General features: G+C 39.4%; 45 protein-coding genes and 2 riboswitches (1 of these 47 running past the window's edge). Of the genes, 10 read left to right on the top strand and 35 right to left on the bottom strand.

What is annotated here, in order from left to right; genetic code table 11:
* The 7 genes from IQ282_RS00735 to IQ282_RS00705 form a co-directional block, all read right to left on the bottom strand.
* A protein-coding gene (locus tag IQ282_RS00735; RefSeq protein WP_194850030.1) for a hypothetical protein crosses the window boundary here: on the bottom strand, nt 1–176 show its 5' portion. The gene continues 79 nt to the left of window position 1, outside the view; the window shows 176 of its 255 coding nt (coding positions 1–176); its start codon is at nt 174–176; its stop codon lies off the left edge, out of view.
* A 97-nt stretch (nt 177–273) separates the two neighbouring features.
* Entirely contained in the window at nt 274–765 is a 492-nt protein-coding gene (gene dtd, locus IQ282_RS00730; RefSeq protein ID WP_194850029.1) for a D-aminoacyl-tRNA deacylase, read from the bottom strand.
* Entirely contained in the window at nt 762–1766 is a 1005-nt protein-coding gene (gene rsgA / locus IQ282_RS00725; protein WP_194850028.1) for a ribosome small subunit-dependent GTPase A, read from the bottom strand. Before rsgA ends, dtd begins: the two co-directional genes overlap by 4 nt.
* Nucleotides 1767–2085: 319 nt before the next feature.
* A complete protein-coding gene (locus tag IQ282_RS00720) occupies nt 2086–3168 on the bottom strand; it encodes a bifunctional 3-deoxy-7-phosphoheptulonate synthase/chorismate mutase type II (protein ID WP_194850027.1) in 1083 nt (360 codons plus the stop codon).
* Nucleotides 3158–4018: a prephenate dehydrogenase gene (locus tag IQ282_RS00715; RefSeq protein WP_194850026.1), complete on the bottom strand. Its 861-nt coding sequence runs from the start codon at nt 4016–4018 to the stop codon at nt 3158–3160. Before IQ282_RS00715 ends, IQ282_RS00720 begins: the two co-directional genes overlap by 11 nt.
* Entirely contained in the window at nt 4015–5178 is a 1164-nt protein-coding gene (locus IQ282_RS00710; RefSeq protein WP_194850025.1) for a pyridoxal phosphate-dependent aminotransferase, read from the bottom strand. The genes IQ282_RS00715 and IQ282_RS00710 overlap by 4 nt, the downstream gene beginning before the upstream one ends.
* Nucleotides 5175–5987 (bottom strand): prephenate dehydratase, encoded by an 813-nt coding sequence (locus IQ282_RS00705; protein WP_194850024.1) that lies wholly within the window; start codon nt 5985–5987, stop codon nt 5175–5177. Before IQ282_RS00705 ends, IQ282_RS00710 begins: the two co-directional genes overlap by 4 nt.
* A 275-nt stretch (nt 5988–6262) precedes the next feature.
* Here IQ282_RS00705 and gldA point away from each other — a divergent pair, with 275 nt between their 5' ends.
* Entirely contained in the window at nt 6263–7165 is a 903-nt protein-coding gene (gene gldA, locus IQ282_RS00700; RefSeq protein WP_194850023.1) for a gliding motility-associated ABC transporter ATP-binding subunit GldA, read from the top strand.
* Nucleotides 7166–7170: 5 nt separating this feature from the next.
* On the opposite strand, the gene IQ282_RS00695 is transcribed toward gldA, so the two are convergent.
* Nucleotides 7171–8280 carry a TlpA family protein disulfide reductase gene (locus IQ282_RS00695; protein ID WP_194850022.1) on the bottom strand — a complete coding sequence of 370 codons (1110 nt, stop codon included), beginning with the start codon at nt 8278–8280 and terminating at the stop codon, nt 7171–7173.
* A gap of 134 nt (nt 8281–8414) precedes the next feature.
* Here IQ282_RS00695 and IQ282_RS00690 point away from each other — a divergent pair, with 134 nt between their 5' ends.
* Nucleotides 8415–9206 (top strand): tRNA pseudouridine synthase A, encoded by a 792-nt coding sequence (locus tag IQ282_RS00690; RefSeq protein ID WP_194850021.1) that lies wholly within the window; start codon nt 8415–8417, stop codon nt 9204–9206.
* A 46-nt stretch (nt 9207–9252) separates the two neighbouring features.
* Entirely contained in the window at nt 9253–9852 is a 600-nt protein-coding gene (locus IQ282_RS00685) for a DUF2911 domain-containing protein (RefSeq protein WP_194850020.1), read from the top strand.
* On the opposite strand, the gene IQ282_RS00680 is transcribed toward IQ282_RS00685, so the two are convergent.
* The 11 genes from IQ282_RS00680 to IQ282_RS00630 all read right to left on the bottom strand — a co-directional run bounded on the left by IQ282_RS00680 (nt 9849) and on the right by IQ282_RS00630 (nt 23682).
* Complete coding sequence (locus IQ282_RS00680) at nt 9849–10754, bottom strand: head GIN domain-containing protein (RefSeq protein WP_228547172.1); 906 nt, start codon at nt 10752–10754, stop codon at nt 9849–9851. The two genes, IQ282_RS00685 and IQ282_RS00680, sit on opposite strands and share 4 nt — an antisense overlap.
* Nucleotides 10751–11887, bottom strand: a complete 1137-nt coding sequence (locus tag IQ282_RS00675) for an acyloxyacyl hydrolase (RefSeq protein WP_194850019.1) — start codon at nt 11885–11887, stop codon at nt 10751–10753. Before IQ282_RS00675 ends, IQ282_RS00680 begins: the two co-directional genes overlap by 4 nt.
* Nucleotides 11888–11902: 15 nt before the next feature.
* Complete coding sequence (gene metF, locus IQ282_RS00670; RefSeq protein ID WP_194850018.1) at nt 11903–12856, bottom strand: methylenetetrahydrofolate reductase [NAD(P)H]; 954 nt, start codon at nt 12854–12856, stop codon at nt 11903–11905.
* 15 nt (nt 12857–12871) lie between these two features.
* A complete protein-coding gene (locus IQ282_RS00665; RefSeq protein WP_194850017.1) occupies nt 12872–15973 on the bottom strand; it encodes a vitamin B12 dependent-methionine synthase activation domain-containing protein in 3102 nt (1033 codons plus the stop codon).
* On the bottom strand, nt 15966–16988 hold the full coding sequence (locus IQ282_RS00660) for a homocysteine S-methyltransferase family protein (RefSeq protein ID WP_228547171.1): 1023 nt from the start codon (nt 16986–16988) through the stop codon (nt 15966–15968). The genes IQ282_RS00665 and IQ282_RS00660 overlap by 8 nt, the downstream gene beginning before the upstream one ends.
* 139 nt (nt 16989–17127) lie before the next feature.
* Nucleotides 17128–17230: riboswitch (SAM riboswitch) on the bottom strand.
* Between the two features lie 866 nt (nt 17231–18096).
* A complete protein-coding gene (locus IQ282_RS00655) occupies nt 18097–18417 on the bottom strand; it encodes a 2Fe-2S iron-sulfur cluster-binding protein (protein ID WP_194850016.1) in 321 nt (106 codons plus the stop codon).
* A complete protein-coding gene (locus tag IQ282_RS00650) occupies nt 18410–19486 on the bottom strand; it encodes an NAD(P)/FAD-dependent oxidoreductase (protein ID WP_194850038.1) in 1077 nt (358 codons plus the stop codon). The genes IQ282_RS00655 and IQ282_RS00650 overlap by 8 nt, the downstream gene beginning before the upstream one ends.
* 278 nt (nt 19487–19764) lie before the next feature.
* On the bottom strand, nt 19765–20175 hold the full coding sequence (locus IQ282_RS00645; protein ID WP_194850015.1) for an RrF2 family transcriptional regulator: 411 nt from the start codon (nt 20173–20175) through the stop codon (nt 19765–19767).
* A gap of 85 nt (nt 20176–20260) precedes the next feature.
* Nucleotides 20261–21361 carry a homoserine dehydrogenase family protein gene (locus IQ282_RS00640; protein ID WP_194850014.1) on the bottom strand — a complete coding sequence of 367 codons (1101 nt, stop codon included), beginning with the start codon at nt 21359–21361 and terminating at the stop codon, nt 20261–20263.
* A gap of 27 nt (nt 21362–21388) precedes the next feature.
* Nucleotides 21389–22378: an alpha/beta fold hydrolase gene (locus IQ282_RS00635; protein WP_194850013.1), complete on the bottom strand. Its 990-nt coding sequence runs from the start codon at nt 22376–22378 to the stop codon at nt 21389–21391.
* A gap of 11 nt (nt 22379–22389) precedes the next feature.
* On the bottom strand, nt 22390–23682 hold the full coding sequence (locus IQ282_RS00630) for an O-acetylhomoserine aminocarboxypropyltransferase/cysteine synthase family protein (RefSeq protein WP_194850012.1): 1293 nt from the start codon (nt 23680–23682) through the stop codon (nt 22390–22392).
* Nucleotides 23683–23811: 129 nt separating this feature from the next.
* Nucleotides 23812–23931, bottom strand: a riboswitch (SAM riboswitch).
* Between the two features lie 563 nt (nt 23932–24494).
* Here IQ282_RS00630 and metK point away from each other — a divergent pair.
* On the top strand, nt 24495–25751 hold the full coding sequence (metK, locus tag IQ282_RS00625; RefSeq protein ID WP_194850037.1) for a methionine adenosyltransferase: 1257 nt from the start codon (nt 24495–24497) through the stop codon (nt 25749–25751).
* A 161-nt stretch (nt 25752–25912) separates the two neighbouring features.
* Here metK and IQ282_RS00620 read toward each other — a convergent pair whose 3' ends face one another.
* From IQ282_RS00620 to IQ282_RS00580, 9 genes are all read right to left on the bottom strand, one after another.
* Nucleotides 25913–26740 carry a metallophosphoesterase family protein gene (locus IQ282_RS00620; protein ID WP_194850011.1) on the bottom strand — a complete coding sequence of 276 codons (828 nt, stop codon included), beginning with the start codon at nt 26738–26740 and terminating at the stop codon, nt 25913–25915.
* Complete coding sequence (locus IQ282_RS00615; protein ID WP_228547170.1) at nt 26722–28071, bottom strand: sodium:solute symporter family transporter; 1350 nt, start codon at nt 28069–28071, stop codon at nt 26722–26724. The genes IQ282_RS00620 and IQ282_RS00615 overlap by 19 nt, the downstream gene beginning before the upstream one ends.
* 198 nt (nt 28072–28269) lie before the next feature.
* On the bottom strand, nt 28270–29724 hold the full coding sequence (locus tag IQ282_RS00610) for a SusD/RagB family nutrient-binding outer membrane lipoprotein (protein WP_194850010.1): 1455 nt from the start codon (nt 29722–29724) through the stop codon (nt 28270–28272).
* A gap of 149 nt (nt 29725–29873) precedes the next feature.
* On the bottom strand, nt 29874–33080 hold the full coding sequence (locus IQ282_RS00605; protein ID WP_194850009.1) for a SusC/RagA family TonB-linked outer membrane protein: 3207 nt from the start codon (nt 33078–33080) through the stop codon (nt 29874–29876).
* A gap of 50 nt (nt 33081–33130) precedes the next feature.
* A complete protein-coding gene (locus IQ282_RS00600) occupies nt 33131–33724 on the bottom strand; it encodes a TIGR04282 family arsenosugar biosynthesis glycosyltransferase (RefSeq protein ID WP_194850008.1) in 594 nt (197 codons plus the stop codon).
* 308 nt (nt 33725–34032) lie between these two features.
* A complete protein-coding gene (locus IQ282_RS00595) occupies nt 34033–34215 on the bottom strand; it encodes a hypothetical protein (RefSeq protein ID WP_194850007.1) in 183 nt (60 codons plus the stop codon).
* On the bottom strand, nt 34215–34709 hold the full coding sequence (locus IQ282_RS00590; protein ID WP_194850006.1) for a rhodanese-like domain-containing protein: 495 nt from the start codon (nt 34707–34709) through the stop codon (nt 34215–34217). Before IQ282_RS00590 ends, IQ282_RS00595 begins: the two co-directional genes overlap by 1 nt.
* A gap of 310 nt (nt 34710–35019) precedes the next feature.
* Nucleotides 35020–36093, bottom strand: a complete 1074-nt coding sequence (gene arsS / locus IQ282_RS00585) for an arsenosugar biosynthesis radical SAM (seleno)protein ArsS (RefSeq protein ID WP_194850005.1) — start codon at nt 36091–36093, stop codon at nt 35020–35022.
* Between the two features lie 363 nt (nt 36094–36456).
* Complete coding sequence (locus IQ282_RS00580) at nt 36457–36792, bottom strand: arsenosugar biosynthesis-associated peroxidase-like protein (RefSeq protein WP_194850004.1); 336 nt, start codon at nt 36790–36792, stop codon at nt 36457–36459.
* A 150-nt stretch (nt 36793–36942) separates the two neighbouring features.
* On the opposite strand from IQ282_RS00580, the gene IQ282_RS00575 reads away from it, so the two are divergent.
* Nucleotides 36943–37128, top strand: coding sequence for a hypothetical protein (locus IQ282_RS00575; protein ID WP_194850003.1), 186 nt, complete (start codon nt 36943–36945; stop codon nt 37126–37128).
* Between the two features lie 73 nt (nt 37129–37201).
* Here IQ282_RS00575 and IQ282_RS00570 read toward each other — a convergent pair whose 3' ends face one another.
* From IQ282_RS00570 to IQ282_RS00540, 7 genes are all read right to left on the bottom strand, one after another.
* On the bottom strand, nt 37202–38626 hold the full coding sequence (locus tag IQ282_RS00570) for an alpha-amylase family glycosyl hydrolase (RefSeq protein WP_194850002.1): 1425 nt from the start codon (nt 38624–38626) through the stop codon (nt 37202–37204).
* A gap of 17 nt (nt 38627–38643) precedes the next feature.
* On the bottom strand, nt 38644–41007 hold the full coding sequence (locus IQ282_RS00565) for an alpha-amylase family glycosyl hydrolase (protein ID WP_194850001.1): 2364 nt from the start codon (nt 41005–41007) through the stop codon (nt 38644–38646).
* Between the two features lie 12 nt (nt 41008–41019).
* Nucleotides 41020–42903: an alpha-amylase family glycosyl hydrolase gene (locus IQ282_RS00560; protein WP_194850000.1), complete on the bottom strand. Its 1884-nt coding sequence runs from the start codon at nt 42901–42903 to the stop codon at nt 41020–41022.
* Between the two features lie 3 nt (nt 42904–42906).
* Entirely contained in the window at nt 42907–45216 is a 2310-nt protein-coding gene (locus IQ282_RS00555; protein ID WP_194849999.1) for a glycoside hydrolase family 65 protein, read from the bottom strand.
* Nucleotides 45216–45878 carry a beta-phosphoglucomutase gene (pgmB, locus tag IQ282_RS00550; RefSeq protein WP_194849998.1) on the bottom strand — a complete coding sequence of 221 codons (663 nt, stop codon included), beginning with the start codon at nt 45876–45878 and terminating at the stop codon, nt 45216–45218. The genes IQ282_RS00555 and pgmB overlap by 1 nt, the downstream gene beginning before the upstream one ends.
* Nucleotides 45878–47323 (bottom strand): MFS transporter, encoded by a 1446-nt coding sequence (locus IQ282_RS00545; RefSeq protein ID WP_194849997.1) that lies wholly within the window; start codon nt 47321–47323, stop codon nt 45878–45880. Before IQ282_RS00545 ends, pgmB begins: the two co-directional genes overlap by 1 nt.
* Nucleotides 47324–47440: 117 nt before the next feature.
* Entirely contained in the window at nt 47441–48463 is a 1023-nt protein-coding gene (locus tag IQ282_RS00540; RefSeq protein ID WP_194849996.1) for a LacI family DNA-binding transcriptional regulator, read from the bottom strand.
* Between the two features lie 190 nt (nt 48464–48653).
* Between IQ282_RS00540 and IQ282_RS00535 the strand changes: the two genes are divergently transcribed.
* The 5 genes from IQ282_RS00535 (at nt 48654) to IQ282_RS00515 (ending at nt 57597) form a co-directional block, all read left to right on the top strand.
* Entirely contained in the window at nt 48654–51542 is a 2889-nt protein-coding gene (locus IQ282_RS00535) for a SusC/RagA family TonB-linked outer membrane protein (protein WP_194849995.1), read from the top strand.
* A gap of 6 nt (nt 51543–51548) precedes the next feature.
* Nucleotides 51549–53144: a RagB/SusD family nutrient uptake outer membrane protein gene (locus tag IQ282_RS00530; RefSeq protein WP_194849994.1), complete on the top strand. Its 1596-nt coding sequence runs from the start codon at nt 51549–51551 to the stop codon at nt 53142–53144.
* Nucleotides 53145–53172: 28 nt separating this feature from the next.
* Nucleotides 53173–54312, top strand: coding sequence for a SusF/SusE family outer membrane protein (locus IQ282_RS00525; protein WP_194849993.1), 1140 nt, complete (start codon nt 53173–53175; stop codon nt 54310–54312).
* A gap of 64 nt (nt 54313–54376) precedes the next feature.
* Nucleotides 54377–57142, top strand: a complete 2766-nt coding sequence (locus tag IQ282_RS00520) for an alpha-amylase family glycosyl hydrolase (RefSeq protein WP_194849992.1) — start codon at nt 54377–54379, stop codon at nt 57140–57142.
* Between the two features lie 221 nt (nt 57143–57363).
* Nucleotides 57364–57597, top strand: coding sequence for a hypothetical protein (locus IQ282_RS00515; protein WP_194849991.1), 234 nt, complete (start codon nt 57364–57366; stop codon nt 57595–57597).
* The last annotated feature ends 74 nt before the right edge of the window (nt 57598–57671 follow it).

Here is a 57671-nt window from a genome sequence, read left to right as displayed (position 1 = left end):
CATATTGCATCAAAATAAATTGGATGAAGAAAATAAGAATGTTCCTCTGTCGATTTCACTGCCGCATTCGCTTTAGCAAAACAATCAACATCTCCCTCTAAGGTTTGAATGTTTTCATTGACTGCAAAACTCATCATACCAATGCCCAAACAGCCTAATAATAAAACTCTCTTCATAATAAATTGATTTTAGTGAGGCATAAAGAAAGTAAAGTAAAGTAAACAAGTTTTTCAATGAAAAATTGAAAACAAATTATTTGACGCATAGTTTTAATCAACTTTTACTATCTAAAATTATCGTCACAGGTCCATCATTAATAAGGCTCACTTGCATATCTGCACCAAAAATTCCTGTCTGGATTTGTTTATGTCGCTTTCGTGCTTCGACTCCGCTCTGCATAAACTTCTGCGTTGCAAAGCTCCTTGACAGCGAACTCACAAAAGCCTCATATAACGGCTCTGCAACTTCTGGTCTTGCAGCGTCCATATAACTGGGCCGGTTACCTTTTTTAGTTTGTGCATAAAGTGTGAATTGCGAGATGACTAAAATGTCACCATCAACATCTTCTACACTTAAATTCATGGTTCCCCCTGCATCTGGAAAAATGCGAAGCCCACATATTTTACGGACTAAATGATCAATGTCAGCCTGTGTATCGTCATGTGTTATTCCTAGCAATACGAGAAGGCCACCTTCAATCGCACCATTTATTTTCCCGTCTACTGCAACACTGGCACTTAATACCCGCTGGATGACTGCTCTCATGTCACGGCATGTTTATCCTGACGGTAGTTGTCCTCGTCACCTTTGACAATTTGAACGTAACTCTCATAACGACTCAAAAATATTTTTTCATTCTCAACGGCCATTTTAACGGCACATTTAGGCTCTTCTAGATGAAGGCAATTATGAAATTTACAATCTTGTTGAAATTCTGCAATTTCAGGGAAATAACCACCTATTTCTTCTTTCTCCATATCCACCACACCAAACCCCTTGATTCCTGGCGTGTCTATCAATCGAGCTCCAAAATCCAAATCAAACATCTGCGCAAACGTGGTGGTGTGCTGCCCTTGACTGTGCTGATCTGAAATCTTTTTTGTCTTTAAATCAAGTCCTGGTTGTACCGCATTTGCCAGCGTGCTTTTGCCAGCACCGCTATGACCGGCAAACATGATCGTTTTGCCCAACATCTTTTCCTTAACCTTATCAACATTCCTCCCGGTTTCAGCACTTATGGCCATGCATTCATAACCTATGGATTTATAAAGACTCATTAAGTAACGCACTTGATCCAGCTCTGTCATGGTCAATAGTTCCTCGCCAGTTTCAGGATCAATACTCACCTGATCCTGATCGTCATTGTAGGTGTCGATTTTATTAAAAACCAAAACTGCGGGAATATGATAAGCCTCTGCAGTCACTAAAACCCTATCAATAAACGAGGTAAATGTAGGCGGGTTGTTAAGCGTTATGAGCAAAAAAACCTGATCTACATTAGCCGCAATAATATGGGTTTGCTTAGAGAGATTAACAGATTTACGCACGATGTAATTCTCGCGCTCGTGAATCACATTAATAATTCCTATCTCCTCATCACCTTTCTTCTCAATTTCAAAATCCACCTTATCGCCCACAGCAACTGGATTTGTACTCTTTATACCGCTCAGGCGAAATTTCCCCTTAATTCTACAAGAGTAAAAAGCATTATCAATTCCCTTGACTTCGTACCAACTTCCGGTAGATCTGTAAACAATTCCAGTCATTTATGTAGTTGTGGTGTTTTCCATAAAACAAAATTAAGGTATTTGGGATTGTTAGAAATTGTTGAAAGCTGAATCTAGAATTGAACTCGTGTGCGCAAAAACAATTCATTCAATTTAGCTCTACACAACTGTTCTCGACTGCGCTCGAACTGACATTAAAGATCTAGTTATCTGCTTACATCTTAAAACGTTGCGTGGCCTAAAGCAGGATAATTATTTAAATTACCGACTTGAATTAAGCATACAACACGGTAAAACACAAAGCCCTTTTTGGTCGGTCGTTAGTCGTAATTAAGCGCAGCGGTCGATTGTCAAAACTTTACCCATTCACAATCTTCTCCTGATGGTTAATGGATTCCTGGTGAATTGCTTTAAACACTCTCAAAATAAACTCCTCGCTCAAATTATACTGCTCACCCTCTAGAATCATTTTTCCTAATATCTCATTCCATCGTTTGGATTGTAATACGGCAACATTTCTGGTTTTCTTTAAGGCTCCTATGGAGTCGGCAGCTCTCATGCGTTTGCCCATCGTTTCAATAATAGAATTATCTATAATATCAATTTGTGCGCGCAACTGGCTTAATTTAGACTGGAATCCGGCCTCGTCATCGTGCTCTTTTCTGATACGTAGGTCTAGAAAAATCTGCATTAATGCCTCTGGAGTAACTTGTTGTGCTGCATCACTCCATGCATTGTCTGGATCATAATGGGTTTCAATCATTAGTCCATCATAATTTAAGTCCAGTGCGGTTTGTGAAACTTCTAGAATCATATCACGCTTTCCTGTAATATGCGATGGATCACAAATAAGTGGAATATCTGGATATTTTGTTTGGAAGTCTACAGCAATCTGCCATTCTGGGTTATTGCGATATTTTGACTTATCATAGGTGGAAAAACCTCTATGGATAACCCCTAAATTTTTAATATCCGCGGTATGAAGTCTCTCAACGGCACCTATCCACAAGGCAAGATCTGGATTCACAGGATTTTTTACTAAAACCACTTTATCAGTTCCTTTTAGTGCATCTGCAATTTCTTGCACGATAAATGGACTTACGGTAGATCGCGCTCCTATCCACAACAAATCGATATCGTGTTCTAGCGCTAGGTCAACGTGTGCCTTGTTTGCGACCTCAGTTGCGGTTAGCAATCCTGTTTCCTGTTTTGCTTTTTGTAACCATTTTAAACCTATCGCTCCCACGCCTTCAAAATTTCCCGGACGTGTTCTAGGTTTCCAGATTCCCGCTCGCAAATAGGTGGTATCACTATCTTTCAATTCTTGCGCAATACGCAATACCTGCTCTTCAGTTTCTGCGCTACATGGTCCTGCTATTACTAAAGGATGCTCGAGTTTATGGGCGTCCAACCAATTTCTAAATTCTTTTTTATTTTCCATTTTCTATACCTTTTAATATCGTTTTAATCTTATTTGTTTGTTCCATATCTTCAAATATGGCTTTATGATCGTCATTTTTTACGCTTTCGCGAAAGCGGGTTAAATTCAAAATATAGCCATCAAGGCTGTCCAGAACATGCTTCTTATTTTGTGCAAAAATGGGCGCCCACATCGCTGGCGAACTTTTAGCAAGTCGCACCGTGCTTTCAAAACCACTTCCCGCTAAATCAAAAATATCGCGTTCATTCTCTTCCTCTTGGATTACTGTTTTGCCTAGCATAAAGCTGGAAATATGTGAAAGATGTGATACGTATGCAATATGTCTATCGTGCGCTGCCGGTGTCATGTACCGCACCCGCATTCCTAAAAAGTCAAAAATTTCTCTTGCGCTTTCCTGTAAAATAAATGCCGTCTTTTCCACCTCGCAAACAATCATTGTTTTATGCTGAAAAAGATTTTTAATCGCTGCATCCGGACCAGAAAACTCAGTACCTGCAATAGGATGTGCCGCTAGAAATTGGCGTCTGTTCTTATGCTCTGAAACGCAGTCGCAGATCGCTTCTTTAGTAGAACCTACGTCAATCACTAAAGCATGATTCCTTATTAAATCAAGGACTCGCGGTAAAATAGTTAAAGTCGCATCAACAGGAGTAGAAATAAAGATTAAGTCAGCATTTTTAACATCTTGCAGCAAAGCTATTTCATCTATAATTCCGTTCTCTAAAGCTTTATTGCAATGTTCATCATTCTGGTCAATCCCGTAAAATCGAGACCCTTTAAAACGTTCCTTAAGATCCAGCAACATCGATCCTCCTATCAACCCTGTTCCTATGAGATATATGTTTTTCATACCGCAGCTTCTTTAGAAACCCTATCTAACATTGTTGCTAAATCATCTTCTTTGACACATAGAGAAAACCTTACATATCCCTTTCCGTTTTTCCCAAAAACACTTCCCGGCGCAATAAATATGTGGTGTTTATGAAGTAGTTGATCTACGAACGTTTTATCATCCACATCGATATCCGGGATTTTGCACCATACAAATAGTCCTCCCAATTGGTTGTGCGGTTTTAAACCTAATGCAGTTGCTACTTGCTTGATCAGTTTCCTGCGATTCTCATAGGTTTTATCTTGATTTAAAAGCCAACTCTCTGGCGTTTTCAGCGCAGCAATCGCACCTTTTTGAACGCCATAAAACATCCCACTATCCATGTTAGTCTTCACTTTGAGAACTTCTTTCAAAACACTGGCGTTTCCAGTTAACATTCCCACACGCCACCCAGCCATATTGAATGTTTTACTTATAGAGTTTAATTCCATAACACAATCACGAGAGCCTTCCACCTGGTGAATACTTAGTTTTTCTTTATTTCCCAAACAACTATAGGGGTTATCATTAATCAATAAAATGTTGTGCCTTTTTGCAAAAGATACCAGTTTTTCAAAAAGCTCCATACTTGCTGGGGCACCGGTAGGCATATTGGGGTAATTTGTCCACATTAACTTTACTTTAGATAAATCTGACTTCTCTAGGGCTTCAAAATCAGGCATCCACTCATTTGCTGCAGTTAAATTATAAGCAACAGGATGTGCCTCACAAAGTAAGGTTGCGCTTGCATAAGCAGGGTATCCAGGATCTGGAATCAGAACATGATCACCTGCATTCAAGAAAGCTAACGAGATATGTAAAATGCCTTCTTTACTTCCCATTAGCGGGATTATTTCAGTTTCAGGGTCCAAAGTTACCCTGTAATGTGAATTATAAAATTCAGTCATACTTTGTCGCAATTCAGGCAGTCCCATATAACTTTGGTAAGCATGAGCTTGTGGATCCTGAAGTGCAGCGATAAGTGCTGGAACTACATGATCTGGAGGCAATAAATCTGGACTGCCTATTCCCGCATTTATTATAGGCTTTCCTTGTTGTGTCAAGTTGCGGACTTCTCGCAGCTTCGTGGCAAAATAGTATTCGGGAACGCTCTTTAGACGGTTAGCTGTTTCTATCATAATGTAGCGCGTTTATATAATCCTAGAACATTAAGTTCCATGATGTAAGGTTGTATTTGTTGTTTTGCAGCACTCCATTGATCTAAATCATCAAATTCTAAATCAGCCACAAAGGAGTAGAGAAAAGGTTTTTCTATAATTGGAATCGATAGGATTTTGGAAAGATTGATGCGTTGTGCACTTATTATTGTCAGAATTCTTGCAAGTGCACCGGCTTCATGGCTGCTTACAAAATTGATGGTCGCTTTATTAGCATGCTCTGTGTTTTGTTGATTTCTTTCAACAACAACAAAACGAGTGACATTATTTTCAACTTCTTGAATATCAGTAGCGATAATTTCTAAATCATAAATTTGTGCCGCTTTGCTAGATGCTATTGCCGCAACTCCTCTCTTGTTATCGCGAGAAATACGCAAAGCAGATGCGGCGGTGTCATCGGTTTCTACCAGTTTGATTTCTGGATAATCCCTGAAATAGGATTTGCATTGCAGCAGCGCCATTGGGTGGGAGTGTACCTCAAGGATATCTTCCAGTTTTTGGCCTTTTAAAGCCATCAATTGATGCTTAATAGCCAGGTAATATTCTGCGGTAATGTGCAGGCTGTCTTTTCTAATCAGCGCATAATTATTCAAAATACTGCCCGCGATTGAATTTCCCAGCGCCATCACGCCCTTATCCACATCGCCGTTTGCAACGGCAAGACTCAACTGGTCAAAGGAATTACATTCCAGCAACCCAACTTCTCCATACAGTCGGTGCGCCACCTGGTGGTGGTACGAGCCTCTAACGCCTTGTATTGCAATTTTCATTTTATGGAATAAAAAAAGTCCTGAAATATTCAGGACTTTATTGTGATATATAAGTATTAACCTATTTCAATAGAGTCCGCTCTTCTATAAAATAGAAGTAATATCCAGACCAGAAATAAGTATTTGTATTCATAACAAGCGGCTAAAGTATAATACTTTGAGGAAAAGTCATTACAAAAAAATGATATTTAAATAAAAAACTGATCATATTATTGTTATCTGGGAATAGTTCGCTTTCGCGAAAGCGAATTCATCACAATTCCTATATTTACATTATGTCCATAGAAGTATCTAACATCACAAAAATATACGGCAGCCAAAAGGCGCTTGATAATATCTCGTTTTCTATAAAAACCGGCGACATTGTGGGCTTTTTGGGGCCAAATGGTGCGGGAAAATCCACCATGATGAGAATTTTAACCACTTATTTAAATGCTAATGAAGGCAGTGCAACGGTAAATGGACACGATGTAAAAACAGAAGCTAGAGCTGTTCAAAGTTCTGTAGGGTACTTGCCAGAAAATAATCCGCTATATCCAGATATGTATGTAAAGGAATATTTAGGATTTAGTGCCAGTATTTATAAAATTAAAAATGCGCAAGATCGCATAGAGGAAGTTATCATCGAGACCGGTCTTGAATCCCATAAAAACAAAAAAATACAAGAACTTTCCAAAGGATTTAAACAACGTGTAGGTCTTGCAAATGCATTGCTTCACCAACCGAAGGTCCTAATTTTAGACGAACCTACAACCGGTCTGGATCCTAACCAGCTCGTAGAAATTCGCAGTTTAATACGCGAGGTTGCTAAAAACACCACCATTCTACTTTCCACACACATCATGCAGGAAGTAGAGGCCATGTGTGACCGTGTCATCATTATCAATAAAGGCCAGATAGTAGCAGACGATTACCTGAAAAACCTTAAAAGTGACGAGATTCAAGTCATCGATGTAGAATTTGATTATCGCGTGGAACCTGAATTATTGCAACGTATCCCACTCGTGCGCGAGGTAAAAGAACTACACGGCTTCAATTACAGACTAAGGTTTGAAACAAAAGTTGATCAACGCGCTGGCGTATTTGACTTTGCACACGATAATAAATTGAAGATTTTGTCCCTGAATAAAAGGAATAAGAATCTTGAAGCGATGTTTCAGGAGTTGACTGGGGAGTAGATTTGCTAGGTAGACTTTATCAGTTCTTCAATATCTTTTTCAATTTGATCAGAAAAACCATGGTATTCATGGAGTATGATTCCTTGTCTATCTACAAGAAAGTATCTAGGCCAGCTGTTAACGCTAAAGTCCTGCTTCAGTTTATCGTCGCCTATTAAATTTAAGAAAGTGGCTTCTTTATTGTTCACTAGTTCGACAGCCCCATCTATATCATCTGAAACAATCCCGAAAATTTTTACATCCGATTCAAACTTATTTTTAAGCATTTCAACTTTAGGGAACGAGGCGATGCAGGGACCACACCAGACTTCCCAAAAATCAATTAAAATTACTTTATCAGCTGATAACGTTACATAATCGTTTTCATCCAATAAGTTTTTCAAGGAGATTTCAGGTAAAGGTTTATTTAAAAGTTTGTTAGGTAATACTGGATCATCTACAACGAGCACCATTTCATTCAATTCTTGCAGGTAATCAGAAACACTTTTGATCACTTCATCATTAGTTTTATAATTTGAGAATTCAAAGACAATTATTTGTTTTTGACCTATTTCACCTTTTAAGGTTGTTGTTATTTTTTGAGGTAGAAATGTTCTCTTGTCTAATTCTATTATTTTACTTTTTTCCGTAATCTGCTTTTCTAGATCATCTTCAAAATCATAGTTAATTACATAATTATCTTCCGTTTCCATCACAGTAACATCTTCATAAACGGTACTTAGCTCAAAATAATCTTCAAAGATCATTTGTCCACCAGGTCGTCCCAAAAACTGAATTCGACCTTCTTCCTGCTCATAGCTATTTTCATTGTTTTTAATATGAAATGCATTCCCATCCTTGTAAATGGCAGACATATTTATATCCTTACGAATTCCATAAAACGAAAAGCCAAATAACGAATCATTTTGATCACGGTTTATTACCGCAAAACCTTGGTTGTCTGATTTATCACCAGAAGCAAAATCTATTACATTTCTAACGTCATACTGAATTACTTCAACCGAATCCATTTTTTCGTTGAATCTTTCAGTTAAAAAAGCAATATCAATCTCTTTTTTCTCTTGACAGGAAACTAATAAAGTTAGTAGCGATAGTAATACTGCAACTCTTTTCATAATTGATAAATTAGATTTGATAATGACGAGTGCTATAAAGATAACTGCCAAGAATTTAAAAGAAGCCTTCAAGTCACTCAAATAGGACTGATATATCTCTGTAATTCTATCTCTAGATTCCACATCTTTGCAATATGTTCAAACCTCAACGACATTATTACCTCATCAAGCTCCAGTATTTAGGTTTCAGATTCCACGGCTGGCAAAAACAACCGGATCTTCCCACGGTGGAACGCATGGTGCAACGCACGTTGCGATTTGTTTTTGATCATTCCAACTTTAAGATTCTTGCTGCTGGACGAACAGATGCCAAGGTTTCTGTAAATGAAACCTTGATCGAGTTGTTTCTGGACGATGCACCTATTAAAGACCTCAGCATATTTCTAGAAGACTTCAACCTCAATCTTCCCAGTGACATTAGAGCTTTAGGTATTGAAACTACCACGGCTGATCTCAACATCATTCAGGCTCCTAAACTCAAGGAATACGTTTATATGTTTTCCCACGGTGAGAAGTTCCATCCTTTTTGTGCGCCCTTGATGGTGTACATGAAGACAGAGCTTGATATCGAGCTTATGAAAAAAGCTGCTCAAATGTTTGAAGGAGAAAAGGATTTCTGGTCCTATACCTACAAACCTTCGGACACGACCAATACGACGAGCGTGGTTGAATCTTCTTATATAGAAGTGAATAGTTTATTCACAGCTAACTTCTTTCCTGAAGAAAGTTTTTGCTTTCGCGTAAGCGGAAAAGGTTTTAAACGACACCAAGTACGACTTATGATGGGATCTCTTTTTGATCTAGGAATGGGTAAAATGAATTTGGAAGAATTTGAGAAAACGCTTGATGGTTCTAATAAAATTCATCTTTCTCACATTGCTCCCAGCAGTGGTTTGATGCTTTTTAAAACGGAATTAACATCCTGATTCTCAATACAACGTATCATTGTAACAATTAACTTTAAATAATATTATGAAAAACATACTTTTAGCTGCAGCAGCAATGGCTTTTACATTCAGTGCAACCGCACAGGATTTTGACCAAATGGACAAGAGTCCCATGGACGCAGCATACTACCCTGCACAAGCCGCTAAGCGCGCTTTTGCAAAAACGGATGAGCAGAAAATGGCTCAACAACCACAAATCAAAGTTCTTTACAGCAGACCTAGTCTTAACGACCGTGCAGTTTTCACGACATCTGATGTCAAAGGTTCTGGAATCCAAAAATACGGTGAGAAATGGAGAATAGGAGCTAATGAAAATACAGAAATCACGTTAATGAAAGACGCCATGATAGGTGGTAAGGAAATTAAGGCGGGTCGTTATTCTATGGTTGTCGTTCCAACTGAAAAAGAGTGGACTGTTCATATCAACAGTGAAATTGACGCCTGGGGACATTATTCTCATAAAGATGAAATGGATGTAGTCACTACTACAATCCCAGTAATGACCGATACTGAGAACCTTGAAAACTTAAGTATGGCTCTTTATTCTCCTAATAATGATAAGGTAGTTCACCTTAAAATGGGTTGGGGTACTTACAGAGCAGAATTACCTATAACTATTCTCTAGTTATTTAAATAAATCAATCGCCCGCGCCAGGTTTCCTGGACATCAACAGTTGTAGGCTGATTATTTAATATCACATCGCCGTAACCATTAATGGTTCCGGCGATGCTTTGTTTTACGTCCATACGCCATTCTGAAGTGCCGCGGTGGAAAATCTGTGCGTTTTGAACTTCTAAGTTTTCTGCATAAATCCTACCATCACCATCTAGAAATGTTATGTCTGTATTTTCAACGGTACCGCTCAAATAGAAATAACTCAGGTTATTGGAAACAATTTTGAGATTCTGCACATCTAGTTCAAGTCTAAAATCGCCATCCGTATTGAATTCGTCTTCTAGCGCTGTGTCCTCAGAGAGCAATGTCAAACTGGGATAACTAAGTACACCATCACTTTTCAAATCTTCACCAGTACTTGTTCTAATCTCGGTAATATTAGGCGAGGTTATCTCAATCTGCGTGATTCCATAATCGCGCACTAGATTACACCCATTATTATTCACAATTTGTAATTGACCATCGATGACCTTTACATCTATATCATTAAACAAATTTTCTCCCGTTTTTACTACAACCTTTTGTATTGGGCCTTGCTTAAAAGTTGCTCCCATGCGTTGAAAAATAATGACCTTATCAAAAGTATCCACATCAACCTCATAACTTTGAATATCACCAGCCGCCTGCGTACAGTTGAGTCCATTTTCTGAATCACAGCTTGTTGCCATGGTTAGTAGGAATAAGGCTAAAGATGGAACCACAAACTTCTTAAAACAATTACCTAAATATGAAATCACAAATTTCAAATCACAAATAGCAGCGCGCAAACCTCTCACTTTAAACAATATTGATTCAATTTTTCCAACGACCATAACTCCTAATTCTGAACTTTTAACTAATAGATTTCTCATAATTCAGTTTTGGGGGTAAATACTTTATCAAACCTGTAACCTACTCCTAGACTTACACCTTCCGCTTTGGCGCCGTGTGCTTTTACAGTGACGCTGGCAAAAATGTTGTCTGTCAATCGTCTCTGTAGTCCTAAACGATTATAAAATTTAGATTCAAACTCAATAGGCTGGTACACGTAATAACCAAATTGCGACAAAACGCTGGTCTTCCCTAAATGCAGTTCATGGCCTATAAAAATTCCAGCTCGTTTGTGGTCTTCATCGCCAGTCAACCCGCTTTCTGGGAAACTATTAGCTTGATAATCCCGGTATTCTCGTAGAAACTCCGCTACAAACAATTCTACACCAGCATGTATGCTGCTCTTTACATTGATACGCTTATCTGCATACACAGAAAAGTCATAAAACGGATACTGACCACTGCCACGATAATCACTTTCATTGAAACCTAACCTGGCAACAGCATTTAAACTGATAGGCTCAGAATAGGCTTTCTTTTCCCATATTCTAAACTCCGGAATTTCCTCCCGATTCAACGTATAATTGATCCCAGCATTAAAAAACCAGGTATTAGTAGAATTGTTGGGGGCTCTGACATTTGCATTAGAATAATGCATGATCGTGGCACCGGCGTGAAAACCTAATCCTTCAATAATATTTTCTCGTCGGTAATTTGCAACAAGATATGTGGAACTAGTAATAGTTGTGCCATATGCATTGTTTTCAGGATTTGTTACCGCGTCAAAAGGCTTTGTCATGTAAGCCAGTCCTTGCCCAACTCTAAATTGCAGATTTCTATTAAAAAAATAAAAGTTATAATGCGCATAGGCGCTGTATGCCTCGCCCAGATGATAATTTTTCATGTCCTGATAGGCCGCGCTGAAACCATAATCGGGAAAACCGTATCTGGATTCCCATTCTTCTTCTCCAAAAGTCTTCCGGTTATAACTCAGTAAAATCCCAGTGGGATGATCAGTGATCAGATGGGAAATATCTGGGTTGTGTTGCAAGATGGTACCATACATATAGGATACATCCAGTGTTGCAATATGGGGTATTTCTTCTGTGGATTGTGCGGTCATCGCTTTCGCGAAAGCGAAAAAAATCACAGCTAATAAAAAACGATAAGTCATTAAAGCGAAACTACATTAAAAAATGGCTTTGGCAATGTCGTAAATGTTGTCGCTTTTTCCCATACTATAAAAATGCAATACAGGAACATTATGTGCCAGTAACTCACGGCACTGCTCAATACAAAACTCCACACCTACCTGACGTACGTCTTTATTAGATGCACAGTTTTCCACAGCGTCAACTAAATCTTCTGGAATATCTAAATGGAACGTTTGTGGCAATAATTGAAGGTGCTGTTTGATCGCAACAGGTTTAATTCCAGGAATAATGGGAACGGTAATCCCCATTTCCCGAGCCAGTCGTACAAATTCAAAATATTTTTGATTGTCAAAAAACATTTGGGTAACCACATAATCTGCTCCAGCATCGACCTTATCCTTTAATCGTTTTAGGTCCGTTTTCATGCTGGGCGATTCATCGTGCTTTTCTGGATATCCTGCCACGCCTATGCAAAAATCTACATTACAAGAAATTTCAATGACTTCATGTAAGTAATTCCCTCTATTCATCTCACTTATTTGTCTGACTAAGTCAATGGCATAATTATGTCCACCATCCGTACATTCAAACCTCTTTTCCTCTGTTCTAGCATCACCTCGCAATGCCATAACATTATCGATTTCGAGATATTGACAATCTACTAGTAAATATTCTGTTTCCTGCTGGGTAAATCCACCACACAACAGGTGCGGTACTGTATCGACCTGATATCTGTTTTGAATGGATGCACAAATTCCCAAAGTTCCCGGCCGCATTCTGGTCAACCTTTTTTCCAGTAAACCACCTGCTTTTTTAAGGTAAAGAAACTCTTCTCTAGAAGTCGTCACATCCACAAACGGCGGTTTAAATTCCATCAATGGATCGATGTTATCATACAGTTCTTGTATCGACTTTCCTTTTACCGGCGGTATCATCTCAAAGCTGAAAAGCGTGGAGCTGGCATTTTTTATGTGATCAGTAATTTTCATTGAATGCTAAATAAGTTAGTCTGCGATGTTTGGGCTGAGCCATCTTTCTGCCTTAGCAAGAGGAATTCCTTTACGTTTTGCATAGTCCTTTACCTGATCTTCCTTGATCTTTCCTAATCCAAAATAGCGCGATTCTGGATGTCCTATGTAATATCCAGAGACACTAGCTGCTGGCCACATGGCAAGGCTTTCCGTAAGCTTTACGTCGATGCGCTTTTCAACCTGCAGCAATTCCCAGATCGTTTCTTTTTCTAAATGATCTGGACAAGCTGGATAGCCCGGTGCCGGCCGTATTCCTTTATAAACTTCCTTTATTAAGTCATTATTTTCCAATTGCTCGTCACTCGCATAACCCCAAAATTCCTTACGGATTCTTAAATGCAGGTATTCTGCTAATGCTTCTGCCAGTCGATCTGCTAGAGCTTTCAACATGATCGAATTGTAATCATCTAACTTTTCGCGAAACTCTGCTGCTCGTTCTTCCACCCCAAAACCGGTGCTCACGCAAAAAGCCCCTATATAATCCTGCTTCCCAGAATCCTGTGGTGCCACAAAATCTGCGAGGGCAATTTGTGGTTTTCCCGCTGCTTTTTTTGATTGCTGGCGCAAGGTTCTAAACGTGAAACTCCTATCGGTTCCCTTTACTGCGATATCATCGTCATTGAGTGTGTTTGCTGGAAACAGTCCGTAAACGGCTCTTGCATCCAACCATTTCTCATCGATAATCTGACCTAACATTTCCTGAGCATCAGCAAACAACTCTGTCGCCTGGATGCCCACTACTTCATCCGTCAAAATATCTGGATAGCGTCCATGCAAATCCCAACTGCGGAAGAATGGCGACCAGTCTATAAATGCTGAGATCTCTTTTAAGTCGATATTTTCCAGCTGATGCACTCCTAACTTTTTGGGCTTTACCGCTTCATAATTAGCCCAATCGATCTTCCATTTGTGTTCTCTGGCTTTTTCTATCGTCAGATAATCCTTCTTCCGTTGCCTGCCTAGAAACTCGTCCCGCAGTTTTGCGTACTCTTCCTTTTTCGCTTTCGCGAAAGCGAAATAGTCATCATCCTTATCACCAGATAACTCTCCCGCGATGGTCACGGCACGGCTTGCGTCGTTGACATGGACAATCGTGCCGTCATATTCTGGAGCGATCTTGACAGCGGTATGTGCGCGGGAAGTCGTGGCGCCACCTATCATCAACGGCACCACAAAATTGCGGCGTTTCATCTCCTTAGCCACATACACCATCTCGTCAAGCGATGGAGTTATGAGTCCGCTAAGGCCTATGATATCCACATTGTGTTCAATTGCAGCATCCAGGATTTTCTCTGGCGGCACCATCACGCCCAGATCAATGATCTCATAATTATTACAAGCGAGAACCACAGAAACAATATTTTTCCCGATGTCATGGACGTCACCTTTTACGGTGGCCATCAAAATCTTCACACTCTGAGCCCCTAAATCCCCAGAGGGGACTTTTTTCATCTCGTTCTTGACTTTGTCAAGAACGTTTTGATGATCATTTAAAACCTCTGAATTTTTGAATCTTACGACCCTGAAGCCATGTTCTTCTAGCCATTCAGTTCTATTTTGATCTTTTTCTTTTTGTCCTGGATCGTCGTGATAACCACCATCTATTTCAATGATGAAATTCTCTCGTAAACAAACAAAGTCTGCGATATACATTCCTATGATATGCTCGCGACGGAATTTGTATCCATCTAATTTCTTGTTACTGAGCAAATCCCACATTTTTGCCTCAGCGGGAGTTGGGTTTGCCCGGCTATTTTTAGTTCGGTCAAGTAATGTGCGGTACGCACCGGGATTGGCGGTACGCCAAGACGAGAAAGTCCCCTTTGGGGATTTAGGGGCATGGAGTCTGAGTTTTTCCTTCTCTTCCTCAATAAACGGCAACAAATAAGCAACTGCTTTTTTCATGACCCGAGCGCTTTTTACAACTTGGGGCAAGAACATCTTCCCACTCCCGAAAAGGTCACCCACTACATTCATTCCTGTCATCAGGTTTCCCTCGATAACTTCAATGGGTTGAGCAGCAGCGAGTCGGGCTTCCTCCACATCTTCTATAATAAATGCATCGATACCTTTTACCAGTGCCCGGGTGATGCGATCCTGCAATGGCAGTTCTCTCCAACTGTTATCAATAGTACTGGTGCGGGTCGTTTGCGTAACAGATTCGGCATAATCAAGCAATCGCTCTGTGGCATCCTCGCGTCTATTCAGAAGAACATCTTCCACATGATCCAGTAAATTCTTATCGATATCATCATAAACCTCCAGCATAGCTGGGTTCACGATTCCTATATTCATTCCCGCCTTAATCGCGTGGTACAAGAAGGCACTGTGCATCGCCTCACGCACTTTATCGTTTCCCCTAAAACTAAAGCTTACATTACTGACACCACCGCTAACGCTGGCGTGGGGAAGGTTTGCTTTTACCCATTTAGTTCCCTCGATAAAATCCAGGGCATTCAGTTTATGCTCATCCATTCCCGTAGCAACGGGAAAAATATTTAAGTCAAAAATGATATCTTCTGGAGCAAACTTTACCTGATTCACCAGAATATCATAGCTGCGTTTTGAAATCTCTACCCTGCGGTCAAAATTATCTGCTTGACCCGTTTCATCAAATGCCATTACAATAACGGCGGCGCCGTAACGCTTTATAGCTCGCGCATGTTTAATGAATTCTTCTTCACCTTCTTTTAGGCTGATGGAATTCACCACACACTTTCCCTGCACGACCTGCAGTCCGGCTTCAATAATTTCCCATTTAGAACTATCGATCATTATGGGAACTCTTGAAATATCAGGCTCTGCGGCAATCAGGTTGAGAAACCTGACCATTGCGGCCTTACCATCGATCATCCCATCGTCAAAGTTGATGTCTATGATTTGGGCTCCATTATCTACCTGATCTCGAGCCACATCCAGCGCCTCGTCAAACTTCTCGTCTTTTATAAGGCGCAGGAATTTCTTAGAACCTGCAACGTTCGTACGCTCACCGACATTGACAAAATTGCTTTCTGGAGTAATCACCAGCGGTTCAAGTCCGCTAAGTTTGAGGGGTCTAAATTCTATATTATCCATTGACTAATTTTTGTAGGAAGGGAATGCGTCGCGGTTTAAATTCTGCTGCAATGACGGCAATGGCGGCGATATGTTCCGGTGTCGTGCCACAACAACCACCTATTATATTTACCAAGGATTTTTCCAAATATTCCCTGATTTGTGAAGCCATTTGTTCTGGCGTTTCATCATATTCTCCAAAGGCATTAGGCAATCCCGCATTAGGATAGGCACTAATCCCATAAACCGATTTCCCAGAAACGGTTTCTAGGTAAGGGGTTAATTGCTTAGCACCTAGTGCACAGTTGAAGCCAATTGAAAGCAGTTCAATATGCTCGATGGAAATCATAAAAGCCTCCGCCGTTTGTCCGCTCAATGTTCTACCAGAAGCGTCTGTTATCGTACCACTGACCATCACCGGGATATCCAGATTTAGTTCTTCTTTCAATTCTTCAATGGCAAAAAGCGCGGCTTTGGCATTGAGGGTATCAAAAACGGTTTCCACCAGTAATATATCGACACCACCCTTGACTAATCCAGCGGCTTGTTGTTTATAGGCTTTACGCAGTTCCTCAAAAGTGATGGCCCGGAATCCCGGATCATTGACATCTGGCGACATACTAGCGGTTTTGTTGGTGGGCCCTATGGCGCCGGCGACAAATCTAGGTTTGTGCGGTTCCCGTTCTGTGAACTCATCTGCAACTTTGCGGGCGATTCTGGCGCTTTCATAATTGAGTTCATCGACCAGGAATTCCATGTCGTAATCTGCCATGGCGATAGTCGTACCGCTGAAGGTATTGGTTTCCACAATATCTGCTCCTGCAGCAAAATACTGGGCGTGGACGTCTGCAATTGCCGCTGGCTGGGTAATGGATAAGAGATCATTGTTCCCTTTTACGTCAGAGGCATAGTCTGCAAAACGGGTTCCTCGAAAATCTTCTTCTGAAAATTTATGCCGTTGTAACATGGTACCCATAGCGCCGTCCAAGACTAGGATGCGTTCCTGCAGAGCTTTGTAAAGTATTTCGTTTTTCAATCTTTCTGTTTTTAAAATGAGCCCAACGTGCAACGGATTTTAATCCACGGAATGAATTAAAAAGGTTTGAGGTGTTGAGGACGTTTCCGCTTTCGCGAAAGCGTACATAGTTTTAAAGAAAGAATAGCGATGAAGCTGATAGTTATCTTTCCACGCGAGCGCGGTAGAATGAGGCACCTTCTACAGTTGTAGGGTTGCCAAGGTCTCAACGGGTCTAATCCCTGAACCTTTCTTTATAACTTAGTAAGCAATGAACTGATGCAAATATGGGCTTTAAAAATCAAAAATAAAATTAAAAGGAAAATAAAATTAAGCGAAGGTTGATATCAATCGACTCCAAATGGTATGCGGTAAAAAAACTAAACTTAAATTTAGGTGGTGTAATTATTACTTTCACTTGTGTGCAACACCTTTTGTCTTCAGCGTGCATTCCCCTTGCAAAAAGCTCGTCGGATGCAGAAAGAAAAACAAGTCACGATAAGAATTGGTGCTGGAAGAATTAATCCCCCAAGCTGACCTCCTTCCCTTTTGAGGGAAGATAAGAGATGGGTGTTTGTTGATGTTGAAATTGAAACAATCACTTTGTAAACACCTCATTGTCTTAGACTTCTCCAGCGGAGAAAACAAGTTATCTATAGGTTTTCTGTAAGGTCATTATTCCCGAAACTATCGTATTCTCTTGAGGCGTTACAATCAGCCTAGTCTTAGTGGAAGAGACGAGATAGGTGTTTGACGATATTGATAGTAATCTTAAAATCATTATCCCAATCCATCTGTCTTTACTTGGACAAGCTCAGATCATGTCGGACATCTTCCCGAAGAGAAAATATTTTACCTCAAACTTTTAAATTAAAAGTCAAGTTTTTTTCTGAAATCCAGGCATCGCAAACACTCACTGCCTTCGGCATTTACCTTAAGGAAAAACAAGTAGCTTCATTGTTTGATGTAGTATGAAGCAATGAAGGTTACCGTTTTCCCTTGAGAGAAGAGACGAGTTGTGTTTTTGAGTATGTTAAAATAAAGGAATTATCTACTACTGGCAATTACGATTTGCGCAGCAAATTAATAATAGGCAATCATTAATTACTTGATATAACAATGGATAAAATCATTCCTCAGGCGCCAACTCAACCACCAATCCTTCTAAATCTTCAGTAATAGGAACCTGACAGCCTAATCTAGAATTATCTTTAACAAATGAAGCTTCCCAAAGCATGGCCTGTTCATCATCGTTGCGCTCGCCCAGATCGTGATCGCTTATAATATAACATTGACAAGTCGCACACATGGCCATACCGCCACAAACCGCCTGGACTGGTAGTTCATACGCTTTGCATACCTCCATCAGATTCATATTCATATCTGTAGGTGCATCGACCTCGTGGCGCTTGCCTTCCCGGTCAATGATGGTGATCTTTATATCAGACATTCTGCTTGTTTCCTATTTTTTTTACGATAGACTTCTCGGCTTCTTTGCGAGAACCATCGAACCCGTCGATGCCACCCACAGTTGTGTATTTCATGACATAACGCTTGTCTGGGAAAATTCGTTGGTACGCGCTTTGACACATGAGCGTTGCCTCATGGAAACCACAGAGGATCAACTTTAATTTTCCTGGATAGGTATTGACATCTCCTATGGCATAGATTCCCGGAATATTAGTTTGATAATCCAGCGTGTTGTCCACTTTAATCGCATTTTTTTCAATTTCTAAACCCCAATCCCCAATGGGACCTAACTTTGGCGCAAGCCCAAATAATGGTATAAAAGCATCACACTCGATAACCTCCATACGCTTGGCCTCATCGTTGTGTTGTAATAAAACGGTTTCAACTTTTCCATTACCGTTGACATCCAGAATTTCTGCTGGTGTAATTAGCCTAATTTTATCTGCTTGAACCAGCTCTTCTACTTTTTCCACACTATCTAGCGCACCACGGAATTCCTCTCTTCTATGTACTAGAGTAACTTCGCTAGCTACATCTGCTAAAAATATCGACCAGTCCAGTGCGCTATCGCCACCACCTGCGATAACAACTTTTTTATCACGATACACTTCTGGATCCTTTATCATGTAGGCCAGACCTTTGTCCTCATATTTCTCCAAACCATCAATAGCAGGTTTACGCGGCTCAAATGAACCTAAACCTCCAGCGATTGCAACGATTTTTGCGTGATGTTTAGTTCCTTTACTAGTAGTGACGATAAAACTACCGTCTTCTAACTTTTCAATAGTTTCTGCTCGTTCTCCTAACGTAAATCCTGGTTGGAACGGTTCTATTTGCTTCATTAAATTGGTGACAAGATCACCAGCGAGAACCTCTGGAAAACCGGGTATATCGTAAATAGGCTTTTTAGGGTAAAGTTCTGTACATTGACCGCCTGGCTGAGCTAACGCATCAATAATATGGCACTTCAATTTGAGCAATCCGGCTTCAAAAACGGCAAAAAGCCCAGTAGGACCAGCACCTATGATCAAAATGTCTGTAGTAATCATCTCTTTCTCCATAATAAAATCCATACTCTAATTAAGCGACTGCAAAGGTCGTTAGCAATCCTCACGTAAACAAACATTTGGCAATAAAGCAACCCGCCTTGTCATCCTGTAGAACAAGTCGCAACACATGATTAAACCTTTAATATATTTGAAGTTATTGAGCTGAAATGAATCGGTGCGGTTTATAAAAAACACATCTTCCTTAGCTTTTTACCATCCTATAATTACACCTTTCATTCTAAATTCTTGAAATAATCTTGAGCTAAGAGAATCCAGATTTACTTGATCAAATCGGCAAGTGTTTGATTCTCCAGTATTTGTAATGTATTATCGCGTACTCTGATCATCAACTTATTAACGGCACAAGTATCTTCATCGGGACAATCGCTGCACTTTTCGTAAAAATTTAAACTTACACACGGCAACATCGCAATAGGTCCTTCTAAAATTCTGTGAATGGCAGACATTCTAACTTGTTCTGCTGGCTGCAGCAAATAATAACCGCCTCCTTTTCCTTTGCGACTTCCCAGAATAGAGTTTTTACGAAGCTCTAATAGAATTGCCTCTAAAAATTTGTGTGGAATATTCTGTCCATCAGCAATGGTAGCAATATTTACTGGGTCGTCAGAGTTGCGGGAAGCTAGATAGGTAAGGGCTTTTATCCCGTATTTAGTTTTTCTGGAAAGCATATGTAAAGCTACTGATTATTTCCAGAACGTATTTTTGCCATAAACTCGTTTTGATTATACAATCATTTAGATTTTGGAACTTTTACTAAAAGTCTTTTTCTAAAAGTTCTAAAGAGTAAACAGGTTGTGATTTACAGATTTTTACGATGTCAGAAACAAGTCCTCTAGCGGTAACTTCACGGCCAGCTCCAGCCCCTTTTATAACAAGCGGGTGCTGTGCATAGCTTTCAGAATATATCTCAAAAAAACCATCACTTCCCTGTAGTTGTCCAGCCGGCGAGCTTTTTTTAACCACTTGTAAAGAGACTTTCAACTGTTTATTTATAACATCCAGTTGTCCTAAGTGTCTGAGAACCTCATCTTCTTTCAATGCATCTTTACGATCTTGAAAATCAGAGTCTAGCTGACTCAAATCGGTTAAAAACTGGTGAAGGGAAGCCGATTTTAATGTAGGTGTTACGAGGCTTTCAATACTTATATCCTCAAATTCTAGCTTTAATCCTGCTTCCCTAGCAAGTACTAGTAATTTTCTAGCCACATCATTTCCTGACAAGTCCTCTCGAGGATCTGGTTCTGTAAACCCTAAATCCAGAGCATCAGTCACAACCTGTGAAAACGAGACATCTTCCTCAGAAAACCTATTGAAAATATAGCCTAAGGAACCAGAGAAAACACCATTAATGACAAAAATCTGCTCGCCGCTATTATAGAGACTACGTACCGTTTCTACAATGGGAAGACCGGCTCCTACATTCGTCTCATATTCAAAATTTAGATGTTGCTCCTTTAATAAAGATCGCAACCTATCATAAAAATCTTGTGATAATGTATTTGCTATTTTATTTGCGGTAACGATGCTAAATCCATGCTGAACAATTTCTGGATAAAAGCGGGATAATTCCTGACTTGCTGTCGCATCTACTGCGATTTTTAAAACTTCTGTGTTTTTAGAAAACCTATAAAAACTATCTGCTTCCCGTGGTGAAGACTCCTTGCCGAAAACTTCTTTCCAGTCTGTCCCTATTCCATCTTTTACGGTTAAAACAGATCTGGAATTTGCCAGTCCTACTATTCGTAAATCAAGATGATGGTGTTGCTTAAAAAAATTGCTGCTTTCTAATATTTGCTGAATGAACGTTTTTCCTACATTCCCAATACCGAATAAATATATATGTATTTGTGTCATAATCTGATGGTAGATCTTAGATCCATTTTAAAGAACAGCCGCTGACAAGTCCACCAGCGAGAGGTTCAATTGGTTTATAATTATTTTACTTAAAATTTGCGATACCTGATCGTGCTCTATTAAAAAAGCATCGTGGCCATGCAAACTCTTTATTTCATGATAGTCAATCTCATGTTCCCCTTTGAGCAATTCATAGGTTTGTTGATCTTCTGACGCTAGAAAAAAACCATCACTATCGATTGCAATCAATTCAATTCTAGTGTCACTTACTGCAACCATTTGTTCAATTTTACCATAATAATTTCTTGAAGCATCTGTGTTCCACAATAGATGATTTAACAACCGGTAAGACGGTAAAACAAATCGCTTTTCCAACGATGTTCCATGAAAATTGAGCCAAGCTTTCACTTGGAAATCTTCACCTTCCACTTCTCTATTAAATTTGTTTTTTAAACCTTGTGGAGAACGGTAGAATGTCATCGCATGCTGGCGAGCAGTTTGCAAGGGCTTGTTAGAATTACTTAAAATCGTCTCTTGCACATGGCAGCATGCCATCAACCAGTCCGTGGCTTTCCAGTCTGCGGCGATAGGTACGATAGTTTTAAAGAGCTTAGGTCTGATAGCTAGTATTTCCCATAACAATGCGCCGCCTATGCTCCCACCTACTCCCAAATCTATGGTGTAAATTTTCAAAGATTCTATCGCTTTCGCGAAAGCGAGGGCAACATCGGCCAGGCAAAAATCCTGATAATTGTAGATCAAGTGTTCTGTATTGCTATCAAAACCATTACCCGGAATATCCAGCGCTAACACCGTAAATTGATCCAAGTCTATCGTTTTACCAGCACCCACAATCGGACTCCACCAGTCCGTCACACTGGAATTTCCCGTCAACGCATGATTGACCAGAATAATGGGCGCGCTGTGTAACTCACGCCCAAAAATCTGATACGAAACACTAATGTTCTGTTTCTTTCCAGACCGCAGTTGCAAATCTTGAAGATATATATATTTCAAATTTTCCAACATTAAGCGAGAACTGAGGCCTTGATTTTTTTGAAGGCATTAGTTAGGTCCTGCTTCAAGTCGGTTAAGTCTTCTAGTCCCACAGATAATCTGATTAGATCCTTAGTGACACCTGTGCTCAACTGGTCTTCATCCTTTAACTGCTGGTGAGTCGTACTTGCTGGGTGAATTATGAGCGATTTTGTATCTCCTATATTTGCGAGAAGAGAGAACACCTTAGTACTATCCACCACCTTTTTAGCACTTTCATAGCCACCATGAACACCGAAGGTTACCACACCACTCTGGCCATTAGGTAGATATTCCTGAACTAGGTCAAAATAATCGCTAGATTCAAGACCAGGATAATTTACCCACGCCACATCATCTTGTTGCTCCAACCATTTGGCCAAATCCAAAGCGCTTTTACTATGCTTTTCCATTCTAATATCGAGCGTTTCAAGTCCCTGAATTATCTGCCATGCATTAAACGGAGAAATAGCACCGCCTAAATCTCGCAACCCCTCAATTCTAACCTTAGCTATGAAAGCTGCTGCTTCCAGCGCCTCGCTGTAAACCAGACCATGATAACCCGCAGACGGCTCTGTAAATTCTGGAAATTTCCCATTAGTCCAGTCAAAGGTTCCCGCGTCGATTATTATACCACCTAATGCTGTACCGTTACCGTTGATGTATTTTGTTAAGGAGTGAATAACAATATTTGCACCGTGTTTAATAGGTTTAAGCAAGTAGGAAGTCGCCACCGTATTATCTACAATCAACGGTATTTTAGCAGCTTTGGCTTGTTTGCTTATTTTTTTGAGATCCAGCACATCAAGTTTAGGATTGCCCAAGGATTCTACAAAAATTGCTCTGGTGTTTTCTTGAGTAGCATTTGCGAAAGCATCGTCATCGTTGGGATTTACAAATGTGGTCGTAATCCCCAGCCTAGGTAAAGTCACCGAAAGTAAGTTGAACGTGCCACCATAAAGCGAATTGCTCGCAACGATGTGATCGCCAGCTCGCAATAAGGTCAATAAGGTTGTAGAAATCGCGCTAGTTCCTGAAGCCGTTGCTACCGCTGCAATGCCACCCTCAAGTGCGGCGAGACGTTGTTCTAGTACGTCAACGGTAGGATTATTAAGTCTGGTGTAAATCCACCCTGGCTCTTTTAAGGCAAATAAATTAGCTGCATGGTCACTGTTGTTAAAGACATAACTGGTAGTCTGGTACAAGGGAACAGCTCTAGTGCCGCCATGAACTTTTACATCATGTCCTGCATGTAATGCTTGGGTTGAAAACTTTTGATCTGACATTTTGTTTCTTTTTTAAATTAGAAATTTGATTAATGCGCAGAACCATTAGAAATATAGATTTACCGTCCCGCTGTTGCGTGATGGAAAAATCAAAAAAGAAACTTGTGGTAGTGTAACCTACTTACATGTGTATCATCTTGTCTCGCATAGTTGCGAGCAGCAATTAGCACCTTCATTATTTATTTTTCAATAAATAAAGGGTTGCTAAGGAGTCAACGGGTCTGTTCCCTCGTCCTTTCTTGATAATTTCAGTATGGTTATGAACTTGAATGTAAAGATTCAATAATTAAAATGGAGATACCTAATTTTTTATGGTCTATTTATATTTCAAACGGATTTAAGGATATAAAAAATTATAATTTAAAACCCGATTAATACGCTTAATCAATTGATTATTAATTTAATATAAAGTTTATATTTTATTTCTGATGCTTCCAGAGCTTTAAAAAAAGTTTATCAATTATAGCAAGTTTTATTCCCGAATCCTATGTTTCTCTGATGCTTTTAAGAAACATCAAGCCATTGGATTTAAAAAAAAGAGTCCTGAAGAGTTGGTGTAGTAGGCCTATCATTAAAATAGATTAAAGAGATCACAAAATCTATACTACCGCAGCCTGCGTCATGTCATAATATGTATATTTGATGTCTGAAAGAGGAATGATTTGACTGCTTGCTCCCTCGTTTTACCATGGTAGAACACAAATGCTAAATCAGAAGTATTTATCCGCGCACAGTCCTTCTTCCTACATACTTTTTTATTAAATGTGAAAGTGTTTCTAATAAATACGCTTTCGCGAAAGCGTTATAACGACATGCCATATTTATTTACATCAGAATCTGTGAGTGAAGGTCACCCAGATAAAGTAGCAGACCAGATAAGTGATGCCTTACTAGATAACTTTCTAGCTTTTGATCCTGAATCTAAGGTTGCTTGTGAGACCCTTGTAACTACAGGACAAGTAGTTCTCGCTGGCGAGGTCAAGTCTGACACGTATCTAGACGTGCAAACTATTGCGCGAGATATCATCAACGAGATAGGTTATACAAAGGGGGAATATAAATTCTCTGGCGATTCCTGTGGAGTGATTTCCTTAATTCACGAGCAATCGCAAGATATTAATCAAGGCGTTGATCGGGAGAGTAAGGAAGAGCAGGGCGCTGGAGATCAGGGAATGATGTTCGGTTATGCAACTAATGAGACGGAGAATTACATGCCACTCGCCCTGGATATCTCCCATAAAATATTAATAGAACTTGCAAAGTTGCGTCGGGAAAATAAGGACATTACTTATTTACGACCTGATGCAAAATCTCAAGTAACCATAGAGTACAGCGATGACAATGTGCCACAGCGCATCGATGCTATCGTGATTTCTACACAGCATGATCCATTCAATGAAGATGATGAAGCGATGCTGGCTCAAATTAAAAAAGATCTTGTTGAAATCTTGATGCCTAGAGTAACTGCTTTATTGCCAGATTATGCTCAGAAACTTTTCAATGGCAAGATTACTTATCACATCAACCCTACTGGTAAATTTGTAATAGGTGGTCCTCACGGAGATACAGGGCTTACGGGTCGTAAAATAATAGTAGATACCTATGGTGGAAAAGGGGCTCACGGTGGTGGAGCATTTTCTGGAAAAGATCCATCAAAAGTAGATCGTAGTGCTGCTTATGCTGCCAGACACGTTGCGAAAAACTTAGTCGCTGCAGGTCTCGCAACAGAGGTTTTAGTTCAAGTTTCTTATGCCATAGGCGTTGTTGAGCCTACTTCTATCTATGTAGACACTTATGGTACCTCTAAAGTGGATATGACCGATGGTGAGATTGCGGTAAAAGTTAGGGAACTATTCGACATGCGTCCAGCAGCTATTGAAAGCCGCTTGAAACTGCGCAATCCTATTTATCGAGATACAGCCGCTTATGGTCACATGGGTAGAGAACCTAAAACAGTAACTAAAGTATTCGAATCTCCTTACAATGGAAAAATCACAAGGGAAGTAGAATTGTTTACTTGGGAGAAATTAGATTTTGTAGACCAGGTAAAAGAGGCTTTTAAGCTTTAAGAATACCAGTATAAACAAACAGCCCGAAAATTACTTTTCGGGCTGTTTGCTTTTAAGCTAATTTGGAAACAATCCTATCTCTCTTGCGTTTGATTAGAAAAACCTTTTGGACGATTTCTAAAATAGACCAGAGAATTAGAAGATAAGTCTTGAATCATTCTTTAAGCCAGCAATAATTCGCTGCCTTGAAGAACCTTTTCTGTCATTGGGAGAATTTCCATATTATCCCATATTCCAGTTTCTAATGTTCTCACATATTCCTGAGGAAGATCTTGCTTTATCATAGCGTTCATGGCAGTTTCATAATCATAGGTCAAACGGAAGTGCTGGTACTCAAAACCGTCAGCATCATCAATGATCATCGCCCATGTTGAACTTTGACCATCGTTTGCTGGCATACCTATAACTCCTGGATTCAACCAGGTTTTAGAATCTGTTTTATCTGTAAATGGCAACCCACAGTGTCCAGCGATGATAACATCAGCATTCAAGGCTTCTAAGCTTGCTTGCTTTTCTTCCCAAGTGGTGGACTTGAATATGAATTGGGATACATTTTCAAAACTTCCATGAACTACGCCCATGTTTTTACCCGCATACTTAAATGTAATATGATCTGGTAATGATTTGAAAAATTCTTTTGAGTTGGAATGAAGGTTCGCTTTCGCGAAAGCGAACCAGATCTCACTAAAGCCATCACATCGTGAACCAGCGGTAAAATCACAACCACAATCATCCTGATCGTCTCTTAACTGGATTTCTACATTGCCTAAAATGCTGTGAGCTCCCCAAGACTTAAAAAGATCGAATGTTTCTTGTGGTTGTCCACAATACCCAATTAAATCGCCGGTAGAAATACAGTTCTTTGCTGGGATATCGTGTTGTCTTGCAAATTGAATCAAACTTGTTAAAGCCTGTAAGTTGCTATACACGCCACCAAAAAGTAACATTTTGCCCGACTTGCGTCCTAGATCTATGATTTCTTTATCCATGCTGGCAGTAAGAAGAAAGTAAAACTGAAAAATATTCCATAAACATTGATCCACAAAAGAGAAGCATATTTTCCCGTTGTAAAAATAAGGTCTTCAGGAAACCATTCAAAGAGGAGCAGCATCCCGAAAACAAGCCCGCAAATTACAGATAAAAAATAACTGATTTGCGGTGCTTTCATTTTCCATAACAAAAAAACGGGAGTCAACCCTATTACCATCGTTCCACTAATGGTGGTAGCACTTAATATTTCAGCATTCAGAAAAACGGGTATGGTTCCCAGAATAGCAACCACCACCATCATAATGCGGCCAAAAGATACTGTTTGACCTAAGTTTAAATCGACCGCAAGCAATTTTGAAAAACTTGAGAATGTACTATCCAGAGTACTTGAGGCACTAGTTATCATTATAAAATTAATCACTAATAATAAGACAACACCCAACTTTTTCGCCACTTCAACCGCAGCTTGTCCTTGCATTCCTTCTTGCTGAGCATAGACTCCCACAACACTAAAAAGAATAATACAAATAGCTCCTAAAATTGCAGCCCAGAAAAAACTTTTCCTAGTGATTATAGGACTGCTAATGAATCCGCGATCTGTTAGTACGGGATCATGGAAAGGGTAGGAAAAGCTTTGGAGGATTGCTGCAAAGAAAAGGTTCAATCCCATTTCCATGGACCAGGTGCCGCTGCTCATCATTCCGCTAATGTCAGTTGAAGGCTCGGTAAAAATAACTCCTAGAATGATAATCAATAAGACAGAAAACAGAACCATCTGGATCACATCTGTAAATATAGAGCTGCTCAAACCACCTTTTAGAGTATATGCTAGTGTCATTAGGGTAAAAACAATAATGGAAGTATAATAAGGTGTACTTCCCATATCACCAAAATAAGTCCCAATGACCATGGTATTTGACCATACTTCATTGAACAACCTAAAACTGATCAATATTGAAAATAAGCCTACCGCCTTACGACCATATTTATCGGTTAAAAAATGATGAATACTGGTGTAGCCTCCTACAGTACGTAATTGATAAATAATAACTCCCGCTACTGCAAAGGATAAATAATAACCAGCATAAGCCACACCTCCTACCAGGCCAAATTCCAATCCCAGATTTGCTGCGTTCGTAATGCTTTTTGCAAATATCCAGGAAATGATCAAGCTCCCTGTAAGCATCATCATGTTAGGTGCTTTGCCACGGTGTTGCGCTTTAAAAAAGGTCGCTAGATCTTTCGCATATGGTGCTAGTATGAAAAAAGTCAAACTACTCCCTATGATGAGAAGCCACTGTAATGTTGATGTCTGGGTAAGGAAATCCAATTTAGTATTTAGTATTTAGTATTTAGTATTTAGTAAAATGTCAGTTCTAGCGCAGTCGAGAACGTTTAGATGGTTAAAATTTCTGAGTTAATAAATCAAAAACTTTCAATCGTTAATCCCTTTTCAGACTTTGTATTTTATACGCAATACTGTAGACTAACACCCTTTTTTTTAATTTTTGTTTTGATTTTATATTTGTTACTCATCCCACCAGACTGGCACATTGATACTGTTGTCATTAGTAGCGTTAGCCGCAGCGTTGTAATTGTCGGAATTTAAAGCTGCTTCTTCTGCAGGGTAAGGCATTCTTACCGGGATCAATCCGTTATTTAAACTGGCCGATACATCTTTGAATACAGGAAATCCCGTTCTGCGGTATTCGATCCATCCTTCATACCCGTTGATGATGCTTGCGATCCATTTTTGGGTAATGATTTGCTGTATTGGATCATTGCCATTTGCACCATAGGCGCCAATTGTCGCTAAATAATTTGCGGGTAAAACAGTATTCCAATACTCGTAAGCTTGGGTTACTCCAGTATCATACAATTGTTTTGCCGGTGCGGTAATAATTCCTTTTTGTGCAGCTTCTGCAAGCAGGAAATTAGTTTCCCATGACGTCATGTAATTAGCATCCAGCATTCCTGTATTTTCTCTAAAAACAGTGCCTGCTAGGGAGTAATCTGCTAGACTAACTGAAGTAGAGGACGCATCAATCCCATTGATTAGTCCCTCAAAATTATCACCATTTGCATTGTTTGCTCGAGGTCTATAAAGAATATTAATACGATCATCTTCCAGATCTTCTAAGATCTCTTCAATAGTCTCGCTCATCACAAAATTATTAAAGTCTCCAGCTCTCAATCGAGCTAGACGAAAGTTGTTAGGTTCTCCATCGGTAAAATTGAAGACTGCATTTTCAGCATTAGAACTGATATAATTTTGCTCATTGTACAACGCTTGTAATCTCGCAGAAACGTTCTCCCTTCCTGAAATACGCACCAGCGCTTTAATTTTCAAACTGTTTGCAAAGCGAATCCACGCGTCGAGATCACCATTGAATAAAACATCACCTTCTAACCTGATGGAACCGCCATAGTTTTCTATGGCTGCAATTCCTTTGTCCAGATTGTCTAAGATTCCATCTGGTTTCAAATAAATATCTTCTTGCAAATCATATTTGGGTTGAACAACGCCATCTAAACCTTTAAATGCTTCTGAATAGGGAACATCACCAAATATATCTGTCAATGCCGCCGTCATATAAGCTTTAAAAATTAGCGCTGGACCTTCATAAACGGCAAATGCGGGTGTATTCTGAGACTGGTTTATGATGATTTCATTATCCCGCAGATTCTTATAAAAAATAGGCCAAGGATCACCACCCAATTGCGGACTTTTTAAGGCATGCCTATCAAACAGATTAAAGTCTAAGGCTGTTACATGCTGACTAAGCAAACCGCCTGCGACAAAACCTTCATAAGACATTTGCTCGCCATAATCGTAAATCACCTGACGGAATAACAGACTGGGTTGTACACTCACTGGCGCATTAGGATTAGTATTCAGTTCTTCAAAATCGTTTGTACAAGACACGATTGCAATACTCATAAAGGTTAGAAGAACGATAGTATATTTATGTAAATTTTTCATTTTTATATATTGTGTAAGCCTTATTATCATGCGAACATTTTCCAAAAAGGGGAAGCTTTTAAAAAAAATAAGGCCTTATTAAGTATTTTAAAATCAATCGATTAAAATCCAGCTATGCTGTGGTTTACATCCATGATATTGATTTTCTTTTAAAAATTAATTCCAGCTTTTATACCGATACTTCTGGTAGAGGAATATGACATGTCTTCGACACCATTTACAAAACCTTGACCTTGAACAGCCAGTTGCTCTGGATCAAAATGCGGGATTTCACTCAAGGCAAATAAATTTCTACCGATCAATGAAACTCTCATCGATGCACCAGAAGTAAAGACTCCTAAGGCTCCTTCACCCAACTCAAAATTATAACCTATGGAAAACTGACGCAGCTTTAGATAGCTCGCATCATATACATTATTTTCCTCGTGATTTCGATCATAAAACTGTCTGTAATAACTTTCAGCAGTTACTGCCGTGGTGTTTTGAACATAAACCGGATTGTCTGCGGTTCCTGTATTTACGACTCCGTTAGCAACAATTCCTTCTTCAGGTCTGAAGGATGTATCTTTCAATTGACCCGCTACAGCACCTAGCGCTAAAGTTCTAGAAACTAAAATCCCACCTTGTCTCCAGTCAAATAAGAAAGAAGCATCAAACTGTTTATAGGTAAATGTGTTATTGAAACCTACCGTGAAATCAGCATTGTAGTTTCCCAATTTTTTAAGTTCTGGATCTGCGATAAATCGACCAGCTTCTGTAAGTATAAAATCGCCATTCTCATTGCGGCGGTAACCTGTTCCATATAAATCACCTATGCGACCACCTTCTTCCACTTGATGGAAAACCGTTTGATCTGCATTGTCATAAACTCTTGAAAAACCTAAAGTCAACCTACCGTCATCTTGTGGTAAGTCTTCCACGATCGCACGACTTCTAGCAAAATTAACGGTACTACTCCATTCAAAATTATCTGTTCGTACCGGTATGGCATTCAATACGATCTCGATTCCTTGATTTCTCACAGACCCACCGTTAATCACTTGCTGGCCAAATCCCGATGATATGGCAATAGGTAATGATAGAATCTGATCGTCAGTTACTGCATTATAATAGGTGAAATCAACATTTAATCGCTGCTTTAACAAACGCACATCAAACCCTAATTCCACACTAGAAGTGCGCTCTGGTTTCAAGTTTGCATTAGGGATAAAATCCTGGTTGGTAAATGTAGGTTGAGAGTTCACGGGTGTTTGCGACAGGAAAGTTCCTTGGGTTTGGTATGGGTCTGCATCATTTCCAACGGTTGCATAACTCGCCCTGATTTTTGCAAAGTCGATCACTCTAGGTAAGTCCACGACGTTACTTAAGATAAAACTTGTTGATACTGACGGATAAAAAAATGAGGTGTTATCAGCCGTGAATGGTGTTGCAAGTGCACTGGACCAGTCGTTTCTAGCGGTGACGTCTAGGTATAAAAAGTTTTTATATCCCGCTTTCGCGAAAGCGTAAAAGCTATTAATTCGTTTCTCTGATGTAAATCCAAAAGTCTCGATGGGACTCGCTGCATTATTCAATGAGAAGATTCCCGGTTGCGCAAGACTGGTCGTTTGAGTCTGGGTCGTTTGAGCCGTTTGAGAAAGTCTATTCCCACCTACACTCGCATCAAAACTCACATTACCAAATTGCTTTTTATAATTCAACAAGAAGTCTGTATTGATTTCCCTGTAAAATACGTCATGCTCTGCATAAGCTCCATTGCGGAATCGATTGGAAGAATAGTTACGTAAAAAACGTCGTTTTTCATTGCTGTAATCCATTCCTGTCCGAACGGTTGCTGTCAACTCTGGCGTCAATTCCTGAGTCAATGAAATATTTCCAAATACCCTATCACGGCCAAAACTGTTTCTGTTTTCTTTCAATATAAAATATGGATTATCAAAAAATGTATAGTTGAAGGAATACTGCTGCACACCCTCTAATCCAGGCTGCCAGTAATCTTTCAAATTTTCAATATTTAAAGAGCGAGGTCCCCATGCTACTAGTGAATAATTTACATTCTCACTTCCATAGCCATTCGATGGTCTGTTGTCTGATGCGCTGTTCACATAATTAACGCTACCGTTAATGCTTGTTTTGTCGCTAGGTCTAAAATTGAGTTTCGCAGCCACTGTCTGGCGATCTAGGTTGACACCTGGAATAATACTCTCACTGCGCAAATCTGTAAAACTCAAACGATAATCTCCTTTTTCAAAACCATTACTGACAGCAATGTTATTAATAGCAGTGTAACCCGTTTCATAGAAATTTTTGAGATTGTCTGGGTGACTTTTGAACTCTGTTGGGGTTATAGGGAGTCCACTATAAAGTGAGGTATCCCCACCGCGAGCGACTGTCCCATCAGGTAAAGTAACAGGACTATCAAATTGAGCAATCAAGATTCCCTGATCCAGTCTAGGTCCCCAGGAATATGAAATGTTATCATTGATACCGCCTCCCAGTCCATCAACGTATTCAAATTGACCACTGTTTCCTTGACCATATTCGTTTTGGAATTCTGGAAGTTGAAAAGCGGTATCCATAAAGAAACTCGTGTTATAAGAAATGCCCAGCCCACGTTTTTTACCTCCATTTTTAGTTTCAATAATAATGGCGCCATTAGCAGCGCGGGTTCCGTAAAGGGCTGCTGCTGCAGGACCTTTCAAAACAGAAATACTACCTATGTCATCCTGATTGATTTCTCCAGCACCGTTCCCAAAATCTATTTCTTGAAATCCAGCGGCTGCTTCATTCGTAAAATTGAAAATAGAATTATTGTTCACAGGAGTACCGTCAACAATAAATAATGGGTTGTTATTTGAAAAACTGGCCTCTCCTCTTATGGTAATTTTTGAAGTAGATCCTACTCCCGTTGCTCCTTGGGTCACTGTAATTCCAGCTATCTTTCCAGCCAGATTGTCGACTAGATTAACAGCTTTTACTTCCTGAATATCTTCTTCATCCAGGGTTTGCACCGCATAACCTAATTCTCGTTCTTGTCGTTTCACTCCTAGTGCCGTTACAATGATCTCGTTCAAAGAGTCGCCTTCTTGCAGGGTCACATTTAAGGTTGTACCATTAGCCACTCGACTTTGTGGCTCGTACCCAACATAGGAAAAATTAAGGATCGCACTATCTGCGACAGTTAAGGAATAACTACCATTTGCATTACTGGTAGTTCCGTTTTGTGTCCCTCGCTCAGATATATTTACAAAGGCGATGGGGTTACCGGTAGTATCTGTGATGGTACCGGTTATTGTTATTTGTGCTACACCCGTGAAACAACACAGGAGTAACATGAGTAGAGTAATTCTCTTCATGTAATGGAATAAATAAAAGGTTGAAAAATAATTTGCCTTACGGCTGGAAATTAAGCGGCAAGAAGCGGCGACCCTTTATTGTAAATAGCTCTGAAGATGACAGAGGCTGGTTTTCTTGTAGGTAAAAAATGATTTGAATTTTGTACGAGAGTTAAAGTTCCTAGGATCAATTGAATGATGATCGATCTTTGATCACACCCGTTTAGAAATCTATGGATATCTTCTGTAGAGTCTAAGTCTGCGAGGTGCTCCAGTATTTTTACCTCAATTCCTGATTTATCAAGGAATTTTAAATAAGCGGCGGCAAGGTTTGAAGTTTGCCATGGTAAATTTTCAAAGTGTTGTTTATCAAATTGAGATTTAGAAATCCCCATTAGATAGAAACCACCGTCCAGCGATGGTCCATTAACAGCAATACCATTATGCAGACAGTCTAAGGCTGTATGGATTTGAGCTACACGCAGCTGTGGTGTATCATTTCCTAAACATATTACATGTTCATAGCCTTTATCAAAGACATCTTGAATAGCGTTTGAAAACCGATTCCCAAAACCGATGCCGTATTGTTCTTTTTCAGAATAATGGTAAAAATCAAGACCGCTTTTTTTAACCGTTTGAAGTATGCGGTCATTCAATACCTGCATCAATTCACCATTATGGGCGATCGGCTTTTGGGTAGCATCTGCCGCTGCCGTTTGGGCAAAGACAAGAATAGCGGTTGTTGAACGTTGGTCTTTGATAAGTGGTTAAATGATATTTAAACTCAAGCTGATGGATTCAAAATAATTACAACTCTATTACAATAGTAAACTAAAGTATTGTAGTTAGGTGATAGAAATCAATATTAGCTAAAACAGTACCCTATAAATACACATCAATTTTAAAGCAATGTTTAAAAATATATTTCAAATTATAATAAAAAAATATAAACGAAAAAAAAGATTCCTTGGTTTTAGTCTGTGTTACTCTTGCGCACTTGACGTAATGCAAACCAAAGGGATGTCAGGAACAAAAATAGATACCAGATATAACTGCGATCTTTTTCTCCAGTAGCCATTAAATACAGCGTAAAACCACTGCCTATTAAACTTGTGAAAACTAAAATTTGCCAAAACCATTTAGGAATATCTATCATCAATCCTTTAAATTATTTCCGTATTTCTTGTTACCCGTCTTTAGATATTTTGCCCATGTTTTAGAATAAGTATGGACATTTTCTGTTGCTTTTCCCGCAGAATCTACCAGCTTAAAACCGGCATCTTTCCACGCAAATATACTCCCATAAAGATTTCTTACTTTAGAAAAGCCAGCCTCTTGCATCTGCTCACCATAATCTTCACTACGTATTCCCACGCTGCAATACACGGCGATTGTAGCGTCATGTCCCCACCGTGCGGTAGGTTCCCATTTCTCACCTACCCAGATAGCATTAGGTAAGTGACTCACATCAAATTCCTCTTTTTTCCTCGTGTCAAGTATCACATAATCTTCATAATCCATTGAGAGTTCTTGCACAGATATGTAAGGAACACTATGGTGATTGTATTGTTTTAAAAGGTTGTCTATGGATTGCGCTTTCGCGAAAGCGGAACCAAACAGAGTTAAAAATGCAACTATCAAAATCTTCATTACCTCAATCTACTTTCAATTATTTGACTTGTTCTTGTTCCATGAAATCCAACCAAAGTGTTTAGCGACCCAAAAGATTCCTGAAATATAAAGGAATGACAGTGTTAGGTGTTTCCAGGTTGGCGTTTCAAAAATCAGTTCATACACAACCAGCATCAACGCTAAGCTCCACAAGCCGACCATTATTTTCCAAAACCAATATGGGAATATTCTGAACATCTAATAATATTAAACAGCACTCATGAGCATGAATTCTGATTCAGTTTAAACGACTCATCAGCTTTTCTTATTAATTCTAATCAATGATCAACTAATCTGCAACAGTTCCCTGACAACTACTTCCTGCACCAGCTGTACAACCGTAGCAGTGTTGAGAAATCTGAATAATGCGGTCGTTAAGCAAATCTTCATTATAATCCTTGATATGCTGGATTTTATTGTCCACTTTCAGGTCTAACATCTGGTTAAAATCGCAATCGTACAACCAGCCATCCCAAGAAATGGAGATGGTATTTGTGCACATTACATTCTTTACTGCGGCCGGATTGTAGGCCTCTACTAAAGCATACATATAATCTTCGTAATTCTCACTAGCAACTAAATAGTCAAGAAAGCGAGCAATCGGTAGATTAGTTATGGCGAATAAATTATGGAATTGAATTCCAAAATCTTCCATGAGTCTGGATTTCATTTCTTTCTCCATACTGGCCTGATCACCAGGTAAATAAGCGCCATTGGGATTATACACTAAATCTAATCTCAAACTGCTATCTGGCAGGCCGTAACCACGGTCATTCAGTTCCTGTAATGCTTTAATCGACTTGTCAAAAACACCATCACCACGTTGCTTGTCTGTTTTCCCCTTTGTCCAGTGTGGCATGGAGGAAATAACATGGATATTGTGCTTTTTGAAAAAATCAGGTAAGTGGTAATACTTTTTATTAGCGCGGATTATAGTTAGGTTAGACCGGACGATAAAGTCTTGGATTCCAGCTTTAGCGGCTTCTTCCACAAACCATTCAAAATCTGGATTCATTTCTGGAGCTCCTCCAGTAAGGTCTAATGTATGCGCCTCTGTAGTTTTAATAACATCTAATATCTGACGCATGGTGTCACGTGTCATAATTTCCTTGCGATCTGGACCTGCATCCACGTGGCAATGCGCACACACCTGGTTGCACATGTAACCTACATTCACTTGTAAAATCTCTAGCGTTTTAGGTCTTAAGGGGAATTGATTCGTCTCCTTTATCTTTTTAGCAAAAGAAGGTAGTTCGCCGTTTGAAAACGGTTCGCCATTTAGAACCTCCATTTGCTTATTGATATTGGCGAGATCTGCATCCCTTTTTTTTAGTGATTTTTTAGTATTGACAGCTACACTCATAAGGGTGTTTGTAGAATTGAAATTATTTAGCAGATGGACTAAGTCCATCATTAACTAGCGAATGCATATTTACGATAAATATGCCATCTGAGTTTTAGAATATCGCTATCTCTAAAAATCGTAGGATAAATAATCATTATGTAGTCGATTCTGAAATTGAACATTACAAACCTTAAAACTACAAACTTGATATTATTGATCAAAATTCAGTCCATTTCTATTAAATGAAAAACGACTCAGTTTTAATCTATGGATGAAAGCAGCAACTCCTGCTATTTTATTTGAAATACTATTCTCACAACTTGAGAAAATCCCAGACAAATCAATTCAGGTAGGTTGCTGATACAGCAAAAACTCGAGTTGCTACATTTCTAGCTTGTTTACTTTATTCATCATTTGAACACCATGAACGAGAGTTGCACCTCCCTTAATGGCTCCCGCGACGTGAATCGCTTCCATCATTTGTTCTTTAGTTACACCGCGTTTTAAAGTATCGCTGGTGTAGGCATCTATACAATAGGGACACTGCACGGCATGAGAAACAGCTAGTGCTATTAAGGATTTTTCTCTGGCGGTTAGCTCGCCTTCCTCAAAAACACTCCCGTAGTAATCGAAAAATTTATTCCCTAGGCCTTCACTCCACTCTGTTATTTTACCAAATTTCTTTAAGTCCTTAGGGTCGTAATATGTTTTGTCCATTTTATAGAATTTAGAGTGCCAAATTACAATAATTGAGTCTTCACGGTATCATACATAACCAGTTAAGCCTCTGGATAATTTCTAAATACACGTTAAATCAAACAATTTATGCCGGCATTATTATAGATTTGATAAAATTAAACAACCACCATGATTAAAATATTAGGATTGATAATGACTGTAGGCGGCGCGATCGCACTAGTATTAGGAACACTCTCTGCATTTGGAAGTATGGCTTTAGGCGCAGGGCAATGGCCCTGTATTATCCTTGGAATAATATTCTTCTTTGCTGGAATATCCCTTATCAAATATCGTAAAGACACTGACCAAGTTTAAAGTACAATTCAATTCAAACACAAAAGCCGCAAGAATTAATTCCTGCGGCTTTTTCATTCAAACAATTGGCTAATTATTTAATGGGCTCTAACATTAGGTATTCATAACTGCGCAATACGGTTGGAGAATTTCCATCAATAGTTACGGTAGTTCCAGACATCAAATTGAGATAATCTCCTTTAAGTCCATTGACATTTGTTTTGATTGAATTTTTAGAAAAATTACCTATGAAGAAGATCTCATTTCCGTTTTTTGAACGGCTGATAGCATAAATCTTTTTATCATCGTTGGTGGAAAGACGCTTATAATCTGCAGCATTTTTTCCTCCATTTAGTGCTGGATTATTTTTCTTCAATTCGCCTAGTTTTTTCATTTGCTCCCACACTTTTCCCTTCGTTTTAGGGATACTGTCTTTTTCAAAAAACTTCAAACGGTAATCCATACCATATTCTTGACCAGAATAAATCAATGGCATTCCGGGAATCACATATTGAAATGCAAGCATTAATTCTTGTGCATCACCCATTCGTTCTTTTACTGTCCCGTTCCAGGAATTCTCGTCATGGTTTGTGATAAAATTCATTAGAATATCATCCTTTTGATAAGCGGTATCGTTTCTTTCCATATACTCATCCCAGGCAGTGACATCTCGCTTTCCCTGCGCCATTTCATTCATTAAATGATGTCCTTCCCAATTATAACCCATATCAAAAGCTGTTGTAAACAGATCTTTCTTCTCACTTTCGGCTAGCATAAACAAAGGTTTGATAGCCTGTAATTGTGCCGTGGCATCGTTCCAAAAATCAGTAGGGACCTCATGAGCTACATCACTTCTAAACCCGTCAATATTATGTTTTTCTACCCAGTATTTCATGGATTCTATCATTGCCTTGCGCAATTCTAGATTGTCGTAATTCAGATCTGCCGTGTCTGTCCAGTCTGTTCCTGCTGGAAAAATGATTTCTCCGGCCTCATTTTTAGTGTAATATTCTGGATGTTCTGTAATCCACTTGTTATCCCAGCCCGTATGGTTTGCCACCCAGTCCAGAATAACAAACATGCCGTTATCGTGTGCTGTTTTAATTAATGCCTCTAGATCTTCTTCTGTACCTAGATCTGGATTAATTCCTGTATAATCTGCAACGGCATAATAACTGCCTAGATATTTAGTGCGCTCATTTTCATCTTTGATATCGTGGACCATTAAATCACCCTTTGCCTTTCTATTCTTTTCAGAAATAGGAAAAATGGGCATCAACCAGATTACCTTAACGCCCAGTTCCTTGAGCTGTGGGATATCTTTAGTAAATTCATTGAAAGTTCCCGCCTCAGAATACTGACGGATATTTGCCTCGTAAATCACTGCGTTTTCCAAATTCTCATCAGTGATGGGCTTGTATTCTGTAATTTCTTGAGATGAATTTTCTGCTATCTTAGTCTCTTCCTTACAAGCCCACAGCAGGCTGATTAAGAAAATCGATCCTATATACTTTTTCATAGTTTTAGATTTGTGAGTTAGTTCTTGGTTTTGGTTTTCTTCTTGGCTTTGGCTTGAATGATAGCAAAATTCCCAGCTCCTACTTGAACTTGATTGTCCGTTTCTAACGCGTTGATGAGGATAATTTCGCTTTCGCGAAAGCGGTCATTTTTATCGGCTACATTCATAATAATGGGATTTTCATTGAAATACACATAGGTTTCCTCCCCAAAATAAGCCCGGCGTAACACGAGCATACCATTAGCATCAGTAACGATTTGTGTAGTTCCATATAACAATGACATGGAGTTGCGACGCAGTTTTGCGAGTTGTTGAACGAGATCGCGCAATTCCTTCTCCCGATTTGACAACCCCTCAAACTTCATCATCTTGCGATTATCTGGATCTCCACCACCGATGCTGCCGTATTCATCACCGTAATAAATGACGGGAACTCCCGGAATCGTCATGTTAAATGCCTGCAACATTCCCAGTCTATCATATGCGGTGGAATCTGTCATCTGTATTTCCCGAGTCCATCCTGCTTTTTTTGCATCTTCATCAAAACGCACGTCACCACTTGCATAACTGATAAATCGCGCGCGATCTTGATTTCCTGAGATGTTGCCCATTAAATGATGATGCCCATAGTATTCCAATCCCTTTTTTAAAGTTTCTGCAATGGTCGTGTAACTGTCATCTGCCGTGGCAAAACCAGAAACCGCTGCATCGTACATATTAAAATCAAATTGTGCATCTAACATTCCAGTACTCACATAACTGCGGATCAAGTCGTTAGAACCATAAGTTTCCCCTATCTGATAAATGGGTCGATTAGTATTGTTTCTGATCTTCTTTGTAAGTGTTCTCCAGTAAGCCTCAGGAACATGTTTAGTAGCATCATGACGGAAACCATCTAGATCATACTCTGTAACCCAGTACAATGCCGAGTCAGTCATTTTCTCAACGACTTCTGGCTGAGAGAAATCTAGCGTGGGCATGAAAGTGTCAAACCATGTAGTCAATCTATGATCATCCCATCGTTCTGTATTCAAACTACCGTCCGGTAGATAGAGATCTGTAGCCCATTCTGGATGTTCCTTATATAATGGGTGTTCCTCGTGAACATGATTTGCTACATAATCGAGGATGACATTCATTCCCTTGTCATGAGCGGTGGCGATGATTTCCTTAAGGATCTTCTCATCTCCAAAACGGTAATCTACTTTTGTATTTGAAATGGGCCAGTAACCATGGTATCCGCTAAATTTTGTTTTGGGTTCTGGCCATAAACCATAAGCACCTTCCGGATTTTGAGTAATGGGTGATAACCAGATGGTACTAATACCCAAGTTTTCAAAATAGCCATCGTTGATTTTCTGTAAAACTCCCGCGAGGTCACCGCCCATATAGTTTGCTTTAGGAAGTATTTCTGGATCTGCGACAGGCTTTGTATTCGATGGATCTGCATCTAGGAATCGGTCCACCATCATAAAATAGAGCACCTGCGTGTGAAAATCTGATCGATCCAATGTTGAAGGATCTGTAACTACTTTACCGTTTTGCACGGGAATGAGCAGATCGTTTGTTCTCCCATTTTCATCGCTGGCAAATACTCGTATAAGTTGGGTTTTTGAAATTCGATTGCTAAAATCGGTTTTAGGAATCGTGACTTGATATTCATTGCCATTTAACCTTGCAGGCAAGAGTTGGTTTTCATACAAGACAATTACATTATCTAGATTTCCAGTGGTTTGAAAAGTAAATCCGTCTTCTAAAATCTTACCGTAACTCAGCTCGGCTGGAAATTCCTTTCGGCTGTTATCGATCATTCGGTTAAAACCATTCATTCCATTGCTAATGAGATTTTGCTCGCTTCCAGTTAAATGTTCTTCTTCACCATCGATTACAAATAGATATTGGAATTTACCGGCAGGAAGGGCAGCATCATAATAAAGGTTGTTACCGTCAGATTCTAGGTCAACTGGAGCCCAATTTGTAAATTCTCCTTTAATCTGGATATTAGAATCACCAGCTGCTTTATTGTAGTTAATTCTGATGACTTTGTTTTGACTCTTAAAAACGGGAATATCATTACGAGATCCCTGCGTCCAAAGTGTCATCAGATTGACAGATGGACTATCAGTCATCGTAAACGAAAAAATACTATCGGTTTTTGTCCAAGGCAAAGCGCTAATTCCTTTACCAACGGTGATACTGTCTATGGCTTGTCCTCCATAAATGTAGTCAGAAATCAAAACATCTGTCTGATCATTTGCGGCAATTACTGGACTGGTAGGCACTTCAATGATGCTAAGGGGTTCGCCAGATTTTTTATCGGTACTGCAGGAACCTAAAAAAAGAATTGTGAGAAGGAGAAGAAAATTAAAGAAGGGTTTCATAGTATTTAGATTTTAATCGAGATCAATTACTAAGCTAGTTTTCCCTGCCACTTTGAGGGATTTATTAAGATCAATCTGGGAGTTTGAAATTATATCAATACCCCTATTTTTACCATTTAAACCTTCTACAAATCTGGAAAGATCAAGAGTAACAGCTGCCACATTATTATTGATAACCACCATAACCCTGCTGTTCTCATTAGATCTGAAATACACATAGCAGTTTTCCTCAGGAACATATTGCAATAATTTCCCTGTGTGAAGAACCGGTTTAGATTTACGATAATTGAGGAGGTTTTTTGTGAAGCCGTGGTAATTTTCTTGGGTTTGAGTTCTTCCAGTCTTATGAAAGGCATTGTTCACATCATTCTCCCAACCGCCGGGAAAATCCCTTCTTATATCGCCATCACCATTAGTTCCCTTATTCCCCATCATACCGATCTCATCACCATAATACAATTGCGGAATCCCACGTGTGGTCAAAACAAGAGTCATTGCGAGTTTGTAATTTTCTAGGTTACTATTATAAACGCCGTCGCCACTAATTCTATTGGTATCATGATTACCTGCAAAAACCATGATATTATCAATATCGGGATATAGAAAGTCATTTACGAAATTCTCATAAACACGTATCATTCCTTTATCCCAGCCTTGTTCGGGCTCTTTAAAAGCTTCGAGAATCGCATCATGTAAGGTGAAATCCATAACACTGGGTAAATTTGTATTGTAAGATTGAATTGCCGAAATAGGAGAATCTTTTTGCCAGTAAGCAATCTGTGCTTGATCATGCAACCAGGTTTCTCCCACAATGTTGAAATTTGGGTACTCATTCATAATGGCTTTTGTCCAGGCCGCAATTCCGTCTTTTTCGTTATAGGAATAAGTATCCACGCGCAAACCATCGAGCCCGGCATATTCAATCCACCATATCGCATTTTGAATCAAGTAGTTCAAAACTAATGGCTCGCTTTGATTTAGATCAGGCATTGTGCTTACAAACCAGCCTTTTTCGGCATACGTTTTATCACGTTCACTGGCATTGGGATCCATTTGTGTGGACTGTCTGTAGGAAGAATTTGCATAACCTTCCACAGGAAAGTCTTTACCCTTATTATCTGGGAACTTGTGAATCCAGGTTTCCGTTGGTAAATCCTTCATCATCCAGTGCGTCGCACCCCAGTGATTTGTCACATAATCCATGATTAGTTTCATATCATGGGAATGCAATTCATCAGCCAGTTTACGGTATAATTCATTCGTCCCATATCGTGGGTCGATATTGTAAAGATCACTTTGTGCATAGGTATGGTAAGAATAGCTCACATCGTTATCTTCTAATAATGGCGTGCTCCAGATTGCTGTTGCTCCTAAATCCTTTATGTAATCTAAATGGTCAATGATTCCCTGAATGTCGCCACCGTGACGCCCACCTTTATCGGCTCTGTTTACTTTTTCTGTCATTGATTTGACGGAATCGTTACTGGGGTCTCCATTTGCAAAGCGGTCTGGCATCAATAGATAGATCGCATCACTGGAATCGAACCCTGTACGTTGCTGCGAATTCTCATCGCGTTCCTGAAGACTAAAATTTTTCGACATCTTTATTCCTGCTTTCCCCAGTGTGATGTCGTAAAAACCAGCTGGTTTATTTGCTGTCTCTACCATAACAAAGAGATAATTCGGATTTTCTGTATGTCGGACGTTGAGAATTTCTAAGTCTGAGTTTACATTTTTAAATTCACCAATATTGTTTCCATGAAACATGATTTCTACTTGCGAGTGCTCCATTCCTGCCCACCAGTTGGGTGGTTCCATGTGCTGTATCTGTGCCGTTCCCGCTTTCGCGAAAGCGAAATAAACCAACAAGAAAAGTGCAACGTTAGAGAATTTCATAAGCTAGATGTTTATGGTTGCTGGCTCTAAAGTTTGCTTTTGACCATCGATTATAATTTCTAAGCTCCTGTCACCCTCCAGTTTTACTATAGTTTGATTTGCCGTTACATGTACATTCAAAACTTGATCCCTAAAGTTGATTTTAAAACTAAAGGATTTCCATTGCTCTGGTAATTTTGCATTAAAACTAGGCATGTCATCAACAATTTTAAACCCACCGAACCCTTCCACAATACTCATCCAGGTTCCAGCCATACTGGTTATGTGACAACCGTCTTCCACCTCATGATTGTAATCATCTAGATCGAGCCTGGAAGTTCTCAAATAAAGATCATAGGCCTGATCCATCCTTCCTAAGTGGGCTGCTTGAATACTGTGCACACAGGGTGATAGCGAGCTTTCATGCACGGTTAACGGTTCGTAAAAGTCAAAGTGTTTTTCTAGCTGCTCAGTCGTAAAGTGATCCTCAAAAAAATAAAAGCCTTGAAGAACATCTGCTTGCTTTATATAACAGCTGCGTAGGATTCTGTCCCAAGACCATTTCTGGTTGATCGGTCTCTGGGAAGATTTCAGATCTGATACTGGAATAATCTCTTTATCTAAAAAACCATCCTGCTGGAGGTAGATTCCAAGTTCCTTATCAAAGGGTTCGTACATATTATGAGCAACTTCTAACCAGGAAGCGATATCGCGGTCAGTAATTTTAGTGAGTCCTACAATACGTTGATAATCGTCATTATGACCATTTTTAACTTTGTCCAGATGATCAACCGTTTGCTCGATACACCATTTGGCTAAATAATTTGTGTACCAGTTATTGTTGACGTTATTTTCATATTCATTAGGTCCTGTCACCCCCAAAATCATATACTTATCTGCTTGTTTAGAAAACGTTGCACGCTGGTGCCAGAACTTTGCAATAGCAATCATTACCTCAAGTCCCATTTCTGGAATGTAGGAGTAGTCGCCGGTATATTTAAGATAGTTGTGAATGGCATAAACCATCGCACCATTGCGGTGAATCTCTTCAAAGGTTATTTCCCATTCGTTATGGCTTTCCTCGCCATTCATGGTAACCATAGGATATAGAGCAGCTCCATTAGAGAATCCCAATTTCTCGGCATTCTCAATGGCCTTGTCTAGCTGCTCATACCTATATTTCAGTAAATTTCTGGCGACCTTTTGATCTTTGGTAGCCATGTAGAAAGGTAAGCAATATGCTTCAGTATCCCAATAGGTGGAACCTCCATATTTCTCTCCCGTAAATCCTTTAGGCCCAATATTTAACCGTGCATCTTTACCAGAATACGTTTGGTTCAATTGGAAAATATTGAATCGTATTCCTTGTTGGGCCTTTAAATCACCTTCAATAGCAATGTCTGCCATTGACCAGGTTTGAGCCCAAGCTTCTTTCTGTTCTTCCAGCAATCCTTCATATCCTTTTTCTACAGCGGTGCGAAGAACGTTTTTTGCAGCGTGCAAAATTTCAAAGTGCTCATGGTTCAAACTTGAAGTGTAACCCGCATATTTAATCAGAGTTACAGTATGACCTTCAGATATTTGAGAAGCCACCTTGTGTCGCACTACAGATTCATTTTTATCAAAATGAGCGGCATACTGGACGTGTTCTCCATTTTTATACAACTCAGACTGCATGAATGTGCACACGTAAAAATTTGTTTTATTAGTACGGCTGCGTATAAAACCTTGATGATCTACAGATTGTAAATCTTCAATTTCCCAGAACTTATCATCCCAGTTGGAATCTTCATTTTTGATTCCACCATCTATGTACGGTTGAAAAGAAACACGCATATCCCCTTTCACTGCGGTAACACTATAATTTATAACACCTAACTCGTCATGCTTCATGGAAAGAAATCTGCGAGCCACGACTTTAATCGTTTTAGAATCGGATAAATTAATTTCAAACGAGCGTTCGTGCCAGCCTTCTTTCATATTGAGCTCGCGACGGTAATGACGGATGTCGGTCTTTTCATATTTGGCCAAGTCCAGCGTTTCACCATCGATAAAAACATCGATCCCTATGAAATTAGGCGCATTTAAAACTTTTGCGAAATATTCTGGGTAGCCGTTTTTCCACCAGCCTACGCGTGTTTTATCTGGATAATAAACTCCCGCAACATAACTACCCTGGAAAGTTTCTCCCGTATAGGTTTCTTCAAAATTTGCGCGCTGTCCCATGGCCCCATTACCTATGGAAAAAAGGCTTTCACTGGATTTTACGAGATCAGGATTCCATCCTTCCTCAATAATAGACCACGCGTTTGGTATGATATATTCTCGACTCATTACTTCGTTTTATTCAATAACTGATGTTGATAATCTGCTGGCATGTCTAGAAAGCTCCTAAAAACTTCATCTGCCTCGCTTAAATTTTTCTCTTCTCCCAATCCTATACTGATCATTCCCGCAATGTTTGCGGCTTGAATACCAGCAATACTATCTTCAAATACAATCGCATTTTCTGACGGCATATTCAATAATTTGCAGGCGTTGAGAAATACCTCTGGATCTGGCTTTGCTTTGCTCACGTCCGTTCCATCCACGATAGCATCAAACATGTTAAGAATTCCTAGTTTTTTTAAAATAGGCCTTGCATTCTTGCTGGCACTACCCAAAGCTATGGGCTGATCTTGTTTTTTTAAGTGTATCAAAAAATCATACACGCCTGGAAGAATATCTTTCTGATCTAGGGTTTCCACCATTTTGAGGTATTCCTCGTTTTTCTGAATCAGCTTTTGTTCAAAGGTTTCTTTATCAATTTTTTTATTTCCCCACTCTAAAATCTTTTCCAAAGAGCGCACACGGGAAACGCCTTTAAGCTGTTCGTTTTCTTCTTCCGTAAAATTGATATCTAAGCTTGAGGCTAAGTTTTGCCATGCTACAAAATGAAATTTTGCCGTATCGACGACAACGCCGTCTAGATCAAATATGAATGCTTTCTTAATCATTATTCATCTGCTATTGAAGGTTGATAAGTGATTGCTTTTTTATTTTTGATAAGCAAATTAGAAGCTGCTGCTAATAGTAAAAAGATTCCAGCGATAGTCATGGCGTGAATGGTTTCGTCTCCTATCAAATTGTATAGGAAAACTACGCCACTCAATGCTGCGATAATTTGTGGTATTACGATAAACATATTGAACACACCCATCATCAATCCCATCTTATTACTGGCTACAGAACTAGAAAGCATAGCGTACGGCATGGATAGTATGCTACCCCATGCAATACCAATCAATGCAAAACATAAGGTCAAATATTCCGGTTGACCAGGTATGTAATACATCAGCAAAAACCCAATAGCTCCTAAAATCAAACTCACCATGTGAACGACCTTCCTATTAATGCTTTTGTAGGCCGTGTAAAAGGTGAGTAATAGTGCAAACGCCATCGATGACAATCCGTAGATTCCCATTTTTGCACCTACATCATCAGAAGCCTCGTTGTACGCCTTATCTTGAATTCTATAATCATCTGCATAATCCTGATCGAGGAATAATGTAGTCTGATTTACATCTAATAAAACCTTGTCACTGCTATCTAATTGTGCAAATTGTGTGACATCTGGTTTTGGGGCGTTGTAAATATGTTCTGTCAAGGCTGGGTTTGCGAGCGTCCACATCGCAAAAAATGCAAACCAAGAGAAAAACTGCACGACACCCAACTTCTTCATAATAACGGGCATTAATGCATAAGTGGATGTGATTGTTGCCCACATTCCTTTTTTCTCCTCCGGTTCTCCAGCATCTTCAAAGGCTGCCATTTCCGTTGGAGTGTATTCTTTCGTAGTAAATATGGTGACAAGGATCGAGATCATGAAAACCGCAGCGCCCACCATAAAAGCGATCTTAACCGAGTCTGGAACAACGCCCGGTGCGGCCTCGTTTGAAATATCCAGTATATCATTTAAAAATTTAGGAAGATTACTGGCAATCCAGGTTCCTACACCTATAATAAGAGTTTGAACTACAAATCCATAACTGCGCTGTGAATCTGGGAGTTTATCAGCAACTAGTGCTCTAAAAGGCTCCATACTAATATTAATGGAGGCATCGAGAACAAGAAGCAGCCCAGCTGCCATCCACACTTCTGAGGAAAACGGCATGAATATAAGTGCGATACTACTCAAAATGGCACCCAGTAAAAAGAAGGGGCGCCTGCGGCCTAAGGATTTGTGCCAGGTATTATCACTTAGATATCCTATTATGGGTTGCACAATCAGACCAGCAAGAGGCGCAGCTATCCAGAGCATAGGAATGTTGTCCTTGCTAGCTCCTAAAGTCTCAAAAATACGGGACATGGTAGAGCCCTGAAGGGCAAAACCAAACTGAATACCAAGAAATCCGAAACTCATGTTCCAGATATCCCAGAAACCTAACTTAGGTTTTTGCATATCGATAATTATTAATTACGATAAGCCTTATGACTTATCAAAACTTATGCGTGTGTGAAGAAGACAAGTTTTGATATTACCAGTGAAATCCTTAAAAATCACAGGTCAAATATACTATTATTGCGGCGTTGATTCCCTCTCTACTAATGATGTTTTTACGATAACGGTTTCGTAGCTTTCTTCTACGTCCTCCTTACTTTCTAAGCGTTCAATCAATTTTGTAGCAGCCAGGCCACCCATATCTTCCCCATTTTGACCAATAGTAGTCAATGTCGGGCTGGCATATTTGCTCAGTATTCCATCTGTAAAAGCAATGATTGCAACATCTTCTGGAATGGACTTACCCATTTTTTTCAATGATTTACTCGCAATTACAGCAAATAATTCATTGACCGCTATGACACCGTCGTAATCGTCTTTCTTTAAAAAATCATCAATTTCTTTAGAACAATTTTCAGCATTCTCAATTTTGAGGACTCTGTTTTCCGTAAACTCCATACCGCGTTTCTCCAGAGCTTCTTTAAATCCCTTGGTGCGCAAACGTCCTACATTTACATAATCTACCGTGGATATAATCGCCAGGTTTTTACGTCCCTTGCGCATTAAAAACTCCGTAGCGCTATGGGCTGCGGCCACATCGTCGATGATAATTTTATCGCATTCGATTCCCTCCACTACTCTATCAAACATCACGATAGGCATCCCTTGATTTAGCACCTCTTCAAGATGGTGAAAATCTTGTTTTTCCATGGTTTCCTTAGATAGACTCATAATAAAACCATCAATACTTCCATTTGCCAGCACGTCCATGTTGACGACTTCTTTGGCAAAGCTTTCACCAGACAAACATATAATAACCTGATAGCCTTTTTCATTGGCTACTTTTTCAATTCCAGAAATAACAGTAGCAAAGAAATGGTGTACAATTTCAGGGATGATAATCCCTATTTTTTTGGTCTTTTGATTCTTTAGACTTAGGGCAATACTATTAGGTTTGTAGTTGTATTTTTTAGCGTAAACTTTTATCTTATTTCTTGTTTCAACGCTGATTTCATGAGAGTCTCGCAATGCTTTAGACACTGTAGATATGGACACCTTTAAATCATGTGCTATCTTTTTTAAGGTGATTTTCTGAGACATCAATTATGGTTTTATATGGAGGGACTTACGCTTTCGCGAAAGCTAAATATACTTCATTAAACAGAACTATAAAAAGCCGAAAACGTTTTCGTAGAAACACCACTGGAAACATTTCCTTAACGTTTTATTTACATAGTTTTATGCCGTGTGAGAAGAAGACTACCTCTAATTATTAACTCAAACTTCAGAAATGAATCAAAAATTAAAAATCGCTTTGCTGTTTCTAGTATTGCCTCTGCTGGCAGTCGCACAGAGCATTTCAGGAACAGTAACGGAAGCAACAAATAACCTTCCAGTACTGGGAGCATCTGTTATTGTGAAAGGCTCGAGCATAGGTACCGCTACAGATTTTGATGGGAAATACATACTGAATAACGTCCCTGAAGGATCAATTATCGTTATCAATTACCTAGGTTATGCCGCCCAGGAAATTCAATATTCTGGACAAAATGTAATCAACGTAGTCTTACAAGAAGATGCCTCACAACTGGACGCGATTGTTTTAATAGGTTATGGTACGGTAAAACAGCAAAACGTTACTGCCGCTCAAACAACGGTTAGCGATGATGATTTTAACCGTGGAGCAATTGTGTCTCCAGGTCAACAGCTTGCAGGTAAAGCAGCAGGTGTACAAGTAGTGGCTCCTAGCGGTAAACCTGGAGACGGTCCTACTATCAGGGTTCGTGCTGGTTCTACCTTAAGCGCCACAAAAGATCCATTATATGTTGTCGATGGTGTGCCGCTAGATCAATCTAATTCTAACCTGAATAGTTTAAATCCTAACGATATTGAGAGTTACACCATTTTAAAAGATGCAAGTGCTACTGCGATATATGGTAACCGCGCCTCAAACGGTGTGATTCTTATTACTACTAAAAGAGCAAGGTTAAACAGCGATTGGGCTGTTAGTTATGACGCCCAATTTTCTGTAAATAAAAATACCAATTCTGTAGATGTTTTAACGGCAGATCAATTTAGGCAACTCGCCGCTGATCGTGGTCAAGACTTAAATTTATTAGGAGATAGCAATACGGACTGGCAAAACGAAATTTATCAAACTGGGACCAGAGGTTATCACAATCTGACTATCTCAAAAGGTTTTGAATCCACTTCATTGCGATTGGGATTGAGTCAGGTTAATGAAGAAGGAACATTGAAAACTTCAGACTATCGCCGTTCTACCATCAACATTGCAGTCACGCAACGTGCCTTCAATAATGACCTTAAATTGACCTATACCGCTCAAGGAGCTCTAGAAGAAATAGGAAATGCAGACGGCGGCGCCATAGGAAGCGCCATTGTTTTTGATCCTACAAGACCTGTTAGATCTACTGATCCTGGTAACTCTGTAAACGGTTTTTACGAATTTTACACGAATGGTGGTTTAGAAGTAAATGCTCCTAAAAACCCGGTAGGATTACTTGAAAGTCTGGATGATGAAACGGACAACTCCCAAATCAGAATGAATTTGAATGCAAATTATAAGATACCGTTTGTAGAAGGTCTTTCACTTGATGGAAATGCTGGGTTTGATTACAACGAGTTTGATGCCTACTCCATACGCTCTGCAAATTCTGGTGCTGGATTTTTTGGCAACGGATCGATTTTCCTAAACGAAGGAATCAGAAGAAACATTCTTTTAAATGGTCGCATTGATTATAAAAAAACATTAGATAACTTAGGTACTGATGTAGAAGCAACCGCAGGTGGTGCATATCAAGATTTCACTAGACAGAACACTACCATTAGTTCATTAAATGGTGCTTTGCTAGATCCTAGATTTTTCCCAACCGATAATAGGTTGGTATCTTTTTTCGGTCGTTTGACATTTGACATACAAGATTTTGTTGTCTTATCCGGTAGCCTTTCCAGAGATGGATCTTCCCGTTTTTCAACGGAAGAACGTTTCGGAACGTTTGGTGGAGCCAGCGTTGCATTAAAATTCACCAACCTAGATTTTATTCAGAATAGCGGGTTCATTTCTCAGCTTAAATTAAGAGGTGGCTATGGGGTTACGGGACAACAGGAAATAGGAGAGCAATTCTCTTTCCTTCAAGTATTTACTCCAGGACAACCGGAAGCACAAGTTCAATTTGGGGATCGTTTTGTTCCTACTATTAGACCAGAAGGAACTCAGGATCTTAAATGGGAAGAAACAGCACAATACAATGTAGGTTTAGACTTAGGGTTCTTCAACGATCGTTTGACCGGTAGTGCAGATGCCTATTATCGTGAAACATCAGATCTACTGCAGTTTGCTCCTATAGCTGCGGGTGGACTTGAAAATTTTGGAATCCAGAATGTGGGTAATACATTAAGTAGAGGGTTGGAATTCGGTCTTGATGCTAAGCTAGTTGAATCTGAAAATTTTAATTGGAATATAGGTGCAAACCTAACATTTAGTGAAATTGAGATTACTAATCTTGCGGGACCTAACAACAACCCAGTTGCTGTGGGTGGCATCGCAGGAGGTGTAGGAAATACCATTCAAGAATGGGCAGTAGGTTCTGACCCAAGTTCTTTCCATATTTTTAGACAAGTGTACGATCAAGAAGGAAATCCATTAGACGGCGTATTCCTCGATACTAATGGAGATAATCTTATAAATAGTGCCGACAGAGTGCGCTATAAGAAAGCAAATCCAGATGCTTACTATGGATTTACCTCAAACCTAAATTATAAGAATTTATCCTTGAGCTTTACCTTAAGAGGATCTGCAGGTCTTTACAATTACAATAATGTAGATTCTAACAGTGCAACGTATTCTAATATCTTCAACAATCCGGGAGACTTCTATACGAATAGTACTACAGATATATTTGACAGTCAATTCACAGATCCTCAGTACTTTTCAGATTACTATATACAGAAAGCAGATTTCTTGAAACTGGACAATGCAACGATAGGATATACTTTTCCTGGCGACAGAGTTGATATAAGAACCTCAATTACAGGAACAAACCTGTTTACTATTACAGACTACGATGGATTAGATCCTGAGGTTAGCGGTGGTATCGATAACACGATTTACCCTAGAAGTAGAAGTTTCGTCTTAGGTATAGGTTTCACATTAAAATAAAAAACTATGAAAATTTATAAATATTTATTGGGTGCTGCAGTAGCGATCCTAGCCTTAGTAGGCTGTGAGGATACACTGGATTTACAGCCACGCGGTGAGCAAATTACAGAAGGTCAATTACTTTCAGATCCGGCAGCTTATGAGGGTTTGATCGCTAAGGTTTACGGCGGTATCACTTTAGGCGGGCAAGGTGGCGGCGATGCTGATGCTGACATTCAAGGAATTGATGGAGGTTTCTCCAGTTATACCCGTAACTTATGGAAGCTTAGCGAACTCCCGACTGATGAGGCGGTAATCGCATGGGGAGATGAGGGTATTCAGGATTTCCAAAGACAGCAGTGGAGTGATGGTAACCAGTACATACGTGCTATGTATTCCAGAATAACCTATCAAGTAGCTCTAGCTAATGACTTTTTAAAAAACACAACCGAAGCTAAACTAGATCAGAACGGTATTCAGGAATCTGATCGGGTCAATATTAGAGCCTATCGCAATGAAGCTAGATTTCTACGGGCATTCTCTTATTATCACGGTATGGACATGTTTGGTGGGATGCCTTTCCAGGATGAAACCACAGATCCTAAAATTCCAGGACAACTTATTGAAAGAGCAGACTTGTTTACCTATATAGAGTCAGAACTCCTTGACATTGAAGATAAAATTACTCCTGCAAGAATGAACCCTTATGGTAGAGCAGATCAAGCTACGGTCTGGATGACTCTTGCAAAACTCTATTTGAATGCAGACGTTTATACAGGTACTGCTAGAAATACAGAGGTAATCACGTACACTGAGAAAGTGATTACTGCGGGATATAGTGTTGACACCAGCAAACCCTATCAAAATCTTTTTCTTGCTGATAACGGGTCTAACGGAAGTCAAAATGAATTTATCTGGACCATAAATTATGATGGTTTAAAAACGAGAACTTTTGGAGGAACTACGTTCTTGACTCATGCGCCAGTAGGTGGAAAAATGGATGCTGGAAATTTCGGAATTAATGGTGGATGGGCTGGTATCAGAACGACGCCTCAATTTGTAGAGTTATTTCCAGGTGAAGAAAACAGCGCTGATGGTAGAGAGCTTTTCTTTACTCAAGACCAAACAAAGAAAATTGCTGATCAGAGTAAATTCACGAACGGTTTTGCTATTTCAAAGTTTAAAAATGTCAATGTTGATGGAACAGCTGGTTCTGATCCATCTGGAGATTTTGTCGACATCGATTTTCCAGTCTTCAGACTGGCAGATGCTTATTTGATGTATGCTGAAGCAAACCTTAGAGGTGGGGGCGGTAGCACTGGTCAAGCAGTGAATTACATCAATATTTTAAGAGAACGTGCTTATGGTAATTCGGGCAGTAACATAGCAGCAAATGATCTAAACCTAACATTTATTCTTGCGGAAAGAGGACGAGAATTATATTGGGAAACTCATAGAAGACAAGATTTAATACGTTTCAATCAGTTCTCTGTAAATGGAACGTGGGCATGGAAAGGCAACGTGCAATCAGGCATAACGACTCCTCAATTTAGAGACTTGTTTCCAGTCCCGGCAGAACAACTAAACCTTAATGACAACCTCATCCAGAATCCTGGATATTAATAAATCGGATCATTTAAAAAACATCAAAATGAAAAAAATCTATAGCTTATTTATGGGACTTGCGATCATCGCAGGTATTGCATCCTGTTCTGAAGACGAGGAGCAATTCACATTAGACACAAATCAATCTCGGAAATTAAATTTATCTCCACAATCGGGATCCTTTGTAGTGACATCAGATAATCGGGATCAATTAGCAGAGCGCTTCAATTGGGATGCGATCACCCTTGATCTTCCTGTCGCAATGACTTATACTGTTCAAGTGGATTCTATAACCGGCGATTACTCTAAACCATATGTACTGGCGCAATCTTCTGGTGTGGATGCTGCGATTAATTATTCGCAATTAAATGATGCAGCTCTTGCTCTAGGCGGTGAGAATGGAACATCCCTGGCTTTCAAGGCCCGTGTGATTGCTACTACAAACGATCCAACTGTAAAGGCTATTGCTTCTGATGATATTTCATTAACAATTACTCCATATGTAGGGTATCCTTTCAATCCTTTATATTTAGTAGGAGCTGCTACAGCTCCAGGATGGGATAATGGTTCAGGAAACGACAAGACAAACCCAGCTTTGTTCATAGATCTAGAGGACAATAACGTTTACCGATATACTGGATATTTCAATGCTGATGAGTTTAAGGTTCTTTCAAGTTTAGGAAACTGGCAACCACAATATGGTGGACGTAATGGAAAGGTAGGCGTAAATGATGGCAACGGCTCAGATCCAGACAATCTTGTAGCTCCCGCTGCTGGTTACTACGATTTCGTTATAGATATTACTGGCGTGACTAATACGTCTGAGGGTGAATCCAGCGTTACAATTACGCCTAATACTACTGCCGCCACTGCAGCGACTTACACGAGCATCGGTCTTTTAGGAGACGCATTTCCCGATAATGGTTTTGGTGGTCCAGACATCAACTTAATACAGTCAACGTTTGATCCACACCAGTGGAGCATTAGAAACCTTGTAGTAGGTTCTGGTGATATTAAATTCAGAGCAAATGACGCGTGGGATACAAGCTGGGGCGACGACACCAGTAGTTATATAGGTCAGGGATCAAATAATGGCGATCCTAATATTCCAGCATCTGCGGGAACTTACAACGTCTTTTTTAATGACCTTGATGGTAGGTTTATCTTCATACCAGTAGAAGAATAAGATTCCGATTTAAACTTTAAGGGCTGTTCGCAGCCCTTTTTTTTGCTCTATATACAAGACTATTATGAAAAAATATCTACTCCTATTAATGGTATGTATGTTCGCTTTCGCGAAAGCGCAAGTGTCAACATCATCCTCTACTCCTACAGCAGATCAAACAATAACCATCATTTTTGATGCCACTGGAACTGCCTTAGAAAACACCACCCAGACCATACATCTTTACGCTGGCGTTACTATCAATAATGTAGCATTCCAAAATGTAAAGGGTGACTTTTTCACCAATGACACTGCCATCAATCCTACTTTTACCAAGACGGGACAAAATCTATTTGAAATAACTTTAGGGCCAACGTTGAACGAGTATTTTGGGGTTGATCCTACGACAGAAACGATTACCGCCATTGACCTCGTCATTAGAAATGCCAACGGACCAAACGGGAATCCCGGCAGTAATAGCAACAAACCTAAACAAACAGATGACTTTAAGCTGCAGATTTTCCCTCCAGGTTTAATTGCTGTTATAACGTCTCCAAAAGACGACAATATTTATGCTGTCAACGAACAGATCGTTATCAAGGGCAATAGTTCTATGACCAGTACTTTGAGCCTGACAGTAAACGGTTCATCGGTCGCCACAGCAAATAGCACTTCTATAAGTTACCCCTTCACATTTACGGCTCCAGGTTCTTATGACATCGTGTTTACAGCAATTAATGGTAATGAGACAGCTACTGATGCTATCAATGTTTTTGTTCCTGCGACGGTTCAAAATCAGGTAAGACCGAGCGGCATTAAAAACGGTGTAAATGAAAATAGTGATGGAAGCGTCACCTTTCTTCTTGCAGCACCTGGAAAGTCAAGTTCATTGCTAATCGGTAGTTTTAATGACTGGAATCCCTCGCTAGAAACTCAAATGAAAAAGGATGGAGATTATTTTTGGGTCACTTTACCGGCAACTACGTTTACAAAGGAGTCTACATTTAAATACCAATATATTGTCGACGATAAGATCAAAATAGCAGATCCATTCAGTACATTGATATTAGATCCAGGAAGTGACCCGTTTATAAAAGCCGGTAATTTTCCCAACTTACCCGTCTACCCTACTGGTAAAACTACTGGAGATCTTACTTTATATACCTATCAAAAAGCCGAATACAATTGGAACGTAACAGATTTCGCAAGACCAGATAATGAGAATTTAGTGATTTATGAGCTTTTAGTGCGCGATTTCTCAGAATCTGATTCCTTTCAAGCAGTCATTGATAAGATTGATTATCTAACAGGTCTAGGAATCAATGCGGTTGAATTTATGCCTTTAAATGAATTTGAAGGAACAGACAGTTGGGGTTACAATCCTAAGTTCCATGGAGCACTTGACAAAGCCTATGGAACTCCAGAAAAATTCAAAGAACTGGTAGACTTATTGCATTCTCGTGGAATTGCAGTAATTGTAGATATTGTGTATAATCAAGCATTTAGCCAAAGCCCTTTAGTCCAGATGTGGCCGGACGCCAGTGGTTTCAACGCTGGGTCAGATAATCCCTATTTAAATGAGACGGCAAAACACCCATTTAGTGTAGGTACTGATTTCAACCATGAAAGCCGCTGGACTAAAGAATATGTGAAGCAAACCATGCAATATTTTCTATCAGAATTTAAGATCGATGGTTTTCGATTTGATTTATCTAAAGGATTTACCCAAAATAATACTAGCGGGAATGTAGAATTATGGGGGAAATATGATCAATCGCGCGTTGACATTCTTACGGAATACCGAGATTTTCTCCTAGTAAATAATGATGATGATATTTATTTGATTTTAGAACATTTATCTGAGAATCAAGAAGAAAAAGCTCTTGCTGATATTGGTTTTATGCTATGGGGTAAAATGACGCAAGAATACAAGCAAAATTCCCTTGGATATTCATCGCAGTCAGATCTATCAAGAGCATATCATGCCAACAGAGATTTTAAGGATCTTCATTTAGTATCCTATGCAGAAAGTCACGATGAGGAGAGGGTCGTTTACCAGACCCTGAAATTCGGGAATAATTCAAATCCTACTTATCAAGTGAAGTCTCTTTCAGTGGCTTTAGACCGTCAGGAAGCCATCGCTGCGATTCAATACAGCATTCCGGGTCCCAAAATGCTTTGGCAATTCGGTGAGTTAGGATATGATAAGGAATTAAATAACGATCGCCTGGCTAGAAAACCTGTAGCGTTTTCTAACGGTTATTCTACAGATGCTAACAGACTTGATCTTTATAAAGTAACTGGTGAGATCATTAAACTAAAAACCAAATACCCTGCAACTTTTAATAGTGTAAATAATGAACTCGATCTTTCTGGTCTTGTAAAAAGAATTCAACTCAAAGGAGCGGAATTTGACGTTATCGTGGTTGCAAATTTTGATGTGATAACTAAGAACATGGCTCCACAATTTACAGAGACTGGAACCTGGTATGAATATTTCTCAAAGGAATCGATGAATGTCACAAATCAGAATGCATTAATCACCCTGGAGCCTGGTGGGTATCGTTTATTTAGTAATAAGGCTTTATCTACTACTGCCAGTGTTACTGACAGCGTCATCGAGAATACCATTCGATTGTTTCCAAATCCCACGAGCTCTAGTTTTCGATTGAGTATGGATGTTGCTGAGATTAAGATTTACACTATGACAGGTCAACTTGTAAAGCGAATTGAGGGTAGTAAAGAGCTCTATAATATCTCAGATTTATCTACTGGCGTCTACCTTATTAAGGTATTAAACACGGATGGAAGCAGTTCGTCTATTAAATTTATCAAAAAAGCGACAGAATAGTCATTTATAACATAGAATTTCTTTTTTATCCAAAAAAGTCATTAAATTCACAACTGATGAATAACACTATCCCTAACGGTTTTATTTATCTTAAAGTAACCTTTACTCTTTTCAAAATAATTTGGTTACAAAAACCTGTCTTTCCCAAGGCAGGTTTTTTAATTTAATTTGGTTTCGCTATCGCTTTATTTATATACATTTGATCCCTAAATCAATTTATAATGAAAACTATTTTCAAAGTATTCCTTTTCTCTATTGCTCTAGCAGCTGCTTTCGTTTCCTGTCGTGAAGAAGATAAAACTGCAGAGGAAAATGCTCAAGAAATGATTGACAACGGTGATAATGTCGAGGTTTCTGATGACAAAGTAAAGATCGAAAACGAAGACGGAAGTGAGACTAAAATCAAATATGATGACAACGGTAACGTTGAGAAAGTCAAAACTGACGATAACTAGTTAATAAAATTGTCTCGTCCTAAATAACCGATACAGATTATTGAAGGATTAAATTTATTACTTAAAGCTCAACG

The sequence above is a fragment of the Nonlabens antarcticus genome (assembly GCF_015356755.1).
In the GTDB taxonomy this organism is placed as follows: domain Bacteria; phylum Bacteroidota; class Bacteroidia; order Flavobacteriales; family Flavobacteriaceae; genus Nonlabens; species Nonlabens antarcticus.
Note: the sequence above shows the minus strand (reverse complement) of the source record. Positions and strands in the feature narration are given on the sequence as shown.

Excerpts from the sequence above, each read along its gene's own strand:
- dtd (WP_194850029.1), bottom strand. The coding sequence starts at position 765 with ATGAGAGCAGTCATCCAGCGGGTATTAAGTGCCAGTGTTGCAGTAGAC.
- rsgA (WP_194850028.1), bottom strand. The coding sequence starts at position 1,766 with ATGACTGGAATTGTTTACAGATCTACCGGAAGTTGGTACGAAGTCAAG.
- IQ282_RS00720 (WP_194850027.1), bottom strand. The coding sequence starts at position 3,168 with ATGGAAAATAAAAAAGAATTTAGAAATTGGTTGGACGCCCATAAACTC.
- IQ282_RS00715 (WP_194850026.1), bottom strand. The coding sequence starts at position 4,018 with ATGAAAAACATATATCTCATAGGAACAGGGTTGATAGGAGGATCGATG.
- IQ282_RS00710 (WP_194850025.1), bottom strand. The coding sequence starts at position 5,178 with ATGATAGAAACAGCTAACCGTCTAAAGAGCGTTCCCGAATACTATTTT.
- IQ282_RS00705 (WP_194850024.1), bottom strand. The coding sequence starts at position 5,987 with ATGAAAATTGCAATACAAGGCGTTAGAGGCTCGTACCACCACCAGGTG.
- gldA (WP_194850023.1), top strand. The coding sequence starts at position 6,263 with ATGTCCATAGAAGTATCTAACATCACAAAAATATACGGCAGCCAAAAG.
- IQ282_RS00695 (WP_194850022.1), bottom strand. The coding sequence starts at position 8,280 with ATGAAAAGAGTTGCAGTATTACTATCGCTACTAACTTTATTAGTTTCC.
- IQ282_RS00690 (WP_194850021.1), top strand. The coding sequence starts at position 8,415 with ATGTTCAAACCTCAACGACATTATTACCTCATCAAGCTCCAGTATTTA.
- IQ282_RS00685 (WP_194850020.1), top strand. The coding sequence starts at position 9,253 with ATGAAAAACATACTTTTAGCTGCAGCAGCAATGGCTTTTACATTCAGT.
- IQ282_RS00680 (WP_228547172.1), bottom strand. The coding sequence starts at position 10,754 with ATGAGAAATCTATTAGTTAAAAGTTCAGAATTAGGAGTTATGGTCGTT.
- IQ282_RS00675 (WP_194850019.1), bottom strand. The coding sequence starts at position 11,887 with ATGACTTATCGTTTTTTATTAGCTGTGATTTTTTTCGCTTTCGCGAAA.
- metF (WP_194850018.1), bottom strand. The coding sequence starts at position 12,856 with ATGAAAATTACTGATCACATAAAAAATGCCAGCTCCACGCTTTTCAGC.
- IQ282_RS00665 (WP_194850017.1), bottom strand. The coding sequence starts at position 15,973 with ATGGATAATATAGAATTTAGACCCCTCAAACTTAGCGGACTTGAACCG.
- IQ282_RS00655 (WP_194850016.1), bottom strand. The coding sequence starts at position 18,417 with ATGTCTGATATAAAGATCACCATCATTGACCGGGAAGGCAAGCGCCAC.
- IQ282_RS00650 (WP_194850038.1), bottom strand. The coding sequence starts at position 19,486 with ATGATTACTACAGACATTTTGATCATAGGTGCTGGTCCTACTGGGCTT.
- IQ282_RS00645 (WP_194850015.1), bottom strand. The coding sequence starts at position 20,175 with ATGCTTTCCAGAAAAACTAAATACGGGATAAAAGCCCTTACCTATCTA.
- IQ282_RS00640 (WP_194850014.1), bottom strand. The coding sequence starts at position 21,361 with ATGACACAAATACATATATATTTATTCGGTATTGGGAATGTAGGAAAA.
- IQ282_RS00630 (WP_194850012.1), bottom strand. The coding sequence starts at position 23,682 with ATGTCAGATCAAAAGTTTTCAACCCAAGCATTACATGCAGGACATGAT.
- metK (WP_194850037.1), top strand. The coding sequence starts at position 24,495 with ATGCCATATTTATTTACATCAGAATCTGTGAGTGAAGGTCACCCAGAT.
- IQ282_RS00620 (WP_194850011.1), bottom strand. The coding sequence starts at position 26,740 with ATGGATAAAGAAATCATAGATCTAGGACGCAAGTCGGGCAAAATGTTA.
- IQ282_RS00610 (WP_194850010.1), bottom strand. The coding sequence starts at position 29,724 with ATGAAAAATTTACATAAATATACTATCGTTCTTCTAACCTTTATGAGT.
- IQ282_RS00605 (WP_194850009.1), bottom strand. The coding sequence starts at position 33,080 with ATGAAGAGAATTACTCTACTCATGTTACTCCTGTGTTGTTTCACGGGT.
- IQ282_RS00600 (WP_194850008.1), bottom strand. The coding sequence starts at position 33,724 with ATGCAGGTATTGAATGACCGCATACTTCAAACGGTTAAAAAAAGCGGT.
- IQ282_RS00595 (WP_194850007.1), bottom strand. The coding sequence starts at position 34,215 with ATGATAGATATTCCTAAATGGTTTTGGCAAATTTTAGTTTTCACAAGT.
- IQ282_RS00590 (WP_194850006.1), bottom strand. The coding sequence starts at position 34,709 with ATGAAGATTTTGATAGTTGCATTTTTAACTCTGTTTGGTTCCGCTTTC.
- arsS (WP_194850005.1), bottom strand. The coding sequence starts at position 36,093 with ATGAGTGTAGCTGTCAATACTAAAAAATCACTAAAAAAAAGGGATGCA.
- IQ282_RS00580 (WP_194850004.1), bottom strand. The coding sequence starts at position 36,792 with ATGGACAAAACATATTACGACCCTAAGGACTTAAAGAAATTTGGTAAA.
- IQ282_RS00575 (WP_194850003.1), top strand. The coding sequence starts at position 36,943 with ATGATTAAAATATTAGGATTGATAATGACTGTAGGCGGCGCGATCGCA.
- IQ282_RS00570 (WP_194850002.1), bottom strand. The coding sequence starts at position 38,626 with ATGAAAAAGTATATAGGATCGATTTTCTTAATCAGCCTGCTGTGGGCT.
- IQ282_RS00565 (WP_194850001.1), bottom strand. The coding sequence starts at position 41,007 with ATGAAACCCTTCTTTAATTTTCTTCTCCTTCTCACAATTCTTTTTTTA.
- IQ282_RS00560 (WP_194850000.1), bottom strand. The coding sequence starts at position 42,903 with ATGAAATTCTCTAACGTTGCACTTTTCTTGTTGGTTTATTTCGCTTTC.
- IQ282_RS00555 (WP_194849999.1), bottom strand. The coding sequence starts at position 45,216 with ATGAGTCGAGAATATATCATACCAAACGCGTGGTCTATTATTGAGGAA.
- pgmB (WP_194849998.1), bottom strand. The coding sequence starts at position 45,878 with ATGATTAAGAAAGCATTCATATTTGATCTAGACGGCGTTGTCGTCGAT.
- IQ282_RS00545 (WP_194849997.1), bottom strand. The coding sequence starts at position 47,323 with ATGCAAAAACCTAAGTTAGGTTTCTGGGATATCTGGAACATGAGTTTC.
- IQ282_RS00540 (WP_194849996.1), bottom strand. The coding sequence starts at position 48,463 with ATGTCTCAGAAAATCACCTTAAAAAAGATAGCACATGATTTAAAGGTG.
- IQ282_RS00535 (WP_194849995.1), top strand. The coding sequence starts at position 48,654 with ATGAATCAAAAATTAAAAATCGCTTTGCTGTTTCTAGTATTGCCTCTG.
- IQ282_RS00530 (WP_194849994.1), top strand. The coding sequence starts at position 51,549 with ATGAAAATTTATAAATATTTATTGGGTGCTGCAGTAGCGATCCTAGCC.
- IQ282_RS00525 (WP_194849993.1), top strand. The coding sequence starts at position 53,173 with ATGAAAAAAATCTATAGCTTATTTATGGGACTTGCGATCATCGCAGGT.
- IQ282_RS00520 (WP_194849992.1), top strand. The coding sequence starts at position 54,377 with ATGAAAAAATATCTACTCCTATTAATGGTATGTATGTTCGCTTTCGCG.
- IQ282_RS00515 (WP_194849991.1), top strand. The coding sequence starts at position 57,364 with ATGAAAACTATTTTCAAAGTATTCCTTTTCTCTATTGCTCTAGCAGCT.